This is a genomic window from Streptomyces sp. NPDC044719 (assembly GCF_056433405.1).
The window spans coordinates 866,656-922,096 of the sequence record NZ_JBWKHE010000004.1 but is presented as its reverse complement, the minus strand read 5'-3'; the positions used below and the strand labels follow the sequence as shown (position 1 = coordinate 922,096).

The window sequence follows — 55,441 nt, the reverse complement described above, 5'->3', positions numbered from 1 at the left end:
CCATCGCCCCGTCCGCCACCACCACACGGGTGGCCAGGGCTGTCCTCAGACTGTCGCCGCGCGTTCCCGTCACGACAGCCCCCGCAGATGAGCCACGAGGTGCGCGGCGCACCCCACTCCATAGGTGGCCCGCAGCCGCGCGAGCAGCGCGTCGCGGTACAGCCGGTATTCCTGCGTCCCGACGTAGTCCAGGACCGTGGCGGCCAGGACGCAGCCGAGTTGGGCGGCGCACTTCTCCGGCACGCCCCACGCCACACCCGCGAGGAATCCCGCACGGAAGGCGTCACCGACTCCCGTGGGGTCCACGACGCCCGGCACCTCGACCGCGGGAACGGCCAGCGCTTGGCGCCCGTCCGTGCGGATTCGGACGCCCGCTGCTCCGTGCGTGGTGACCCAGCAGCCGACGCGACGCAGGATATCCGGAACGGTCAGGCCCGTACGGTCCTGCAGCAGCGCGGCCTCGTACTCGTTGGTGAACAGCCAGCGGGCGCCGTCGATCAGTTCGAGGACGTCGTCCTTGCTCAGGCGCGCCAGCTGCTGGGACGGGTCGGAGGCGAAGGGGATGCCCAGTGAGCGGCAGGCCCGGGTGTGGCGGAGCATGGCCTCGGGGTCGTCGGGCGAGACCATCACCAGCCCGAGCCGGCCGACCCGCTCCACGACCGTCCGCAGGTCGATCCGGCGCGCTTCCGCCATGGCGCCGGTGTAGAACGTCGCGATCTGGTTCTGCATCCGGTCGGTCGTGCACACGAAGCGTGCCGTGTGCTGTTCCTCGCTGACCAGCACGGAGTCGGTGTCGACCCCGTGCTGCTTCAGCCAGATCCGGTAGGGCTCGAAGTCGCAGCCGACCGCGCCGACGAGTACCGGCCCCATGCCGAGCAGCCCGAGGCCGAAGGAGATGTTCGCTGCCACGCCGCCGCGACGGATCTCCAGCCGGTCGGCGAGGAAGGACAGGGAGACACGGTCCAGGCGGTCGGCCAGAAGCTGGTCGGTGAAACTCCCCGGGAACGACATCAGATGGTCGGTGGCGATGGAGCCCGTGACAGCGATGCGCATCTCAGCCCCCCACGGCCTTGAGCAGGGCGTCGACCCGGTCCGTGGCCTCCCAGGAGAACTCCGGGAGTTCACGCCCGAAGTGGCCGTACGCCGCGGTCCGGGCGTAGATCGGCCGCAACAGGTCCAGGTCACGGATGATCGCGGCAGGCCGCAGGTCGAACACTTCGGTGATGGCGGCCTGGATACGGTCCACGGGCACGGCTTCGGTGCCGAAGGTCTCGACGAACAGACCCACGGGCTCGGCCTTGCCGATGGCGTAGGCGACCTGGACCTCGCAGCGGGAGGCGAGGCCCGCGGCGACGACGTTCTTGGCGACCCAGCGCATCGCGTACGCCGCCGAGCGGTCCACCTTGGAGGGGTCCTTGCCGGAGAAGGCGCCGCCGCCGTGCCGGGCCATGCCGCCGTACGTGTCGATGATGATCTTGCGGCCGGTCAGGCCGGCGTCGCCCATGGGCCCGCCGACCTCGAAGCGGCCGGTCGGGTTGACCAGCAGCCGGTAACCGTCGCTCTCCAGACTCAGGCCCTGTTCGGCCAGCGCCTTGAGCGTGGGCTCGACGACGAGGTCCCGGATGTCCGGGGCCAGGAGACCGTCGAGGCTGATGTCGGGGGCGTGCTGCGAGGAGACGACGACGGTGTCCAGACGTACCGGCCAGTCGCCGTCGTACTCGATGGTGACCTGCGTCTTGCCGTCCGGTCGCAGGTAGGGGCAGGTGCCGTCCTTGCGGACCTCGGTCAGTCGCTCGGCCAGGCGGTGCGCGAGGTGGATCGGCAGGGGCATGAACTCAGGGGTGTCGTCACAGGCGTACCCGAACATCAGGCCCTGGTCGCCGGCGCCCTGCCGGGACAGCTCGTCCCCGCCACCTTCGATCCGGGCCTCGTACGCGGAGTTCACCCCCTGCGCGATGTCCGGGGACTGGGATCCGATCGAGAGCGACACACCGCAGGACGCCCCGTCGAAGCCTTTCGCGGAGGAGTCGTAGCCGATCTCGAGGATCGTGTCGCGCACCAGCTGGGCGATGGGAGCGTACGCGGTCGTGGTGACCTCGCCCGCGATGTGCACCTGCCCCGTGGTGATCAGAGTCTCCACGGCGACGCGAGAGGCCGGATCCTGGGTGAGCAGCGCGTCCAGGACCGTGTCGCTGATCCGGTCGGCGATCTTGTCGGGATGGCCCTCGGTGACCGATTCGGAGGTGAAGAGCCTCCGGCCCATCTCACTTCACCCCCGCGCGGAAGAAGTTGGCGTCGATGGCGTCGAGGGTGCGGATGGCGTCGACCTCCAGGGTCTCCATCTCGATGGGACGGCCGCAGTGCTGTTCCAGCAGGAAGACGAACTCGACGAAGGACAGCGAGTCGATGAGGCGGTTCTCGATCAGGTCCAGGTCGCCCGGGATGTCCTCGCGGTCCGGGTGACGCTTGAGGATCCAGTCCTTGACCTGCTGCAGGGCCTCGCTCATGAGTGTGCTCCTCACATTGCTGTGTACAGGTGGGTGGGCAGGCGTCTCACGGCCTCAGGCCGGAGGGCTCGCCGAGGATGGGGGCGGCCACGGCGACCGCGTAGTCCACGTCATGGCTGATGCTCACCGTGATGTCCGTGATGCCCGACTGCGCCGCCATGTCGGCGGCGCTGCGCCGCAGTTCGACGAGCGGCCAGCCGCCGTCCGAGCGGCGCACCACGATGTCCCGCCACGGCAGGAACCGGCCCCGGACCCGCAGTGTCTTGAACGCCGCCTCCTTGGCCGCGATCCGGCCGCAGAGACTGAGAAGATCGAGCCCGCTGGACGTGCTGCAGTCGGCGAGTTCTCCGGGGTCCAGCATCCGCTCGAAGAAACCCTCGCCGTGGTCCTCGAGGAGTCGGCGGACGCGCTTGACGGACACGATGTCCATGCCGAGGTTCGCCCAGCCCGGGCCGCCTGCGGCGGTTGGGTGGGCCGGCACGTCACACCCCCGGTCCGACCGGGGAGAGATGGTCCCTGGCCGCGTGGACGGCCTCCGTGGCGGCGGCCCAGCTGCCGTGCCGCCGGGTGAGTGCGGACAGCCAGCGCTCCAGGCCGAAGGCGACGCAGCTGGTGAAGGCCGGACCGCCGGTGCCGGCGAGGGTGATGGAGCAGCGGTCGCCGAAGAAGTTGCGGTGCGTGTTGACGGAGGCGATGGCCAGGTCCTCGTAGAGGAATTCGTGCTTGACGGGCGACAGCCGCTGCAGCACCGCCTTGGCGCCGCCCTTGTCGTAGAAGGGGTCGCAGGCGGCTTCCTTGCGCAGCGGCAGGTCCAGCGCCCGGGCGAAGGCGGTGATGCGGTCGCTGAAGTCGCACAGGTGGCTCTCGGCGTGCTCGCGGCTGCCGAGAGCCACGATCTCCCGCATGCGGAAGCCGAGTTGGCGCCTGAGCCCCTCGTAACGTTCCTCCTTGCGGAAGCACCAGCCGACGACGGTGACGAGGGTGTCGTCGGCCACCTCGCGGCCTTCGTGGTCGAGGTAGACCGCGTAACAGGACGCGGAGGGCAGACCGAGTTCGGCGGGTTGCAGAGTGCTGCAGGGAAAGCATCCGGTCTCGGCACAGAACTCACCGCGCCGGTCGACCTCGATCGCGGTCGCGACGACGGCCTGGTGCGGGAAGTTCTCGTAGTAGTCCAGACGCCTCAGATCCGCGGCCGGCAGCAGCGGGGGCATGGTCATGGAGCGTGCTCCGGCGACCACTCCCCACCTTTCGAAGGTGTCGTCGAGGAGCCGCAGCAGGCCGGTGCCCTCCGGCCCGAGGGAGGGTAAGCCGCGGGCTTCCCGGGGCGAGTCCGGTGAAGATCGCGGGGCTGTGAACGTGGTGTGGGACACGGTGGTTGACCACCTCTCGGGTCAGATGACCGGCAGCGTGTCGTCGGAGAAGATCCCGGTCTTGAGGAAGAAGGCGAGCGGCTTGCGGATGGCCTTGCGCTCGTGCGGGCGCCGACGCTCGTCGGCGACGAGGGCGCCTCGCAAACCGAGCGGGTCGGCGATGCCGGCGTCGCGGTAGACGTGCGGGTTGTAGAGGGAGTTGACGCTGAAGACGACGTAGCGTTTGAGGTAGCTCTCCACCTCGCGCAGCCGCTCCTCGCCCACCGCGTCACGCATCCGGGTGAACAGCAGCGAGACCAGCTCGCGCCCGAAGGCGATGTGCCGGGACTCGTCCTGGTGGTGGATACGGTTGACCTGGCGGATGGTGTCGCAGAGCAACTCGTCCTGCGCCATCCGCATGTTGTAGTGGTCGACCAGCTCCTCGAAGAACAGGATGCGGGCGAAGACGAGGAAGTTCTCGACCTCGGGTTCCCAGGCGGAGTCGGCGCGCATGGCGGTCGAGGCGTAGATCTTGTCGCCGTAGCGGCGGCAGAACTCGGCGAAGAACCACATGTGTTCGTTCTCTTCGCCGATGAAGTGGTGGAAGAAGTCGGACGGCACCTCGAAGCCGGGCATGTGGATGCGCTGGACGACCTCGATGAGCAGTTCGCGGATGCCGTGCACGTTGAGGCTGTAGAAGTTGATGGACTCCCACTTGGACAGCCGGTGCAGGGTCTCCTCACCGAGCTCGTCGAAGTGGGGGGTGCCATAGGGCGTGAGCAGCTCGGGGCTCATCCACAGGCGGTTCTCGTCCAGCTGCTCGGGCCATTCGAACTGCTGGTACGGGTTGTAGTAGTCCTCGATGGCCTTTTCGCTGAGCCGTTCGAGGACTTCGAGGAAGCGGTCGGATACGGGCAGGGCCGAGGTGGCCATGGTCCCTCCTGTCGGGTACGCGGGTGTGCGGATGCGACGGGTGTGCCGTAGGCGGTCGGCTCAGGGCCGGACCTCGTACACGGCGTTGACCGGGGTCTCGGTCGCGCGCCGCCAGCGTGTGAAGCCGGCCTCCTCCGCGATGGCGCGGAACGCCTTCTCGCCGGAGTGGTTGCCGAGGGCGTGCGGGCCGCGCTGGGCGACGGCGACGGGCAGGCACATCACGGCGGACAGCGACATGAACATGCGGGCCGCCGGTGTGCGGGTGTCGATGTCGGCGGGCGAGACGTTGGACTCGACGAGCATCCAGGTGCCGTCCTGGTCCAGGGACTTGTGCACGTGCTGGGCGGCGGCGACCGGGTCGCCCATGTCGTGCAGGCAGTTGAAGAAGGTGACCAGGTCGTAGCCGCTGCCCGGGTAGTCGTCGGCGGACGCCGTCTCGAAGTCGACGCGCTCGGACAGGCCCGCGTCGTCGGCGAGCTGCCGGGCGATGGTGACGGCTTCCTCCGAGTAGTCGAAGCCGTACACCCTGGCCTGCGGGTAGGCCTTGGCGATGAGCAGGGTGGTGTGCCCCACGCCGCAGCCGATGTCGGCGACGCTGCCGCCGTTCGCCAGCTTCTCGGTGACGCCTTCCAGCGCGGGCAGCCAGTCGCTCAGCAGCCGGTGCCGGTAGGTGGGCTGGAAGAAACTGCCCATGCCGGTGTCGAGTGCCGGGTCGTGCTCGGCCCAGCCCACGCCCTCGCCGGTACGGTAGGCGTCGACGAGCAGGTCCTCGGTGGCGTACAGGGCCTTCAGGGCGGTGAAGAATCCCGCGGCGTAGGTGGCGGACCCGGGCTCGGCGAGGACGGAGGCGTGAGCCTGCGGCAGGGTGTACTTGTCGGACGACGGGTGGCGTTCCACGTAGTCGGCGCTGAGCTGGGCGTGCAGCCACTCCTCCGCGTACCGGGCGGTGACGCCGGCGCGCTCCGCGAGCTCCGCGGGGGTGAGCGGGCCGTGCTCGGCCAGTGCGCGGTACAGGCCGAGCCGCTCGCCGAGGGAGACGGTCAGGCCTCGGACGGCCGCGGCGGCGTCGTCGATGATGCGCTGGTGGAAAGCGGTGGTGGGGTCGGCGCTCGGGGCACCGGTGCGGTCGGTCATGACGTGGCCTCGTCTCGGGTCGCGGTGAACAGGAAGGACCGCGGCACGCGGGGCACCTCACGGGACGGCACCGGATAGGGCCAGCGGCCGAAGTCGACGCCGTCCTCACCGGGCTGCTTGACCTCGCGCACCGTCCAGCCGCAGGAGGTGAGCAGCTGCTCGGGCTCCTCGGTGCCGAACAGCCAGGGGTTGCCGTCCTCTTCGAGCGCCTTCATGAAGGGCCGTGAGAGCGGGTTCTCCAAGGCCGCCCTGCTGATGACGTCGCCGAGGAAGACGGAGCCCGGCGCGCTGTGCTGCCACAAGGTCGCCAGCAGGGTGCGCACGGCGTCTTCGGGCAGGAAGAACAGCAGACCCTCGACCACCCACAGCGTGGGCTGCTCCGAGCGCCAGCCCGCCTCCTTCAGGTGCCCGGTCCAGTCCTGGGTGAGGTCGACGGCGACGGTGCGGCGTTCCCGGCCGGCCGGTTCCGGCTCGTCGGCGAGCATGGCCGCCTTGGCCTCGAGAAGCGCGGGCCGGTCGAGTTCGTAGACGGTGACGCCCGCGGGCCAGTCGAGCCGGTAGTAGCGGGTGTCCATACCGGCCGCGAGGAACACGACCTGGCGGATCTCCCGCTCCCGCGTCGCGCGGCCGATGGCGCGGTCGAGGTAGGTGGTGCGGATGGCGAGGAACGGCACGGTGCCTGCGCCCGCGTAGCGATCGAGCAACTCGAAGCCGACGGTGCCGGCGACCGTGCGGGCGTAGGGATCGGCGAACAGCCGGTCCTCACGCTCGGTCTCCAGTGCCCGCGCGGCGGCGGTCCACTGGGCAGTGCGGGATACGGCCTCCACAGGAGGTCTCCCTTCGAAAAGCGCTTGGGAATCGGAGGGTGGAGCGGGGCGTGTGCGGACGGCCGTGTTCAGCGCTCTCGTACACAGGGGACCGGGTCCTCCGCCGCGGACGTCGACGCGGGGGATTCGGCGGAGGAGTCGGCAGGGCGCCGCCGGAAGATGCTGTGCAGGATCATGCTGAACACGGCCGTCCCGTCGGGGGCCACCAGCTCGCAGCGCGGCTGGACGATGCCGGTGGCGGGATTGCCGAACGAGGGGCGCGATCCCAGGATCCGGATACGCGCGGTGAGGACGTCGCCCGGCCGCACGGGCCGGTGGTAGCGGACCTCGTCGACACCCGGGGATCCGACGCAGGCGCTGTAGGCGAGGAGCCCGTCGACGTAGCGCCGCATGAAGAGCGCCGAGGTGTGGAAGCCGCTGGCGATCAGCCCCCCGAAGGGCGACTGCTTCGCGAGCTCCGGGTCGGTGTGGAAGGGCTGCGGGTCGTAGCGCCTTGCGAACTCCAGCACCTCCTCCTCGGTGACGGTGACGGTGCCCAGCTCGTGGATGTCACCGGTGCGGAAGTCCTCGAAGTAGCGCATGACGCCCCCTGGAGCCGGAGAAAAGATTCTCTTGACGCACTCCAATCTACGAATGGACCATTTATTTTGTCAATCCAAATCTACGCGGACCAAGGCTTGTTCGATGTCTCGCCAGAGGTCGTCCGGGTACTCGATGCCCACCGACATCCGCACCGTTCCGGCGCCGATACCGGCCGCCGCCAAGGCCTCCTCGCCGAGCTCCCGATGCGATGTCGACGCAGGGTGAGCGACCAGTGTCTCCACTCCGCCCAGCGAGAGCGCGAGCCGGGCGAGGCGCACCCGCTCGATGAAAGCGCGGCCGGCCTCCCGCCCGCCGGCGAGCTCGAACGAGACCATGCCGCCGCCTCCGGACAGCGCCTTGCGCGCCAGGTCGTACGACGGATGGCCGGGCAGCCAGGGCCAATACACGGCGGTGACCTGCTCGTGCTCCGCGAGACGACCGGCCAGCAGTTGCGCGCCCGCGCAGTGCTGCCGCATCCGCAGCGGCAGCGACGGCAGCCCGCGCAGGGTCAGCCAGGCCGCGAACGGGTCGGCGCAGGCACCGAGTTCGACCGTGCGCGGCCACACCCGGTCACGCACCTCCACGTCGGCGAAGACGGCGACCCCGCCCAGCACGTCGGAGTGACCCGCCAGATATTTGGTCGTCGAGTGCACGACCACGTCGGCGCCGTGCTCCACAGGGCGGCACAGCACGGGCGACGCGAGCGAGTTGTCCACGACGCTGACCACGCCGTGCCGCCGGGCCGCCGCCAGCAGGCCGGGAAGGTCGGGTACTTGCCCGGTCGGATTGGCGATGGTCTCGAGATGCAGCACGCGAGTGGTGGGCCGCAGACGCCGCTCGAACTCGGTCGGATCGTCGCCACGTACGTACTCCACCTCGACGCCGTATCGCGCCGCGAGATCCGACAGCACGGCGTACGTACCGCCGTACAGACAGCGCTGGGCGACCACGTGGTCACCTGGCCGCAGCAGCGCGAGCAGCACACCGCTGATCGCGCCCATTCCGGACGCGAAGGCGATGGCGGCGGCTCCGCCCTCCAGCGCGGCGAGTGTGCGCTCCAGGGCCCGTACGGTCGGGTTTCCACGGCGCGAGTAGACGTACGGGCCGTCCGGTCCGGCCATGGCGTCGGCGAGCGCGTCGGCGGAATCGAAGGCGAATGCCGAGGACTGGACGATGGGAACGCTCAAGGGCCGACTGCCGCTCGGCCCGGGATCGCTCAGGATGTGCACGGCACGGGTCTGCATGTCCAAGACCGGTACTCCTCTCTACGCAGAACTCAGGGCCGCCCGACGCCCCGGTTACCCGGTGCCGGACGGCCCTTCGGAGGTTCTCTTGTCCTGGTGGGCGGCGGCGTTGTGCGACTCCCCCACCGACCCACGGGGCGGCCGGTCCGCTAGACGCCGGCCCGCTCACCCTGCGCCGCGGGGGTGGCGTCGGCCTGCGGTGCGGCACCCGCCTTGTCGCCGCGCATCACCAGCAGGGTGATCAGCCCGCCCGCAGCGGCGATGACGGCGGCCCAGATGAACGCGGCACTGAAGCCGTCCGTCAGCGCGGGCAGATTGCCCAGCTGACCGGCGCCCTGCGACGTGGCCACCGCGGTCAGCGCCGCGAGACCCAGCGCGGAGCCCACCTGGTAGGTGGTGTTGACGATGCCGGACGCCAGACCCGCCTGCTCCTGCGGAGCCCCGGACATGGCGGACATCATCGCCGGGATGTAGGCGAGCGACATGCCGAGCGCGGCGACCAGCGAGGCGGGCAGGACGTCCACCACGAAGGTGCCGGTGGGCTCGACGGCGGACAGCCACAGCAGTCCGGCGGCGAGGACCAGCAGACCACCGCCGATCATCGGCTTGGCACCGAACTTGGCCATCAGCTTCGCCGTGATCGCCGTCATGAAGATCATCAGAAGGCCGGTCATCGGCAGCAGCGCGGCACCGGAGGCGAACGCCCCGTAGCCGAGGACCTGCTGGAGGTACAGGTTGAGGAAGTACCACATCGGGATCCACGCGGCACCGAGCAGGGTCATCGCGAGGTTGGCCGAGCCGAGCCGCGGGACGCGCCAGATACCGAGCGGCATCAGCGGCTCGCGCACCGTCTTCTGGATCACGAAGAACAGCACGAGCAGCGCGACGGCACCGGCCAGCTGCAGCACGGTCCCGGTGGAGGTCCAGCCGGCCTCCGGCGCGCGGACGATGGCGAAGACCGCGAGCGCCAGACCGGCGGTGACCGCGGCCGCCCCCAGCACGTCGACGGAACCCCGACGGCTGCCGACGGCGGGCAGGAGCTTGGTGGCCGCGAGCGTGGCGACGCCGATCGGGACGTAGATGATGAAGATCCACGGCCAGCTGAGCCACTCGGTGAACACTCCGCCGAGGAACACGCCGGCCGTGCCGCCCGCGGGGGCGGCGGCGCCGTAGAGCGCCATGGCCTTGCCGAGCTCCTTCGGGTCGTGCGCGAAGAGCATCATCAGCAGTGTCATGGCCGACGGCGCGATCAGCGCACCGCCCACACCCTGAACGGCACGGCCGACGACCTCCACCCACGCCGTCTGCGCGGCGGCCGCGAGGACCGAGCCGGCGATCAGCACGACCCAGCCGGTGTTGAAGATCTTGCGTGCACCGATCAGGTCGGAGAGGCGGCCGCCGAGCAGCAGCAGTCCGCCGAAGGCGATGACGTAGGCGTTGAAGACCCACTGCAACTCACCCTGCGAGAAGCCGAGGTCCTTCTGCATCTCGGGGAGCGCCACCCCGATGATTGACGTGTCCATGATGACCATGAACTGAGCGGCAGCGAGCACGACCAGTGCCCACCAACGCCGGGGATTGACGGCAGACATGGGTTCATCCCTCCTCTGGCATACCCCTGGGGGGTACCTTCGGCTGCGAAGGTAACATACCCATGGGGGGTATGTAAGAGAGCAAGTGCGGATCCGTCCCATGGGTGCTTCCGCAAGCCGGCCATGACGCGCGAAAGGCGTCATACGGCTGCGAGAGGACGGCGTCCGGCGCCTGCGTCGATACGGCCGAGATGATCCACCCAGCCGTACGTACGGACACCACCGAGGGGCAGCGGCTCCTCATGGCATTCAATGAAGCCCTGGCTCGCGATGGTTACGCGCTTGTCCAGCGAGCCAGCCCGCCCTGCGGACACCACGGCCAGGGCCAAGGCACCTCACTGCGTTGGCCGTTGTCAGCCGGAATGCGACACCACCCGCGAAGGGCAAGGGTGCGGTCGCAGATCTGCCAGCCACCGCTCCGCAACCACCACAGCTTCAGTCGACGGCAAACTCTTACCCCCTCGGTCCCCGCTGATGGGGTGGCCGGCCGTCGTCTCGGTGATGCTGGGAATCTTCGCCATCGTCACCACAGAGATCCTGCCGATCGGTCTGCTGACCTCGATCGGTTCCAGTTTCACCGTCTCGGACGGGATGGCTGGACTGGTGATGACCATGCCGGGCTTTCTGGCGGCGATCGCCGCTCCACTGGTCACCGTGGCCACGGCACGCTTCGACCGCCGACTGATGCTGTGCGTCTTCATGCTCTTGCTGGCACTGGCGAACTTCCTTGCAGCCGCGGCACCCGACTACTGGCTGGTACTGACCTCCCGGATCATGGTCGGAATCACGATCGGCGGCTTCTGGTCGATCGGAGCCGGGTTGGCGGAACGACTGGTGCCGCCGGCCTCGGTGGGCAGGGCAACTGCTGTGATCTTCTCCGCCGTCCCGCTGGGATCCGTCCTCGGCGTGCCGGCGGGAACCCTCATCGGAGATCTCGCAGGATGGCGAACGGCCTTCACCGTCATGGGAGCTCTGACGGTCGGCGTACTGATCATGCTGCTCTTGTTCGTCCCGCCGCTTCCTCCGGTCCGGGCCACACGGCTGGGCGTCCTGGGCGGCATGCTCCGCAGCGTCAACACTCGCTTCGCACTCCTGCTGACGTTCCTCGTAGTGCTGGCTCACTTCGGCACCTACACCTACGTGACACCATTTCTGGAACAGGTCACCCACGCCAGCGGTGGTCTGATCACTACATTCTTGCTGCTCTATGGTGCCGTCGGCATCCTCGGCAACTTCCTGGGCGGCGCCTGGGTGGCCCGGTATCCGCGGAGCGTCTTCGGGCTCGCGGCCGCCCTGATCGCCACTGTGACTCTCCTGCTTCCAGCGTGGGGCCGCTGGGAGACCGGCGCAGTGATGCTGCTGATCGTGTGGGGCATCGCGTACGGCGCCGTACCGGTCGCGTCGCAGACCTCGGCGCCGCACGCCCCGGAAGCCCGCAGAGCGACCCCGAGGTTACGGCCACGCCTAGGTGCGCTGTGCCAGTGACGTCCGCTGCCTCAAGGTTGATACTTTCCGGCAGCAGCGCTTCGACCGACCGCCGGCGACCACAACAGAGAACTGACACCCCGTCATCAAAGTCGGCATTAAGTCAGCATGAGTACCGTCGCAGCCCGCCCCGGACCGCCACGAACCGCCAAGATCTAGAACTGGCCTGACGCATCCTGACCTGCAAAAATAGGTCAGAGGTACATCTGCCAGTCTCACCAGGAGGTACCCATGAAGATGCTGATCAACGTCCCGGAGACCGTGGTCGCGGACGCGCTGCGCGGCCTGGCGGCTGCCCACCCGGAGCTGACCGTGGACGTGGAGAACCGGGTGATCGTGCGGCGGGACGCTCCCGTGGCCGGAAAGGTGGGGCTGGTCTCGGGCGGAGGCTCGGGGCACGAGCCGTTGCACGGGGGTTTCGTGGGTCCCGGCATGCTGTCGGCGGCCTGTCCGGGCGAGGTGTTCACCTCCCCGGTGCCCGACCAGATGCTGCGCGCGGCCGCCGCCGTGGACAGCGGGGCCGGGGTGCTGTTCATCGTGAAGAACTACACCGGCGACGTGCTCAACTTCGACATGGCCGCCGAGCTGGCCGAGGACGAGGGCATCCAGGTCGCGAAGGTACTGGTCAACGATGACGTGGCGGTGACCGACAGCCTCTACACGGCCGGTCGGCGTGGCACCGGCGCGACCCTGTTCGTCGAGAAGATCGCCGGTGCCGCCGCCGACGAGGGCATGCCGCTGGAGCGAGTGGAGGCCATCGCCCGGCAGGTCAATGAGAACTCCCGCAGTTTCGGTATCGCGCTGAGCGCCTGCAGCACTCCGGCCAAGGGCAGCCCCACCTTCGATCTGCCGCCCGGTGAGCTGGAGTTGGGCATCGGGATCCACGGCGAGCCCGGCCGGGAGCGGCGGGCGATGATGACCTCCGGCGAGATCGCCGAGGCCGCCGTCGAGGCGGTGGTGGATGACCTCCAGCCACGCAACCCGGTGCTGGTCCTCGTCAACGGCATGGGCGCCACGCCCCTGCTCGAGCTGTACGGCTTCAACGCCGAGGTGCACCGGGTGCTCGCCCAGCGCGGCGTGCCCGTGGCCCGTGTCCTCGTGGGCAACTACGTCACCTCCCTCGACATGGCGGGCGCCTCGCTCACCCTCTGCCAGGTCGACGAGGAACTGCTGCGGCTGTGGGACGCGCCGGTGAAGACGGCGGGTCTGCGCTGGGGTATGTGACGCGCGGGGAAAGGATCACCCCGTATCTACGAGGCAAGGAGATCCAGTGCTCGACGCCGATTTCTTCCGCCGTTGGATGACGGCGACCGCCGCGTCCGTCGACCGTGAGGCGGAACGGCTCACCGCCCTCGACTCCCCCATCGGGGACGCCGACCACGGCAGCAACCTCCAGCGCGGCTTCACGGCCGTGGCGGCCGCTCTGGAGAAGGAGGCCCCCGGCACTCCCGGCGGGGTGCTGACGCTGGCCGGGCGCCAGCTCATCTCGACGGTCGGCGGTGCCTCGGGGCCGCTCTACGGCACGCTGCTGCGCCGTACCGGCAAGGCGCTCGGGGATGCCGCCGAGGTCAGTGCGGAGCAGCTGGCCGAGGCGCTGCGGACCGGGGTGGACGCGGTCATGACGCTCGGCGGTGCCGCCCCGGGCGACAAGACCATGATCGACGCACTGGTGCCCGCGGTGGACGCGCTCGGTGACTCGTTCGCGGCGGCGCGGGCCGCCGCTGAGGAGGGCGCCGTGGCGACGACGCCCCTGCAGGCGCGCAAGGGCCGGGCGAGCTATCTGGGTGAGCGCAGCATCGGGCACCAGGACCCGGGCGCCACGTCGTCGGCGCTCCTCGTCGCCGCGCTCGCGGAGGCCGCCGATGAGTGACGAGCGGCTTGTGGGAATCGTGCTGGTGTCGCACAGCGCGGAGGTGGCCGCTTCGGTCGCCGCGCTGGCGCAGGGGCTCGCGGGCGGCGGCCCGGCGGTGCCCGTCGCTCCGGCGGGCGGCACCGAGGGTGGCGGGCTCGGCACCAGCGCCGAACTGATCGCCGCGGCGGCCGCGTCCGTCGATCGTGGTGCGGGCGTCGCCGTCCTCACCGACCTGGGCAGCGCGGTGCTCACCGTGAAGGCGCTGCTGGCGGAGGGCGACGAACTCCCGGAGCGGACGCGGCTGGTGGACGCCCCGTTCGTGGAGGGAGCCGTGGCCGCTGTCGTCACGGCCGGCACCGGTGCGGATCTGGCGGCGGTGGAGTCGGCCGCCGCGGAGGCGTACACGTACCGGAAGGTGTGAGACCGGACCCGGGCACGCCGGACGGCGGCGTGCCCGGCTGCGGCGAACGACGGCTGACGCGCCGTCAAGCACTCAGCTTCCGTCGACGAACCGCCTCGCCACCCGCTCCCCCGTCGTCACGGCCGCCGTGTGGTCCTCGATGGGCGACACCCGGGTGTTCTTGAAGACGATGTAGGTGACGCCCGAGGCCGCGCCGCCTCGGAGCGGGTGGGGGCGGATGCCGAGGGCCTCGGCCGTCGCGTAGGAGGCCTCCCCGATGACGCCCCGCGGGCCCGTGTCGCCGACGACCGCGTACCGCACCTGGTCGCGGTAGACGACGGCCACGACCGAACCGCCACCCACGCCGTGGTCCCGGTAGTCCCAGATACGGCTCGGGGCGGGCACGACGATGAAGGGGAGACGTTCGGCGCTCAACGGGCGGCCGTCGGACTGGGAGTAGGCCGTGCCGGCGGCGAAATACGGGTCGGTGCGGCGGTTGCAGCGGGGCCCGGGGCGGCCGTCGCAGTCGATGTCCATGTCCGCCTTCCAGAAGACGGCCTCGCGGGTACCGCAGACCGGGATCTTCGCGGGGGCGCCGTTGTCCTTGCGGTACCGGCCGCGGGAGACGGGAGTACAGTTTCGTGCCCTGGACAGCAGCTCGGCGGCGCTGACGGGGTCCCCGCGCCACACCACCGGCTGGGTGCGCGGCTGGGCCGGCGCGGCGAGCGGTGTCGTCGGGACGAGCAGGGCGGCACTGGCCGCGGCCAGTGTGAGCGACGGGACTCGCACGATGGGTGAGCCTCTCCTGAGGGGACCTGACGGGCACTCAGCCCCATCTGTTCCCCCGGGCTGTTGATCCGGTCACCCTCGGAGGGCCGGACGGCGCACTCCCCCAACCCCCGACAGGGGCCGGGGACCTGAGTCCGTGTGGGACCCGGGCCGCCCGGCCACCCGTGCCGGCACGGGATCTGCGACGACAGCGGTCCGCGCGACAGGCCCGAACTCCCCGGTGTCCGCCAGGGGTTCGGCCGTGAGGAACTTCAGCATACGTAACCCTCCCGAGTGGTCACGAACAGCGGGGGTGACGCGCGACCGCCTCGGCACACCTTTGTCACCCTCCCCCACCGCCCTCTTGATGTGATCGCGCCAGTCGCGCCATATTGGTCCGGACCATTCCCGAGTGCCGTACCGGGAGGCAGTGTCGTGCGACGCGTTCTCGTCCCGTTCTCCGCTCCCGCCCGACTCCTCCGGCGCGTCGCGCTCTGCGGGACCCTCGCGCTGGTCGCCGCCTGCGGCTGGGCCGGAGCCGAGGAGAAGGACGTCGGTGGTGCGCCCGGGGCGCCGACCGGCGTCACCGCGGAGGCGGGCAGCGCGACGAGCGTGCACGTCATGTGGAACGTGACCGCGCGGGCCGATGTCTACGAGGTGTATCGCGGCACCACGAAGGTCGTGGAAGTACCGGGCGCGAAGCACATGGTGGATGTCACCAGGCTCCGGCCGTCCACGCTGTATGTCTTCACCGTACGGGCGCGGGACGCCGACGGACGGCTCGGGCCGCCCAGCCGTCAGGTCCGGGCTCGGACACCCGCTGCCGTCGCGGACGACCACTCGGCGCCCACCCGCCCCTCGGCGCCCGGCGGACGGGCGGCCGGAAGCCGGGCGGTCGAGCTGTCCTGGTCCGCCTCGACGGACGACCGGGACGTGGTGTCGTACGACATCCACCAGGGAGCCGCGAAGATCCACAGCGTGGGCGGGGGCCAGACGGCAGCCGTGGTGACGGGGCTGCGGCCCGGCACGTCCTACGCGTTCACCGTCCGGGCCAGGGACGCGGCCGGCAACGTCTCCCCCGCCAGTGGCACAGTCCGCCTCACCACCCCGGGCACCGACGACGGCCGCGCCACGGCCCCCACCGGCTTCCGGGCGACGAGCCGCCACGAGGACGGGGCGTACCACCTCGAGCTGAGCTGGGTGCCGCCCCGGGTGGACGGCGTGATCACCGAGTACCAGATCCAGCTGGACGGCCGCCCGGCCACGTCCCTCGTGTACGGCGGGAGCGCCCCGCGCGACCGGGCGACGCACGGCTTCTACGTGGGGCAGGTCGCCGGTGTGCGGCACCGCGTCCGCATCCGGGCGATGCTGCCGGACGGCACCTGGGGCGGCTTCTCGGCGGAGCGGACGGTGACGACGGGCGCGCGGCGGTGACACGGAGACCACGGCGGCCACGCGGATACCTCGGCGGCGGCACCGGGCCTACGGCGATGTCGTATCCGCGTCGGCCGGCCGGCGGCCTGAGTCACCTGCACGGCGGAACCCGGCGTGCGGCCCGGGCCCGGGGAGCTTTGGCTGACCCCTGAGGCAGCACGGGCGTTTCCCGACCCTCGGCGGCGCTAGGGATGTACCGCCAACCGTGCCGCCGGAGGGCAGTCCACATGCGCAACTCATCGCCAGTTCTCCGCTCCGGCCTGACCGTGGCAGCCGCCGCTCTGCCCCTCGCCCTGGCCGCGACGCCCGCTGCGGCGGGGCCGGGCATCTCCGTGAGCACCACGGGCAACACGGTGTCGGTCACGACCAGCGCGTGCACCCAGATCAACGGCAGCTGGGGTACGGCCTCACTGCTCACCAGCAGCCAGGGCAGCTTCGCCCAAGGGCGCCAGGTGACCCTGTCGGGGACGTCCACCAGCCAGTCCGCCGCCTGGTCGAGCGTCAGCGCGGGGACGTACACCGTCATCGTCATCTGCTCGGACGGCACGACCGCGGGCACCCAGTCCGTCGTCGTCTCCCCGGCCCCCTCCCCCACGGCCACGAGGTCCCCGTCCCCGTCCCCGTCGGCGTCGCCGTCCCGCGGCGTCATGGGCGGTTCCGGCGGAAGCGCCACGGACTACGGGACCGTCACGCTGGTGGCGGGCGGCACGCTGGTCGGGGCCGGCCTGTTCGGGACCGCCTGGTACCTGCGCCGGCGCAACAAGCCGTACCGGTTCTGACCCGGTACGGACGGCGGCCCGCCCTCCCGAAGCGCTCCGGTCGGGCGGGCCGCCGTCACACCCGGTCAGGCCGGGCGGGTCGGCTCGCCGTCCGGGAGCTCGGCGAATTCCGCCACGGCGCGGCTGAGCCACTGGGTCCAGAAGGTCTCCAGGTCGATCCCGGCCCGCAGCACCAGATGCCGCAGCCGGTCCTCGGTGCCCTCCCGGCCGGGCGGGAAGTCGCGCCGCTCGATCTCCCGGTACTCCGCCAGCTGCCGCTCGTGCAGCCGCAGATGGCGTCGCAGATCGTCCTCCAGGCCCGCCGTGCCCACCACGGCCGCCGCCCTCAGCCGCAACAGCAGTGTGTCGCGGTGCGGCTTGGGGTCCTGGGAGGCGGCGGTCCAGCGGGCGAGTTCGGCGCGGCCCGCGTGCAGGACCTCGTAGCTCTTCTTCTGCCCGCGCGCCGGCTGCTCGGACGGCAGGGCCCGGATCAGGCCCTCCGCCTCGAGCTTTCCCAGCTCGCGATAGATCTGCTGGTGCGTCGCCGACCAGAAGTACCCGATCGACCGGTCGAACCGGCGGGTCAGCTCCAGGCCCGACGACGGCTTCTCGAGCAGGGCGGTGAGGATCGCGTGCGGGAGTGACATACCCGTCATCCTAGGGACGGGCGGCAGGCCCCCTACAGCGCCGCCGCCAGCTCGGTGCCCTGCTTGATGGCGCGCTTGGCGTCCAGTTCCGCGGCCACGTCGGCGCCGCCGATCAGGTGCGTGCTGCGCCCGGCGGCGACCAGTTCCTCGTACAGACCGCGGCGCGGCTCCTGGCCCGTGCACAGCACGATCGTGTCGACCTCAAGCACCGTGCTCGCGCCATCGATCGTGACATGCAGTCCGGCGTCGTCGATCCGGTCGTAGCTCACGCCCGGGACCATGGTGACGCCGCGGTGCTTGAGTTCGGCGCGGTGGATCCAGCCGGTGGTCTTGCCGAGTCCGGCGCCGACCTTGGACGTCTTGCGCTGGAGCAGATGGACGGTGCGCGGCGGGGCGGGCCGCTCGGGCGCGGCGAGGCCGCCGGGGGCGCGGTAGTCGAGGTCGACGCCCCACTGGCGGAAGTACGTCGCCGGGTTTTCGTGGGCCTTGTCGCCGGTGTCCGTGAGGTACTCGGCGACGTCGAAGCCGATGCCGCCGGCGCCGAGGATCGCGACGCGGTCGCCTACGGGGGCGCCGTCGCGCAGGACGTCGAGGTAGCCGAGGACGCTCGGGTGGTCGACGCCGGGGATGTCGGGGGTGCGCGGGCTGACGCCGGTGGCGACGACCACCTCGTCGTAGCCGTCGACGTCCGCGACCGTGACGGGCGTGTTCAGCCGCACGTCGACACCGTGCCAGTCGAGCTGGGTGCGGAAGTAGCGGAGCGTCTCGTCGAACTCCTGCTTGCCGGGGACCTTGCGGGCGACGTTGAGCTGCCCGCCGATCTCGCTCGCGGCGTCGAAGAGGGTGACGTCGTGGCCGCGCTCGGCCGCGGAGACGGCGCAGGCGAGGCCGGCCGGTCCCGCGCCGACGACCGCGACGCGTTTGCGCAGCCGGGTCGGGGAGAGGACGAGTTCCGTCTCGTGGCAGGCGCGCGGGTTGACCAGGCAGGAGGTGATCAGGCCGCTGAAGGTGTGGTCGAGGCAGGCCTGGTTGCAGCCGATGCAGGTGTTGATCGCCTCGGGCCGGCCTGCCGCGGCCTTGGTGACGAAGTCCGGGTCGGCGAGCATCGGGCGGGCCATCGACACCATGTCGGCCGCGCCGTCGGCGAGCAGTTCCTCGGCGAGTTCGGGGGTGTTGATGCGGTTGGTGGTGACGAGCGGGACGGACACCTCGCCCATGAGCCGCTTGGTCACCCAGGTGTACGCACCGCGCGGCACGGAGGTGGCGATGGTGGGGATACGGGCCTCGTGCCAGCCGATGCCGGTGTTGATGATCGTCGCCCCGGCGGCCTCGACGGCCTTGGCGAGGGTGATCACCTCGTCGAGCGTGGAACCGCCCGGGACGAGGTCGAGCATGGACAGCCGGTAGACGACGATGAAGTCCTCGCCGACCGCCTCGCGCACCCGCCGCACGATCTCCAGCGGGAAACGCGTGCGATTCTCGTACGAGCCGCCCCAGCGGTCGGTGCGCTGGTTGGTGTGCCGGGCGATGAACTCGTTGATGAGGTAGCCCTCGGAGCCCATGATCTCCACGCCGTCGTAGCCGGCCTGACGGGCGAGGCGGGCGGCGCGGACGTAGTCGTCGATGGTCCGCTCGATGTCGGCGTCGCTCAGCTCGCGGGGCGGGAAGGGGCTGATCGGCGCCTGGAGCGGGCTGGGCGCGACCAGGTCCTGGTGGTAGGCGTACCGGCCGAAGTGCAGGATCTGCATCGCGATCCGCCCGCCCGCATGGTGCACGGCGTCGGTGATGACGCGGTGCTGCTCGGCCTCCGCCTCGGTGGTGAGCTTCGCGCCGCCCTCGTACGGGCGTCCCTCGTCGTTGGGTGCGATGCCGCCCGTGACGATCAGGCCCACTCCCCCGCGGGCGCGGGCGGCGTAGAAGGCGGCCATGCGCTCGAAACCGCCGTCGGCCTCCTCCAGGCCGACATGCATGGAGCCCATGAGGACCCGGTTGGGCAGGGTCGTGAAGCCCAGGTCGAGGGGGGTCAGCAGGTGCGGGTAACGGCTCATCGTCGGGCCCTCCGTGCGCGGTGTCGTCCCCGTAGTTCTAGAGGACTACCGGCGCTTTATGCAACTAGTTGCATAAGGTGATGGAGGGCACACCGGGCTACGGCCAGGGGATCACCGGCTCTCGAGGCGCACGTGCAGTTCCTTCTCCTGGTCGCCGGGGACCGTGGTCAGGTCCTGCACGGCGAACAGGGAGTCCAGCCTCAAGCGGAACTGTTCGATCGCCCAGTACCCGCCGTGCAGGTCGGCATCGACGGAGGACGACAGCCGGGCCGGCCGCGCGCCCTCGTGCGTGTCGGCGACGTCGAAGGTGCCGAGCCACACGGTCGGACGGGTCTCGTGCAGTTCCTCGGGCACGTCGTCGGCGCACCGGTCCGACTCGAAGCAGGCGCACAGCGTGTCGAACACGATCCGGGCGTCGTGCTTGCTGCATCCGCTGATCTCCACCGAGACGGAGTGGGGGTGCGGTCGCTCAAGGTCCATCGTGACGCTCCTCTTCTGGCCACGCTGCCGTATCCGCCCCTACCCCAGCAAAGCACCACCTTCCGGCGAGCACTACCGGCAGCACCCCGGTTCCGGTGACCGGTTTGCGGGGCGGTACGCGCCGTGTTGGGAGATGGTGGAAGGTGACGGAAGGGGCCTCGAGGAAACGGCTCCGCGCGGTAGAACATGGGGTGTCGGCACCATGACGGCGTGCCGCGAGGATCGGCGAAGGCGGGGCGTGGGATGAGTGCAGCCGGGTCTCCCGTGGCCGAGGGCGACGAGCCCCCGCGCGAGTCGTCGCGACCGAGCGGGCTGCTCGACGTCCTGCGCGTGGCCTCGGTGGTCCTCGACTCCGAGGGCCGCATCGTGCTGTGGAGCCCGCAGGCCGAGGAACTGTTCGGGTACGAGGCGCGGGAGGCGCTCGGGGAGTACGCCGCCCGGATCATGGTCCACGAGCAGCACGTCGACCTCGTGGTCAAGCTGTTCGCGGACGTCATGGGCACCGGGCAGAGCTGGGCCGGCGCCTTCCCCGTCCGCCACAAGGACGGCAGCACACGACTCGTGGAGTTCCGCAACATGCGGCTGCTGGACGACGAGGGCGACGTCTACGCGCTCGGTCTGTGCGCCGACCAGTCGACCGTGCACCGGCTGGAGCGGGAGGTGGCGCTGTCGACGCGGATGATCGCGCAGTCCCCGATCGGGCTGGCCGTGCTGGACACCGAGCTGCGGTACGTCTCGGTCAACGCGGCACTGGAGGAGCTCAACGGCGTACCGGCCGAGGAGCACCTGGGGCGCACGGTCCACGAGGTGGTGCCGCAGATGGACGTCGAGGCCCTGGAGGCCGCGGCGCGCCGGGTCCTGGACACCGGCACGCCGGTCGTCGACCAGTCCACGATCGGCCGCACCCCGGCCGACCCGGACCAGGACCACGCCTGGTCGATCTCGCTGTACCGGCTGGAGAACGCCTTCGGGACCGTGCTGGGCGTGGCCGTCTCGATCGTCGACGTCACCGAGCAGTACCGGGCGGGCATCGAGGCCGAGGCCGCGCGGCGGCGTCTGGCCCTGATCGCGGACGCGTCCGGCCGGATCGGTACCTCGCTGGACCTGGACCGCACGGCCCGCGAGCTCGCCGACGTGGCCGTGCCGGAACTCGCCGACATCGCGGCCGTCGATCTGCTGGACGCGGTGGTGCAGGGGCGGCGCACCAGCCTCGGCCCCGCCGAGTCGGCCGTGATCCGTGCGCTGGCGGTCCAGGGGTACGACTCGGCCGAGGCCCTGGAGGCCGCGGATCCTCCGGGGCAGGTGGCCCGGTACGCTCCCGACCGGCTCGTCACCCAGTGCGTGCGCACGGCCCTTCCCGTGATGCTGCCGCAGGTCACGGACGAGGATCTGCCGCGTATCGCCCGTTCCCCGGAGGCGGCCAAGCTGCTCGGCCGGGCCGGGGTGCACTCCTATCTGGCGGTGCCGCTGATCGCGCGCGGCGAGGTGCTGGGCGCGCTGGATCTCAAGCGCACCCGCAATCCGCTGCCCTTCGCCGAGGACGACCTGCTGCTGGCGCGCGAGCTGGCCGCCCGGGCGGCCGTGCAGATCGACAACGCCCGCTGGTACCAGAGCGCCCGGGACACCGCGCTCACCCTCCAGCGCAGCCTGCTGCCCAGTCATCCGCCGGTGACGGGCGGTCTCGAGGTCGCCTCCCGCTACCAGCCGGCCGGGGCCACCAGCGAGGTCGGCGGCGACTGGTTCGACGTCATCCCCCTGGACGGCGGCACGACCGCGCTCGTCGTGGGCGACGTGATGGGCAGCGGCATCCCCGCGGCGGCGACCATGGGCCGGCTGCGTACGGCGACCAACACCCTGGCCTCCCTCGACCTCGACCCGGCCCGGCTCCTGGAGCACCTCGACAAGATCACCGAGGGGCTGGAGCAGGCCATCGCCACCTGCGTCTACGCCGTCCACGACCCGCATCTGCGACAGTGCCGGATCGCCAACGCCGGGCATCTGCCACCGGTGCGCGTCCGGGTCGGCCACCCCCCGGAGCTGCTCGACCTGCCGACCGGGGTGCCGCTCGGCGTGGGCGGTGTCGCCTTCTCGACCACCACGGTCGACCTCGAGCCGGGCGATCGCCTGGTCTTCTACACCGACGGCCTGGTGGAGACCCGCCGCGACCCGCTCGACGAACGCCTCGGCACCCTCCTGTCCCTGCTGGACGGCCCCGACCGGCCCCTGGAGGAGGTCTGCGACCTGCTCCTGCGTACGCTCCACGAGCCGGACAACTTCGATGACGTGGCCCTGCTCATCGCACGGGCGACGCCCCCGGACTGAGCCGCGGCCTACTGCCTCACCCCGATCACCACGTGCGCGTACAGCTCCTCCGAGACGGCCAGCCGGGTCGTCAGGCCGTGGCGTTCGAAGGTGGCGACGGCGGTCGGTGCCTGGTGCCGGCCGGTCTCCACCAGGACGCAGCCGCCGGGGGCGAGCCAGCGGGGGGCCTCGGCCGCGACCCGGCGCAGGACGTCCAGGCCGTCCGTGCCGCCGTCGAGAGCGACCCGCGGCTCGTGGTCACGGGCCTCGAGGGGCAGCAGGCCTATCTCGTCGCTGGGCACGTACGGCACGTTGGCCGCGAGGACGTCGACGCGGCCGAGGAGCGCACCGGGCAGCGCCTCGAAGAGGTCGCCCTGGTGGACATGGCCCCCGGCGGCGGCGACGTTGCCGCGGGCGCAGCACACGGCGACGGGATCGATGTCGGCGGCGTGCAGTTCGACGGGGCCCAGCCCGGCGGCCAGCGCCGCGCCGACGGCACCCGAGCCGCAGCACAGGTCCACGACGACGGTGGCGCAGGGCGCCTGGGCGAGGGCCTGTTCCACCAGGAACTCGGTGCGGCGGCGCGGCACGAAGACGCCGGGGGCGACGGTGACGCGCAGACCCCGGAACCCGGCCCAGCCCACGACGAGTTCGAGGGGCAGCCCCTGGACGCGGCGCTCGACCATGGCGGCCGCTTCGGCCGGGGTGCGCGCGGTGGAGAGGATCAAGTCGGCCTCGTCCTCGGCGAAGACGCACCCCCCGGTGCGCAGGGCGTCGGCCAGGGCGTCGCGGGACAACGGCGTGGAGGGCGGGACAGAAGACACAGACGGCATGGATGCCAAGAGCCTTTCGAGAGCCGAAGGGCGCTCCGGCGGTCGCCTACAGGCGGCGGTCCGCGCGACATCGAGGAGTGAGCACCCGAGCTGACACAGCGGTAATGGGTCTCACCTCCTCGTCTTCCGACGGCCGGGATGGTCCACGGCCGGACGGCAACACTACCTGACGGACCGGCCGCCCGGTACGGGACCGGAATCGGCCGCCCGCAGGCAATGGTTGGGTTGTGCAACCATGGAGGGCGAGCAGCAGCGATGTGCGGCAACACCCTGAGGGAGGCCAGGTGAACGCAGCCGACGCCGTGGAGACCATCCAGCGGGAGATGACGGTCTTCGCCCGCCGTGCCCGTGCCGCGGCGGGGCGGATGCACCCGGAGTTGTCGCTGGTGTCGTACACACTGCTCGGGCATCTGGAGGAGAGCGGCGGCTGCCGTGCCACCGACCTGGCGGCCCACTACGCCCTGGACAAGTCCACCGTCAGCCGCCAGGTGGCCGCCCTCGAACGCGCCGGTCTCATCGAGCGCCGTCCCGACGCGGAGGACCAGCGCGTTCTGGTGCTGCGGCTGACGGAAGCCGGCCGGCGCATCCTGGCCCAGGTCACCGAGAGCCGCCGGATCGCCTTCCGGGAGCGGCTGGCGGACTGGCCGGCCGAGGACCTGTCGCTGTTCGCCGGCTACCTCGTGCGCTACAACGCGGGCTCCGGACCCGGCCGGCACGACTAGGGCACACCGCACGTACGGTTGAATGCGCAATCACTGAACATGCCGGCCCGACGGGCACCGTCGGCCCGGTCCGGAGGCAGCACCCCATGCACATCACCAGAGGCTTCACCGGGCGACCGCGCGCCGACGACCCCGGCCTGCCGCCCGGCCAGTACGACGCCGGCGACGACTGGCCCGTCCTGTCCGCCGAGGTCACTCCCGACCTGGCACCCGCCGACTGGACCTTCCGCGTGGACGGCCTGGTGTACGAGCCCCGCACCTGGGACTGGGACGAGGCGCACCTGCTGCCGTCGTCGGCGTACGAGGGCGCCATCCACTGCGTGACGAGCTGGTCGAAATTCGGGGTCCGGTTCTCGGGCGTCTCCCTGGACGCCTTCCTGGATGTGGTCCGGCCCCATGGGTCGGCGACCCATGCCGTCGCCTACTCGCACACCGGCTACACGGCGAACCTCCCGCTCGCCGACCTCACCGGCGGGCGGGCGTGGATCGCCTGGGAGTACGACGGCAGGCCGCTCGCCCCCGAGCACGGCGGCCCGGCGCGACTGCTGGTGCCGCACCTGTACTTCTGGAAGAGCGCCAAGTGGATCGCGGGCCTGCGGATCCTCGACCACGAGGAGCCTGGATTCTGGGAGCGGAACGGCTACCACGGGCGGGGCAACCCCTGGGAGGAGCAGAGGTACTCCGGTGACTGAGACCTTCGTGCCTCCCACGCGGTTCGCCGTGCCCGGGCGCATCGCCGTGAGCGAGCAGGCCGCCTCCGAGTGGCAGACCGCCACGCTGACCGAGATCCGCCCCGAGACCGCGCGTGCCGCCACCTTCCGGTTCGCCGTGCCCGGCTGGCCGGGGCACCTGCCCGGCCAGCACCTGATGGTGCGGCTGACCGCCGAGGACGGCTACGTGGCCCAGCGCCACTACTCGATCGCGTCCGCCCCGGACGACTCCGGGCACATCGAGCTGACCCTGGACCACGTCGACGGCGGCGAGGTCTCGGGCTGGTTCCACACCGTCGCCCGGCCCGGCGACCGCGTCGAGGTACGGGGCCCGGTGAGCGGCTTCTTCGCCTGGCCCGGCGACCGGCCCGCGCTGCTGATCGGCGCCGGCTCCGGCGTCGTACCGCTGATGTCGATGGTCCGGCACCACCGGGCGCGGAAGCTGACCGTGCCGCTGCGGCTGGTGGTGTCCGCGCGCGGCCCCGAGGAGCTCATCTACGCCCGGGAGTTCGGCTCGGAGACGACGGCCGTGTTCACCCGCGTCGCGCCGGCGGGCGTGCCGGTGGGACGTATGGCCGCGGCACATGTGGCGCCGCTCCTGGCCGAGCAGCCGTCCGGTGGGTGGGAGACCTATGTGTGCGGCTCCAACTCCTTCGCCGAGCACGCCTCCCGGCTGCTGGTGACGGCCGGTCAGCCCGTGGACCGCATCCGGATCGAGCGTTTCGGCTGATCTCGAAGGCGCGCTGACCTCGCAGGCGCCCCCGCGCCCCCGGTGTTTCGCCCGGGTCGGCCCGGGCACCCAGCCGGAGGGCTTCGGCACACGACCACCAGTGACTCCCCGCGCACGCGACGACGCTGCCGGGGAGCGGACCGACGGCCCGGCCACGACGAGCGATCGATGCGCGTCGGAGGGGTACCCGATCCGAGTGGGCACTCGCACGCGTGGCATGACGCGGAGGGAGCGGGAGGTCGACATGCGAACCCGGGTGCGCGGCTGGCGCTGGCGGAGCAGTCCGCTGCGGCGCCGGTCCGATGTCGTCGAGGCGTGGACGGTGCTGGTGGTCGCCGTCCTGATGCTCGTGGGCGCGCCTCTGGCGGGAGTGGCGGCGGCCTGGTGGGCCCATGACGAGGCGACGTCGGTGTCGGCGGAGCAGCGCGCCGAGCGGCATCGCGTCCGCGCGGAGGTGGTCGGCAGGAAGGGCGACTCGCTGCCGTCGGCCCAGTCCGGCGGGCAGCACGCGTTCCGTGCGACCGTGCGCTGGACGGAGCCGGGCGAGGGGACGCGCACCGCGACGGCACCGGTCGCGGCGGGCACCCGGCAGGGCGAGGTCGTGGACGTCTGGTTCGACTCCCGGGGGCGGAACGTGCCCCCGCCGGTGGACGGCTCCGCGGTCTGGCAGCACACCCTCACCATCGGCACATGTGCCGCGGGCGGCGCGGTGCTCGTGGTGCTTCTCGGCCACTTCGCGGTGCGCCGGGTGGCGCTGCGCCGCAGGCTGGCGGAGTGGGACCGGGCCTGGACCCGTACGGAACCGGAGTGGACGCACCGCCGCGCGTGACCCACCCGATGTACGGCAGATGACGGGCACCGCCCGGCTCCGGGCTCCGACAAAATGCCTGGCGAGTCCTCCGACCGCCCACGTAGTGTGATCATCCGCTCTGTCCCCGCAGCTGTTCCTCACCCAAGGCGGTCCTGCATGGCCCTGTTCGACCTTCCTCTCGATGAACTCCGCGAGTACCGCAGCGCGTCCCCCGAGCCCGAGGACTTCGACGCCTTCTGGTCCAAGACGCTCCAGGAGGCGCGTGAGCACGACCTGGACGCCCGCTTCGAACCGGTCGACACGGGCCTGTCCACCGTGCAGGTGTTCGACGTGACGTTCGCCGGCTTCGGTGGCCATCCGGTCAAGGGCTGGCTGACGCTGCCGGCCGGGGCGGACGGACCGCTGCCGCTGGTCGTGGAGTTCATCGGCTACGGCGGTGGACGCGGACTGCCGCACGAGCACCTGCTGTGGGCGTCCTCGGGCCGGGCGCACTTCGTGATGGACACCCGCGGGCAGGGCAGCGCCTGGGGCGCGGGCGGCGGCACGGCGGACCCGGTGGGCGGAGCGCCCGCCTTCCCGGGCTTCATGACGCGCGGTATCGACGCGCCGGAGAACTACTACTACCGCCGGGTGTTCACGGACGCCGTGCGAGCCGTGGAGGCGGCCCGTTCGCACCCCCTCACCGACGCCACGCGCACGGTGGCCGTCGGCGCCAGCCAGGGCGGCGGTATCACGATCGCGGTGGGCGGCCTGGTCCCCGACCTGGCGGCCATCGCGCCGGACGTGCCGTTCCTGTGCGACTACCCGCGCGCGGCGACGCTCACGGACCGGCACCCGTACCGGGAGATCGGCCTGTACCTCAAGACGCACCGCGGTCGCGCCGCGGACGCCCTGCGCACGCTCTCGTACTTCGACGCCGTCCACTTCGCCGCCCGCGGCCGGTCCCCCGCGCTCTTCTCGGCGGCCCTGGAGGACCAGACCTGCCCGCCCTCGACGGTCTTCGCGGCTTTCAACGGATGGGGCCACGAGGACAAGGAGATCGAGGTGTACGACTTCAACGACCACGAGGGCGGCGGGCCCTTCCAGGAGGCGGCCAAGCTGCGCTGGATGCGCTCGCACATCTGATCCGGCCGTTCATCGCCGGCGGGCTTCCGCACGGTCCCGACCAGTCGGTACGTTCATCGCGCCCGGGCCGCTCCACGGCGGCCCGGCCCCGAGACGGTCGGCGGAGGGGCTCATGTCCGAGAACGAGACACAGGTGCGCGGGCACTGCGATGCGCGGTTCGCCGCGGTTCGCAGGGCGTTCGAGGAGAACTTCCGGGAGCGGGGCGAGCTGGGCGCCGCGGTGGCCGTCACCGTCGGCGGCGCGACGGTGGTGGAGCTGTGGGGCGGTTGGGCCGACGCGGAGCGCTCCCGGCCGTGGGAGCGGGACACGCTGGTCAATGTGTGGTCCACGACCAAGGGCCCGGTGGCGCTGTGCGCGCACATCCTGGCCGACCGGGGGCTGCTGGACTTCGACGCCCCGGTCGCCGAGTACTGGCCCGAATTCGCGGCGGCGGGCAAGGAGAAGATCCTCGTACGGCACCTGCTGTCCCACCGCGCAGGTCTGGCCGGGCTGCGGGAGCCGCACTCGCTGGAGCAGCTCTGCGACTGGGAGCTGACCACGCAGCGGCTCGCGGCGACGCAGCCCTGGTGGGAACCGGGAACCGTGTCCGGCTATCACGCGCTCACCTACGGCCATCTGGTCGGCGAGGTCGTACGGCGCGTCTCGGGGCTGCGCCCCGGGGCCTTCCTGGAGCGGGAGGTGACCGCGCCGCTCGGGATCGACTTCCGCATCGGGCTGCCGGCGAAGGACTCCGGCCGAGTGGCCGAGCTGGTCCAGCCGCCGGTGGCGGTGAGCAGTGAACAGGCCGCCGTCTTCGCCCAGTTGGCACCGGCGGCGATCGCGGCGCTGACCAACCCGTCGGTGGCCGCGGCCGGGGCCAACACCCCCGGATGGCGGGCCGCGGAGATCCCCGCGGCGAACGGGCACGGCACCGCGCTCGCGATCGCCGAGCTCTACGGCGTCTTCGCGGGGCGCGGGTCGTACGGAGACCACCGTGTCCTGTCCCCCGAGGCGGCCGAGCGGGTGCGCGAAGGCCAGGGCAGCTGCCGGGATCTGGTGCTCGGCGCCGGGTTCGAGAACGAGACGGAGGTGGGGCTCGGGCTGTGGCTCAGCGGAGCCAACGGCTCCTACGGACCCAACCCGCGCGCTTTCGGTCACGACGGCTTCGGCGGCTCGTGCGGGCTGGCCGACCCGGAGGCGGAGGTGTCCCTGGGGTATGTGATGAACCGTATGGGGCCTCATATCGCGGACGACCCGCGGAAGATGGCACTGGTCGACGCCCTGTACAGCGTGCGGTGACGGCGGGGGCGGGCGGTCCGGTTTCGGCCGAACCGCCCGGCCGCCCTTCCCGCCTGGTTTAGACCAATGCTAGATCTGGTGGCGCACCGAGTCCGCACCACTACCGCACGTCACCACCAGGAGGCGCGGCATGGACCGCACCACCCCGCACGACCACCCGCCGGCCGAGGAAGAGCCCTTGTACCGGCGGATCGCGACGCAGTTGCTCGGCGAACTGCGCGACGGCACCGTTCCGCCCGGTGAACGACTGCCGGGCGAACGGCGGCTCGCCGAGCACTTCGGGGTCAGCCGGGAGACCGTACGGCAGGCGCTGGAACTGCTGCGCCGTGACGGTCTGGTCGCCACCGACCGGCGCGGCAGCCACGCCACCCTGCCCGGCCTGCCGGTGGAGGCACCGGCTTCGCTCGCCTTCCCGGTCGGAGCGGCGGCCGCCGCTCCGGGCACGGTCGCCCGCGCCACCGTCAGGTGGGAGCCGCCCCCGCCGGACCACGCCGAGGCCCTGGGGCTGGCCCCGGGCCGGCCCACCCTCGTCCACGACTACCGGTACGCGACCGCCGACGGACGCGGACTGCGTACCGCCGTGACATCCTTCTCCGCCGTGGCACTGGCGGAAGTGGAGGAGCTGGCCCGCTACCGCGACCGCGCCGACGGCACCGCCGCCGCGCACCTGCGTAGGGCCTACGACTGGATGCGCCGGGCCGGTCTGACCCTGCACCACCGCGACGCCATCACCCGCCTCACGAGCACGCCGTCGGTGCGGGTCACCCGGCAGGTACACGACCAGTACGCGCGCCCGCTGGAGATCACCGACCTGGTGGTGGACGCCCGGCGGGACGCGCTGGTCTACGAGTTCACCCTGCCGGGCCGGGCCGGCTAGACCGGTGACCGGGCCACGACGAGCCGTACCCGCGGGCTGCCGTCCGGTCGCTGTCCGAACTCCGGCAGCGCGTGGAGGTCCACCCGGAAGCCGGAGCGTGCCAGCTCGCGCTGTACGTCCCCGAAGCGGAACGCGCGGTAGTACATGACGAACGGAGGCCGCCACAGCGCGTTGCGCACCCGCATCACCGTGTCGAAGCCGAGCAGCATCCAGTAGCCGAGCGAGCCCGGGCGGGGCGGGGCGACCAGCGGAAACGCGAAGCTGCCGCCCGGCCGCAGGACCGAGCGGACCTGGGTGAACAGGCCGGGCAGCTCACGGGGCAGGAAGTGGCCGAAGGCCCCGAAGCTGACCACCAGGTCGAAGGCGGGCGCGAACGGCAGGGCGCGGGCGTCCGCCCTGACCCAGGAGACCGGAGGCCCCTCGGGCCTGACCTGCTCCCGTGCGATGTCGAGCATGCCCGCGCTGAAGTCGACGCCGGTGACCCGCTCCCGGCACACCCCCGCCAGCACGCCGACGCCCGCGCCGGTGCCGCAGCAGAGGTCGAGGCCGGCGTCGAAGGGCCCCATGCGCCGCAGTGCCGACCCGACGGCGTCGAGGACCGCTTCAGGGGTCCGGAAGGGGGTGTGGTCGAACTTCGGCGCGAGGAGGTCGTAGCCGCGCTCGACGGACGACAGCGCCTGGACGGCGAGCTCGCGCAGACTGGGGCCTTCGGGGCTGAACATCGGCTCAGCCTAGGGGAGCCCGCTGTTCGAGGACCGTGAGTACGCGCTCGCACCAGCGGAGGTTCTCCTCCTCGAAGCCGATGCCTCCCATCAGCGTGAGGTACGGGCCGACGCGGTCGGTCTCCCGTAGGTACTCCTCCTCACTGCGGCCGGCCAGGAGGCGTTCGCGGACGCGCCGGTAGCGGGCGAGCTTGCCGCGGGCCCACGACGCGCGCTCCTCCACCAGCGCACGGGCGGCCTCGGGGTCCGCACCGTCCATGGCCTGGATCTTGATGAGGAGTTCGTCCCGGATGGTGGTCGGCCGCCGGGGCGGTGTGGCGGCGAACGCGCACAGCTCCTCACGCCCCGCCTCGGTGAGCGTGAACATCCGCTTGTCGGGCCGCCGTTCCTGGCGTACGACCCTGGCCTCGATCAGCCCGTCCTGGGCGAGGCGCTCCAGCTCCCGGTAGAGCTGCTGCGGCGTCGAGGCCCAGAAGTTCGCGAACGACACGTCGAACACCTTGGAGAGCTCGTAGCCCGAGGCCTCCCCTTCCAGGAGGGCGGCCAGAACGGCGTACTTCAGAGACATATGGACACGGTAACAGCGGTTGATTATGCTCATCCGCACTTACTCAATTAATTGACCAAGGCAGGTTCGATGCGTGCATTCCGTGAGGCCATCGAGGCAGACGACCTCGACGCCGCCGAGGCGCTCCTGGCGCCGGACGTCGTGTTCACCAGCCCGGTCGTGTTCAAGCCGTACGCCGGCAAGGCGATCACGGCGGCGATCCTGCGCGCCGTCTCCGGCGTCTTCGAGGACTTCCGCTACGTGCGCGAGATCAACGACGCGGACGGCCGCGACCACGCCCTCGTCTTCACCGCGCGGGTCGGCGACCGGGAGATCAGCGGCTGCGACTTCATCCACGTCGGCGAGGACGGGCTCATCGACGAATTCACCGTGATGGTGCGCCCGTTGTCAGGAGCACAGGCGCTCGCGGCGGCCATGGGCGCGCAGTTCGAGCGGATCGCCGAGGAGGCGCGAGCACGCTCGGTGTGAGCAACTCGTCTGGTTGGATGGCCCCATGACGTCCGCCGAGCACGACGCGCTGATGCGGGCCAACCAGGCCAACTGGGACGCCCGCGCGCCCGTCCATCTCGCCAGCCGGTTCTACGGCCTCGACCAGGACCTCGACCCCGAGCGCTGGTTCGCCCCCTTCGAGTGGGAGGACCTCGGCGAGCTGGCCGGGCGTGACGTGCTGCACCTGCAGTGCCATCTCGGCACGGAGACGATCGCCTTCGCCCGGCGCGGAGCCCGTGCCGTCGGCCTCGACTTCTCCGAGGGGTCGGTGGCGGCGGCGAACGGCATCGCCGCGAAGGCCGGGGCGGACGTGACGTACGTGCGGGCGAACGTGTACGACGCCGTCGAGGCCCTGGACGGGCGGCGGTTCGACGTCGTCTACACCGGCAAGGGCGCCCTGTGCTACCTGCCCGACCTGGACCGCTGGGCGGAAGTCATCGGCCGGCTGCTGCGGCCCGGCGGCCGGTTGTACATCGTCGAGTTCCATCCGCTGCTCAACTCCCTCGGCCCGAAGCCCGCTCCGGGCGAAGGGCCCGAGTTGCTTCTGCGCCATGACTACCTGAACGGCGGCGGTCCGGTGCACCGGGACGCGACCCGCACCTACACGGACGGCCCGGCCGTCGAGGGCGCCACGGACAGTTACGAGTGGATGCACGGAATGGGCGAGGTCGTCAACGCGTTGACCGGGGCGGGACTCACCGTGCGGCGACTGCGCGAAGGCGACGAACTTCCCTGGCCGCGCTGGCCGCAGATGGTCCGTACGGAGTCCGGCTGGTGGCGGCTTCCCGCGCCTCGGATCCCGCTGCTGTACGGGCTGCTGGCCGGCCGCTGAGACGCTCGAGGTCCATTTCACTCCCCCGGCATCACGTTCGGTGGTAGCGTGAGAACAGCACTCGTGCACGCCCGGTTCTCGGGCGCCGGTGCCAGTTCATTTCTTCTCTTCTCGTTTCACCTTCCAGCACCACCTCGCTGAGCAGGACGTTCTTCGTCGCGGCCACGGTGCTGTGCGGTTCTCGCCGCCCGGAGGCGTGCCCAAGGCCCCTCCCTTCGCGGCTCCCCCCTCCCTTCGCATGTCCCATGCCTTCCGTCCGTGAAAGGACACACCACCATGACCACCACACTCGAAAACCCAGCCGTCCAGCAGCAGGCCCGGACCGCGACCGGCGTCCTCGACATCGACGCCGCCGGGAAGGGTCAGCTGCGCGCCGAGAACTTCCTTCCCACACCCGCCGACTCCCCGGTCTCCCCCGCGCTGATCCACCGGTACGGCCTGCGCAAGGGCGACTACGTCGAGGGGGTGCGCGGCGACCGGCGCGGCCTGACCGACATCGTGCGTGTCGACGGCCGCGAGCCCGGGGAACTGCGGGGCCGGCGTCACTTCCGGGACCTGACACCGCTGCATCCGCACGAGCGACTGCGTCTGGAGCACCCGGCCGCCGGGCTGGCCGGACGGGTCGTCGACCTGATCGCACCGGTCGGCAAGGGCCAGCGCGGGCTCCTCGTGGCCCCGCCCAAGACCGGCAAGACCGTCCTCCTGCAGCAGCTCGCGGCCGCCGTGGCCGGCAACCATCCCGGGAGCCGGCTGATGATGCTGCTGCTCGACGAGCGGCCCGAAGAGGTCACCGACATGCGGCGCTGTGTGCGGGGCGAGGTGTACGCCTCGACCTTCGACCGCAGCGCCAAGCAGCACATCGCGCTCGCCGAACTCGTGATCGAACGGGCCAAGCGGCTCGTCGAGGCCGGCGAGGACGTCGTCGTCCTCCTCGACTCGCTGACCCGGCTGTGCCGGGCGCACAACAACGCGGCCGCGTCCGGTGGCCGCATCCTCACCGGGGGCGTCGACGCGTCCGCGCTGACCGGCCCCAAGCGGTTCTTCGGCGCCGCCCGGGCCGCCGAGGAGGGCGGCTCCCTCACGATCCTCGCCACCGCCCTGGTGGAGACCGGCTCCCGGGCCGACGACTTCTACTTCGAGGAGCTGAAGAGCACCGGAAACATGGAGCTGCGCCTGAGCCGCGAACCGGCGTCCCGCCGTGTCTTCCCGGCCGTCGACATCACCCCCTCCGGCACCCGCCGCGAGGAACTCCTGCTGCCCCCGGCCGAGTTGGCGGCCATGCACGGCCTGCGGCGCGTACTGCAGAACCGGGACGGCCAGGGCGGTCTGGAGACCCTCCTGGAGCGGATGCGCGAGACACCGGACAACGCGACGTTCCTGCGGCGCGTCCAGCCGACCCTGCCCTCGGGCTGACGGAGCCCGGCCACCCCCTGCCGAGGCGCCACCGGTGTGGCATCCGGGTGCTCGCGGACGCCGTACGGCCCGGTCGTCGCCATGCGGAGCACATCCGTTTCTACGTTAATCATATGATCATCGGACTCTCTTTCCGGATGGCCGTATCGGCCGGTGTGCTCTGTGCGGTGGGGCTCCTGGCGGTGGTGCCCGCCGCGGCGGACGTCTCCGGCAGGGCCGAGCCCAGTGCGCCTGCCGGGCCGAGGGCGGCGGCCCCGCACCCCGCACTGCTGCACCGCCCCGGTACCCATGTCCGCCCGCGTGCCGGAGTGCCCCGTCTCCCTGAGGTCTCCGCCCTGTCGTGGCTGGTGGCCGACGCCCGCAGCGGCGAGGTGCTCGCCGCCCACAACGCGCACCGCAGGCTGCCCCCGGCCAGCACCCTGAAAACCCTGTTCGCCCTCACGGTGCTGCCCGCGCTGCCGGGGCGCGCCCGGCACACGGTCCGTGCGGAGGAACTCCGGGGCATCGGTGCCGGCAGCAGCCTCGTCGGAGTCACGGAGGGCCGTACCTACCGGGTCGCCGACCTCTGGCGCGGTGTCTTCCTCAACTCCGGCAACGACGCCGTCCACGTCCTGGCCGAGATGAACGGCGGCTGGCGGGCCACGGCCCGGCAGATGCAGGCCGAGGCCCGCTCCCTGGGCGCCCACGACACGCGCGTGCTGTCACCGGACGGCTACGACACACCGGGCCAGGTGTCGTCGGCGTTCGACCTGGCGGTCTTCGGCCGGGTGGGGCTGCGCAACCCGGACTTCGCCCGGTACTGCGCCACAGTCGAGGCCAGATTCCCGGGCGGCGGCGGCTGGTCGTACGCCATCCGCAACACCAACCGGCTGCTGAGCGGCACCCGTGGTGTGAAGCCGTACCGGGGGCTCATCGGCATCAAGAACGGCTACACCAGCAAGGCGGGCAGCACGCTCGTCGCGGCGGCACGCCGGGACGGGCGCACCCTCGTCGTGACGGTGATGAACCCTCAGCAGGGCGGCGGGGCCGCCGTCTACGAGGAGGCACGCTCGCTGCTCGACTGGGGGTTCCGGTCAGCCTCGAGGGTGGAACCGGTGGGCTCGCTCGAGACCTCGCAGCGGGCCTCCGCGCGACCGGGAGCGACGACGCTGCCCGCGGCCGCCGCGGCGGCCGTGCCGGAGGAACCCGCCTCCGCCTGGACCGAGGCGAGCCTGATCGTGGGTGCCGTCGGGCTGGGCGCGGCGGTCGTGGTGCTGGTGCTGCGGCTCCCGGCCCGCCGGTCGGAAGGGAGTTGACCGACCGGTAGCCACAGCAGCAGGCCCAGGGTGATCCAGGCGTAGATGTTGCTGCCCAGGAACCCGTCGACGCCGGAAGCGTCGTCGAACCACAGCCACACCACGCTGGTGCACAGCACCGCGTACAGGGCGCCCGCGATCCGCGGGTGCCCCGTACGGACCAGCACGGCGAAGGACGGCAGCAGCCACACCAGATGGTGCACCCAGGTGATCGGGCTGACGAGACAGGCGGCGAGACCGGTCAGGGCGAACGCGGCCGTCCAGTCCTCCGCGGCGGCCGCCCGCCGTACCCTCAGCGCCCACACGCCGAGGATCAGCAGCACCGCCACGGCCCACACCGCCCGGTCCGGTTCCCCCAGCCGGGCCAGAATGCCCTGCACCGACTGGTTCGAGACGTAGCCGAGGCGCCCGACGCGGCTGGTGTCCCACAGGGCGTCGGTCCAGTAGAAGCGTGAGGCGTCCGGGTCCACCCAGGCGGCGAGCGCCGTGGCCCCGAGGGCGACGGCCGTGGCGAGAGCCGCCGCGCGCCACCGTCTGGCCACCAGCAGCAGTCCGATGAACAGCGCCGGCGTGAGCTTGATCGCGGCCGCGAGCCCGATGCCGACACCCGCCAGGCGTCCGCGGCCGGTGGCGAGCAGCGCCGCGTCGGTGAGCACGAGAGCCAGCAGCAGCAGGTTGACCTGACCGAAGCTGAAGGTGTCACGGAGCGGTTCGAACAGTGCGAGCAGGCAGGCGATCAGGGCCCAGCCGTACCAGCCGTGGCGCCGCCGTCCGGGGCCGCTGAGCAGGCGCAGGATCACGGCCAGGGCCGCCAGGTTGAGCAGCAGGGCGGCGGCGATCGCGGTGCGCAGGTCCAGCAGGGCCATCGGCAGCATGGCGACCGCGGCGAACGGCGGGTAGGTGAAGCCGTACGTCGTTCCGGGCACCCGGTAGTCGTAGATCCGGCCGCCGTGATGGACCCAGGTGTCGATACTGCCGTAGTAGACGCGCAGGTCGAACCAGTCGCGCAGCAGGGGCACGGTGGCGGTGAAGACGGTCACCACCGTGGCGAGGGCGAGCACGAGCAGCAGCCGTCCGCGGTCGGTGCGCGGCAGGGCCGGGGTCATGCCGCGCGTCCCAGCGCCGGGGCGAGTTCGGCCTGGCGGGCCTGCCACAGCACGACCACCGCGAGTGCGCCACCGGAGACGGCGAGGACGAGTTGCCCCGTGTCCGCCGCGCTGCCGCTGGGCAGGACGCAGAGCGCGAGCACACCGGTCACGGCCGCCATGCGGTGGCGTACGGAGGTGCTGGGCGTGGCGGCGGCGATGAGGAACAGGCCCCACAGGGCGTACCAGGGGCGGATCGCCGGGCCGAGGGCGGCCACCGCCGCGAGGCTCAGGCCGAGCGCGTAGACCGGTCGTGGGCGCAGCCGGAGCCATATCAGCACGATCGCGACCACGGCCGCCGCGATGCCGAGCGCGTGCCAGGCGGGGATCGCCAGGGGCGCGAGGTCGCTGCCCAGGTGTTCCAGCAGAGCCCCGGTGGCTCGGCCGAGCAGGGTGGTGAGGGCCCAGTTCTGGGGGGAGACGGGAGTGTTCAGAGTGCCTATCCAGCCGTATCCGGTGCCGGCCACGGCCGTGGCGGCGACGGTCGTCCCCGCGGCGGCGACGGCGGTGGTCAGGAGCGCCTTCGCCGGACTGCGGCCGGCGCGGACCTGGAGGACCACGACGGCGGCGAGACCGAGCACGGCGGGTGCCTTGACCAGGGCGGCCAGCGTGACGAGGACCGCGCCGAGGACCGGCCACCGGCCGAGCGCCGCCACCAGGCCGACGCCGAGCAGGCCGAGCATGACGGCGTCGTTGTGGGCGCCCGCGACCAGATGCAGCAGGACGAGCGGGTTGAGGGCGCCCAGCCACAGCGCGGCGGACGGGTCGGCGCCGCTGTGGCGGGCGAGCCGGGGCAGCGCGGCCGCCATGAGGGCCACGCCGGCGAGCGCGACGAGCCGCATCCCGAACAGCCCGGCGGGCAGTTCCCCCCGGGTCAGCCCGGACAGGGCCGCCGCGACGGCGAGGAACACCGGGCCGTAGGGGGCTCCGGTGTGCCGCCAGAGCGGGGCGACCTCGTCGGCGAGCGGTCCGCCGAGCCGGGACGGCCCGTGCGCGTAGACATCCATGTGCGCGTCGACCATCGCCCCCTGGGCGAGGTAGCTGTAGACGTCGCGGCTGAACAGCGGCGGGGCGAGCAGCAACGGTGCCGCCCAGACGGCGAGGACGAGCAGCAGGGCCCGGGGAGTGGGCGGCCGCGGTCCGCGCACCAGCCGGCCCAGCAGCGCCCAGGCGGCGATCAGCAGGACGACGCCGAAGTAGACACCGACCAGACCGAGAGCCGCGCCGGCGGAAGCCGGGTGGAGAAGGTCCCGTACGGGCAGGGCACCGGCCGTCTCACCGCCCGCCGCCAGGAAGGCGGTACCGGCCAGACCGAGTATCTGGCAGCGGCGGAGATCGACGGGGAAAGCCATGGCCAACACTCAGTCAGGGTGTCGACGTCGGGTGGCCGGAAGTTGACGCGGTCTGTTCCGGGAGGAAGCGGCGGCGTGACCGGCCGGTGATCAGGTGCCTGCCGGGGGCTCGGTCGCGCAGGGCACCGCTCCCGTGAAGGGACCATCCGGCACCCGTCTTCAGAACACCGACAGGCCTGTCAGCGTCGTGAAACGGTCGAGGGCCGCCACACCCGCCACAGAATTGCCCCGTTCGTCCAGGCCCGGGCTCCACACGCACAGCGTGCACCGGCCCGGGACGACGGCGATGATGCCGCCGCCCACGCCGCTCTTGCCGGGCAGCCCCACGCGGTAGGCGAAGTCGCCCGCCGCGTCGTAGGTGCCGCAGGTCAGCATGATCGCGTTGATCTGCTTGGCCTGGCTGCGGGTGAGCAGTCGGGTGCCGTCGGCGCGGACTCCGTGGCGGGCCAGGAAGCTCGTGGCGAGGGCGAGATCGGCACAGGAGGCGGTGATCGAGCACTGCCGGAAGTACTCGTCGAGCAGGACCGGCACCGGGTTGTCGATGTTGCCGTAGGAGGCCATGAAGTGGCCGAGGGCGGCGTTCCGGTCGCCGTGCGCCGTCTCGGAGGCGGCGACCTCCTCATCGAAGTCCAGGCCGGGGTTGCCGCTCTCCGCCCGCAGGAACGCCAGCAGTTCGCCCGAGGCGTCGCCGGTACGGGTGTGCAGCCGGTCGGTGACGACGAGGGCGCCCGCGTTGATGAACGGGTTGCGCGGGATGCCGTTCTCGTACTCCAGCTGGACGAGGGAGTTGAAGGGGTTGCCGGAGGGCTCGCGGCCCACGTGCTCCCACAGGGCGTCGCCCTCGCGGGCCAGATCGAGGGCGAGGGTGAAGACTTTGGTGAGGGACTGCGCGGAGAACGGCTCCCGCCAGTCGCCCACTCCGTACACCGTGCCGTCGGGTTCGGCGACGGCCATGCCGAATCGTCGCGGATCGCGGGCGGCGAGCGCCGGGATGTAGTCGGCGGGCCGGCCGCGGCCGGGGGTCCGCTCGATCTCCTCGGCGATGCGCTCCAGGATCGGCTGGAAGGACGTCGGCGATGTCATGATCACTATTGTCCCTCCGCGCCGGTCCCGGTGCGCTCGCGCGGGTCAGGCCTGGGCCGGGCCGCTGCCCGCCAGGACCTCGGGGCGCAGCAGGCCGGCGAGTGTGTCGGCGGGGAGCAGGCCCTTCTCCAGGACCAGTTCGGCCACACCGCGCCCGGTGCTCAGGGCCTCCTTGGCGATGTCGGTGGCGGCCGTGTAGCCGATGTGCGGGTTGAGGGCGGTGACCAGGCCGATGGAGTTCTCCACGGTGGCCCGCAGCGCCTCGGTGTTGGCGGTGATGCCGGCCACGCAGCGTTCGGCGAGCGTGAGGCAGGCCGCGCGCAGATGGGTGATGGACTCCGACAGGGAGTGCAGGATGATCGGCTCGAAGGCGTTGAGCTGGAGCTGTCCGGCTTCGGCGGCCATGGTGATGGTGACGTCGTTGCCGATCACCTCGAAGGCGACCTGGTTGACGACCTCGGGGATCACGGGGTTGACCTTGCCCGGCATGATCGACGAGCCGGCCTGGACGGGCGGCAGATTGATCTCGTTGAGGCCGGCGCGCGGACCGGAGGACAGCAGCCGCAGGTCGTTGCAGCTCTTGGAGAGCTTGACCGCGATGCGCTTGAGCACGCCCGACATCTGGACGAAGGCGCCGCAGTCCTGGGTCGCCTCGACCAGATTGGCCGCGGTCACCAGGGGCAGGCCGGTGAGCGCGGCGAGGTGGCGGCGGGCCGACTCGGCGTATCCGGCGGGGGCGTTGAGGCCGGTGCCGATCGCCGTGGCGCCGAGGTTGATCTCATGGATCAGCTCGACGGCCTCGGCAAGACGGGACCGGTCCTCGTCCATCATGACCGCGTATGCGGAGAACTCCTGGCCGAGCGTCATCGGCACCGCGTCCTGCAACTGTGTACGGCCCATCTTGAGCACGTCGTGGAACTCGACGGCCTTGCCGGCGAAGGTGTCCTGCAGGACGGACATCGCCGAGAGCAGCCCGCGCACCGCGAACACCGTCGCGATCTTGACCGCGGTCGGGTAGACGTCGTTGGTGGACTGACCGAGGTTGACGTCCTCGTTCGGGTGCAGGTACCGGTACTCGCCCTTGGCGTGGCCCAGCAGTTCCAGCGCCCGGTTGGCCACGACCTCGTTGGCGTTCATGTTGGTCGACGTGCCGGCGCCGCCCTGGACGACATCGACCACGAACTGGTCGTGCAGCTTGCCGTCACGGATCTCCCGGCAGGCGGCGACGATGGCGGCGGCCTTCTTCGAGTCCAGCAGACCGAGTTCCTCGTTGGCGAGGGCGGCGGCCTCCTTGACGGCGGCGAGGGCGTCGATCAGATGCGGATAGGCGGAGATGGGCGTGCCCGTGATGGGGAAGTTCTCGGTGGCACGCAGGGTGTGAACACCCCAGTAGGCGTCGGCGGGGACGTCTCGATCGCCGAGCAGATCGTGTTCGGAGCGGGTGGCGGCGGCGGTCATGAGAGTTCTTTCTGAGGTGAGGGTGGGTGAGCGCCCCTTCAGGGGCGCGGGGAACTGCGCGATCAACCACAAACAGCCCGCGGACCGGCTACCACCCGCAGTCCCCCATCGGTTCGGCGCGGTTACACGCACGCCGTGGACGGAACCGGATCCAGTGCACGCACCGGCCGCACACAGCCCACCGGTTCGCCACCGCCGAGCAGCGGCTCGCCAGCGAACTCGGTGAGCAGGCCCGGGTCGACGCCCGCCCGGGCCAACGCGGCGGCGGTGACCGGGACACGGGCCCGGTTCGCACCGTCGGCGATCTTCACCGCCACGGCCCGCCCGTCCGCCAGCGCGGCGACCTGCACGCCCTCGAAGCCGTCCTTGGAGAGCAGCCCGGGCACGGCCCGCATCAGCGCTGCGACGTCCCGGCCGGAGCCGGAGGCCATCTCGGCGTGCTCGCGCATCGCCTCGGCCACCCGGGCCTCGGGTGTACCGGGCGCCGAGGTGGTGACGCGGGCGGTGGCGCGGGCGAGGCCGTGCAGGGAGATGGAGAACAGGGGCGCGCCGCAGCCGTCGACGGTCACCCGGGCGATGCGCTGCCCGGTGAGGTCCTCGACGATCTCGGCGATGGCCTGCTGGAGCGGGTGGCCCGGGTCGAGGTAGTCCTCCAGGGACCAGCCGTTGAGCATGCACGTGTAGAGCATGGCCGCGTGCTTGCCGGAGCAGTTCTGGGCGAGCCGTGAGGGCATCCGGCCCTCCCGCACCCAGGCGTCCCGCACGACCGGGTCGAACGGCATGTCCGGGACGTTGCGCAGATGGCCCTCGGTGAGCCCGGCGAGTTCGAGGATGCGCCGGGAGCCGGCGAGGTGGCGTTCCTCGCCGGAGTGGCTGGCCGCGGTCAGCGACAGCAGCTCGCCGTCGAGCGGGAGCCCGGCCCGCGCCATGGCCACGGCCTGGAGGGGCTTGAGCGCGGAGCGCGGGTAGAAGGCGGCCTCGATGTCGCCCAGCTGGAGTTGTACCTCTCCGTCGGCGCCGAGGACGACGACGGAGCCGTAGTGGATGCCTTCGACGATGCCACCGCGGATGAGGTGGGCGACGGGGGCGTGGACGGGTTCACGGACAAGGGGTGCGTCCGCTGGGGAACTGCTGAACATCACTGCCTGCTTCTCGGGGAGCGGCGCGTCGGTCACGCGTCGGCTCCGGTGGTGGACTTGGCGGCGACACGGCCGCGGATGCCGAACCATCCGACGACCAGTGCACCGACGATCAGCGGCAGGCACAGCACGGTGGTGCGTCCCGCGCCGCCGTCGGCGTACATGAGGACCAGGACGGAGGCGAGGAACGCCAGCGTCACGATCTCGGTCCAGGGGGAGCCCGGGAGCCGGTAGTCCGGGCGGGTCAGCTCGCCCTTCTGGGTCTTCTGCCAGAAGAGGAGGTGACAGATCATGATCAGGCCCCAGGTGGCGAGGATGCCGATCGCGGCGAAGTTCAGCACGATCTCGAATGCCTCGGCGGGCACGACGAAGTTGAGGCCGACGCCCAGGACACAGATGCCGCTGGTGAGCAGGATGCCGCCGTAGGGGACCTGGCTGCGGCTCATCACGGAGGTGAACTTGGGCGCGGATCCGGCCATGGCCATGGAGCGCAGGATGCGGCCGGTGGAGTAGAGGCCGGAGTTGAGGGAGGACATCGCGGCGGTGAGGACGACGAGGTTCATCACGTCGCCGGCGGCCGGGATGCCGATGTTGCCCAGCACGGTCACGAAGGGGCTCTCGCCGGCGGTGTACTTGTTCCACGGCAGCAGCATCGACAGCAGGACGACCGAGCCGACGTAGAACAGGCCGACGCGCCACATGATCGAGTTGATCGCCTTCGGCATGATCTTCTCGGGGTTCTCGGTCTCACCCGCGGCTACGCCGACCAGCTCGACGGAGGCGTAGGCGAAGACGACGCCCTGGATGATCAGCAGCATGGGCAGCAAGCCGTTCGGGAAGACGCCCCCGCCGTCGCTGATGAGGGACGGGCCGGGGCTGTGGCCGTCGACGGGGTGCTGGGTGACCAGCAGGAAGATGCCGATGCACATGAAGAGGACGAGCGCGCCGACCTTGATGATCGCGAACCAGAACTCCAGCTCACCGAAGATCTTCACCGAGATCAGGTTCACGGTGAGGACGACGGCCAGCGCGATGAGTGCGATCACCCACTGCGGGATGTCGGAGAACATGCCCCAGTAGTGGGTGTAGGTGGCGACGGCGGTGATGTCGGCGATGCCGGTGGTCGCCCAGTTCAGGAAGTACATCCAGCCCGCGGTGTAGGCGCCCTTCTCCCCCATGAACTCACGGGCGTACGACACGAAGGCGCCGGAGGAGGGCCGGTACAGCACGAGTTCGCCGAGGGCGCGCACGACGAGGAAGGCGAAGAGACCGCAGACGGCGTAGGCGATGAAGAGGGAGGGCCCGGCGTCGGCGAGGCGGCCGCCGGCGCCGAGGAAGAGGCCGGTACCGATGGCACCGCCGATGGCGATCATGTTGACGTGCCGGGACTTCAGGGACTTGCTGTAGCCGGCGTCTCCGGCATCGACATGGCTGGAACGTTTCTGCACGCCTTCGTGCAGGGACTGCTCACTCACGCCTCGGTTCCGCCTTCCGTGGGGGTGTCCGTGCGGGGGGAACGCACGATGTCGGTGAGGGTCGTCTCGACACGGTCGAGGTGGTGGGCCATGGCCTCCACCGCGTCGTTCTCGGAACCGTCGATCAGCGCCTCGACGATCGCGCGGTGCTCGCGGTTGGACTGCTCGCGGCGGCCGCCCAGCTCGTTGAGGAAGGCGGACTGGCGGGCCAGCGCGTCCCGGATCTCCTCGATGACCCGGCGGAAGACCGGGTTCTGGGCGGCCTCGGCCACGGCGAGATGGAACAGCGTGTCCATGGCGACCCACGCGGTGGTGTCCGTCTCCTTCTCCATCCGGTCCAGGATGTGGGCCAGGTGGTCGAGGTTCTCCGGGGTACGGCGCCGGGCCGCGTAGCCCGCGACCGGGATCTCTACGTGGCGGCGCACCTCCAGCAGGTCGCTCGCCGAGTAGTCGCCGAAGGTGGGGTCCTCGACGGTACTGGCGACGACGAAGGTGCCCTTTCCGGTCCTGGAAACGGTCAGGCCCATGGTCTGCAGCGCTCGCAGCGCCTCACGCAGCACGGGCCGGGAGACCTCCAGGGTGCGGCACAGCTCCGCCTCGGAGGGGAGCTTGTCGCCGATGGCGTACTCACCTCGCTCGATGGCATCGCGCAGGTGCGCCAGCACCGCTTCCATGGCACTGACGCGACGCACAGGCTGTCCGGCTGTCCGGCTGTCTGACAGGTTCACGGGAGTGATACTCCGGGCGACCGGAGGCTGCTGTCAAGAGGGCGCCCCAAAGGGGCGCGGGGAACTGCGCGACGAGCCACGACGGCGCCGCAGCAGACGACGGCGCCTGTCGGCAGAACGCTCAACTGTGCAGGACACCCGTTCCGAGCAGCCCGAACAGCAGCACTCCCACCACGATGCGGTAGACCACGAACGCGTTGAAGGAGTGCTTGGCGACGAATTTCAGCAGCCAGGCGATGGAGGCGTACGCCACGACGAACGAGACGACCGTGCCCACGGCGAGCGGGGCGGCGCCCACCCCCGTGCCCAGGGCGTCCTTGAGCTCGTAGAGACCGGCGCCGGTCAGGGCGGGGATGCCCAGGAAGAAGGAGAGCCGGGTGGCGGCGACGCGGTCCAGATCGAGCATCAGCGCGGTGGACATGGTGGCGCCGGAGCGGGAGAAGCCGGGGAAGAGCAGGGCGAGGATCTGGGAGCTGCCGACGAGCATGGCGTCCTTGAAGGAGGTGTCGTCCTCGCCGCGCTTGTGCCGGCCCATCTGGTCCGCGGCCCACATCACCCCGCTGCCGGCGATCAGCGAGCCGGCCACCACCCACAGTGAGGCGAGCGGGCCCTGGATGAGCGGCTTGGCGGCGAGTCCGACCGCGACGATCGGGATCGTGGCGCAGATGACCCACCAGGCGAACTTGTAGTCGTGGTGGTACCGCTCCTCACGGTCGAACAGGCCCCGCCACCAGGCCGAGAGGATCCGCACGATGTCCTTGAAGAAGTACACGAGTACCGCGGCGATCGCGCCGACCTGGATGACGGCCGAGAACCCGACCACGGCATGGTCGTCGACGGGGATGCCCATGAGCCCCTCGACGATCTTCAGATGGCCGGTGGAGGAGACGGGCAGGAACTCGGTCACCCCCTCGACGGCTCCGAGGACGACGGCCTGACCGACGCTGATGACGCTCATGGGATCCAGTTCTGCTCGGGGGGCGGGAGCGGAGAGGACCGTCTTACTACACGCGGGCGAGAACGGATCTCAGCCACGCGGCCCGTCCGCGCGCGGTTCACATACGCGCGAGCGCGGCCCCCGCGCACGCCGCCCCGAGACCGGCCACCACACTCGCCGCCACATTGACGGCGGCCTGCGGGCGGGCCCCCGTCTCCGCCAGCCGCAGCGTCTCGTAGGAGAACGTCGAGTACGTCGTCAGAGCCCCGCACAGACCGGTGCCGAGCAGCAGCTGGAGGTGTGTGGCAGCACCGGTGAGGAGGCCGAGGACCAGACAGCCGGTGACGTTCACCGTGAGGGTGCCCCAGGGGAAGCCCGAGCCGTGCCGGGACTGGACCGCCCGGTCGGTGAGATAGCGGAGCGGGGCGCCGACGATCGCGCCGCCGATGACCAGCAGCCAGTTCACAACGACTCCTTACCCTTCGTGTCCGTTGTGCCCAGGAGCCGGCGGGTCGACAGGGCCGCGAGCCACACCGCCGCGAGGGCCGCGAGCGGGGTCGCCGCGAGATAGGCCAGGCCGCTGCCGACGTGGCCGCCCTCGAGCAGCTTCCGGATGTCGACCGCGTACGTCGAGAAGGTGGTGAAGCCGCCGAGGACACCGGTGCCGAAGAACGGCCGGACGAGGGGGTGGACGGCCCGGATCTCGGTGATGACCACCATGAACACGCCGATCACGGCACAGCCGGCGATGTTCACCCAGAGGGTCGTCCAGGGGAAGCCACCCGCGGCGGAGGGCCACCACAGGGAGGCCGCGTACCGGGCGGCCGCCCCCGCTCCCCCGCCGAGCGCCACCACGGTGACGACGGGCACCTGGGCGCGCCAGGAAGGCGGGGGTGGAGTGGACACCTGAACACGGAGGCTCTCGGGGGCTGTCACAGGGGTACGTCTCCTACTCGCCGGGGCCCGGAGTCGTGCGGGCGCGTGCCGTCGCAAGTAGGGACCGTTGGCGGCGTCCTCGCCGCGGTTCGGGTACGGCGGGCCCCACCGCCGCGCCGCGAGCGGTGTCGCGGCCGGGGTTCAGGTTAACCCTGTGCGGTGTGCCGGTGTGAGGTCCGGGCGGGTGGCTCCGGTCACTTCGGCGCGGGCGGCTCGCAGACGGCCACGCCGGGCTCCCACAGGCTGCCCAGCACCAGGTGGCCGGCCGCTTCGCACACGCTGGTGACCATGCGGTAACCGGAGCGGCGGCGGGCGAGGTGGTGGACGACACGGCCCTGGTCGTCGAAAGCCAGCACGGCGATCGTGCCGGTGGGGCGGAACGGGGCGCGCACGGCCACGCGGGCGGCGGCTCGGCGCACCGAGGGCGTGCCGCGGTGGAGCAGGTCGAGGGGCGGGACGCGGGGTCCGGCCAGCGCGACCCAGACCGGTCCGTCCGGGGCGCCGCGCCAGAGGTTGTCGGGCATGCCCGGGAGGTTCTCGGCGAAGGGCTCGCTCCGTCCGGCCTCGGGCCCGGTGAGCCAGTGGCGGACGAGCCGGCGGGCGCCGGTCTCGGCGACGACGAGGAAGGACTCGTCGGCGCCGACGGCGATCCCGTTGGCGAACTGCAGCCCGTCCAGCACCACCTCGGGGGTGTCGTCGCCCGGAGCCAGGCGCAGCAGCCGTCCCGTCCCGATGTGCTCGACGATGTCGCCGATCCAGTGCTCCAGGGGGTGGCGGCGGCTGGAGACGGTGAAATAGACGGTGCCGTCGGAGAGGGACACGACGTTGCTGCAGAACCGCAGCGGCTCCCCCGCCACCGAGTCGGCGAGGATGCGGACCGTGCCGTCGCCGGTGTCGACGCGCAGCAGGCCGCGTTCGGCTTCGCACACCAGCAGGTCGCCGTCCGGGAGGAGTTCGAGCCCCAGTGGCCTGCCGCCGGTCTCGGCGATCACCTCGGTACGTGCCGTGACCGGGTCCGCCAGACCGTCAAGGCGGAGGATGCGGCCGTCCGCCACGCCGGTCAGCACACGGCCGCGCGGGTCTGCGACCACGTCCTCGGGGCCGTGACCCATGGCGATGTAGTGGCGTGGGACGAGTGCCGGGGGACGGTCCATGGTGCGCATGCCCTTCATCCGCAGGAGGAGTTACCGCTCTGCCGGGTCGCCTACCAGCCCTTTTCAAACATGCGGGCGACCTCGGCGATCCGCACCTCGTCTCGGTGGTAGTGCACGCGGCCCGCGGACCGGCTGGTGCGCAGCATGCCGGTGGCTTCGAGCAGCCGGAGGTGGGTGACGGCGACCGGGCGGTCCAGCGAGAACCTCTCGGCGACGGCGTCCGCGGTAACCCCGCCCTCGGCGGGGCCGGCTTCCTTCAGCCAGGCCAGGATGCGCAGCCGCGTCTCGTCCGTGGGAGTCCTCAGCATGTCGTGCCCCTGCCTCGCGGCTCTCGCTCTCTTACCGCGTTCTTCCCACTGTCTCGCAGCCCAAGCCGCCGCGTCCGGCAGTCGGCATCGTTGACCGATACCGAACTGCCGTACGCTCTGGCGAAGTTCGGGGCCGGGTTGCCCTGCCCCCGTGAGATCAGCGGTGGCGGAACCAGGACATCGACGAGAGTGCCCGGTCGTCGTAACCGAACAGCGCCTGGTTCTCCCAACCGTTGCCGGAGGAGGCGTCGGTGGGGTCCCAGCCGTTGCCGCCGACCGCGGTCCAGGTGGCCTCCCAGTAGAAGATGCCGAGGCCGCGACCGTTCGGGACGGCCTCCACGATGCTCGCCATGTCGTTCATCCACCGGGTCTGGCCGGCCACGCTCGCCGGATAGCCGGAGACCAGCTCGTCACTGGTGTTGATGATGTTCTCGTGGGAGTCCTCGCTGTCGAGGCGGAACGGGTAAGCCGTCTCGGCGACGAAGACCGGCTTGCCGTAGCGGGAGGCCGCGTCGTCGAGGGTGGTCTGGAAGTCGGCCAGGGTGCCGTGCCAGTAGCCGTAGAACGACAGGCCGATCGCGTCGAACTTCACGCCGTTGGAGCGCGCGCTGTCGAACCACCAGCGGGTGCCCTCCAGGTCACCGCCCTCCGCGAGGTGCAGGGCGACCGTGGTGGACGAGTTGACCGCCTTGACGGCGTCGTAGCCGGAGTTGAGCAGGCCGGCCAGTTGTGTCCAGTTGGAGGTGGATCCCTCGTTCCACAGCATGCCGCCGTTGATCTCATTGCCCACCTGGACCATGTCGGCGGTGGTTCCCTGCGCCTTCAAGGCGTTCAACACGTCGTACGTGTGGTTGTACACGTCCGTCTTGAGTTGACCGTACGAGTGTCCGGCCCAGGCGGCGGGCTTGTCCTGGCGGCCCGGGTCGGCCCAGAAGTCCGAGTAGTGGAAGTCGACCAGCAGCTTCATGCCCTGCGCCTTGACCCGCTTCGCCATGGCCAGGACACGTGCCTTGTTGTTGTAGCCGTCGGCCGGGTTCACCCACACCTTGAGGCGTGCGTAGTTCATGCCGGACGACCTGAGGACGGCCAGGGCGTCGCCGGCCGTTCCGGAGCTGGTGCGGTAGACGCCGCCCTTGGCCTCGCTCTTGGCCAGGGACGAGATGTCGGCACCCTTGATCGACGTACCGGACGTGCCCGGCGTGAAGGTCAGGTCGTCGACATTGATCCAGTTGCCCGCGTTCGCGTCACTGTTGATGCTGATCGTGCACTGGTTGCCGGTCACATTGACCGGCACGACGATCCGGATCCACCCACTGGCCGAGACCGGCAGATCGGTGCGCTGCTCGGCGCCGCCGCAGTTCTTCAGCGCCAGGTACGCGGACTTCTGTCCGCCGCCGGAGCGCACCCAGGCGGTGAGCTTGTAGCTGCCGTTGGTGAGTCCTGACAGGTACTGGTAGGTCTCGGCCTTGTAGGCGGTGGAGGCCCAGTGGCTCAGCCGATGGCTCCCGCCGTGGCCGCCGGCCTCGACGAACGAGGCGCCGGTGTCGCCGTACTCGGACCAGCCGCTGGGCGTGGCCACGCCCGAACCGTCGGTCTCGAAGCCGCCGTTGGTGAGGGTGCTCGCCGCCTGGGCGGTCTGGGCGGGAAGGGCGGTGAGGGCGAGCCCCGCGGCGAGCGGGAGCAGCAAGGCTCTGAGCGTGCGTCTGGGATGGAACATCGTCGTCCGTCGTCCCTTCGACGTCGGGGATGGGGGCGCTCCTCACCGGGGGGCTGGTGAGGGGCCCCTCCGCCCGCGGCTCGTGGGCTCGCGCGGGCGGAGGGAGTCGGTTCAGCCGTCGAGCCGGACGACCCGGACGGCTCCGGCCGGGACCGCCAGGCGGCCCGCCGCGGGTTCACCGGTCAGCAGTTCGGTGCCGGGGGTCTCCAGCGGCACCTTGGCGTCCGAGCCGGTGTGGTTGAAGGCGAACAGATAAGTGCCCGAGTCGCCGGAGCGGCGCACCACTTCGACGTCCCGGGGCAGGTCGGCGCGCGGGGCGAGGCGCGCGTCCTCGACCGCCCGGCCGAGCAGCGTGTCGAGGCCGTCGGTGCCGAGCCGGGTGGAGACGTACCAGGCGGTGCCCTCGCCGAGGCGGTGCCGGGTGACGGCCGGGCGGTCCGCGGTGAGGCCGTCGGCGTACGTCCAGACGGTCTCGGCGCCGCGCGGCACCACGAACTCGGTCCACACATCGGCGCCCAGCTCCGAGCCGTCGGGGCCGGTGACGCGGACCCGTTCACCGGGCAGCAGCGGTGAGAACTCCTCGACCGTGAGGCCGAGTACGTCCCGGAGCGGGCCCGGGTAGGCGCCCTCGTGGACGGCGTCGTGCTCGTCGACGATGCCGGAGAAGTACGAGACGACCAGTGTGCCGCCGTTCTCGACGTAGGCCTTGAGGTTGTTCCCGGCCGTCTCCGTCATCAGGTACAGGGCCGGTACGACGACAAGGGGATACCTCGACAAGTCGGCTTCCGGGTGGGCGAAGTCGACGGTGAGGTGGCGGTCGTAGAGGGCCTCGTAGAAGGCGTCGGCGCGTTCGCGGGCGTCGTGGTCCTCGCTGGGGCGCCAGTCGAGGTTCTGCGCCCACCAGGAGTTCCAGTCCCACAGCACGGCCACGTCGGCCTCGGTGCGGGTGCCGCGGATCTCGCTCAACGTCTCGACGGCCGCGCCGAGCTCGGTGACCTCGCGCCAGACGCGGGTGTCGGTGCCGCCGTGCGGGAGCATCGCCGAGTGGAACTTCTCGGCGCCGCGCCGGGACTGGCGCCACTGGAAGAACATGGCGCCGTCGGAGCCGCGCGCCACATGGGCGAGGGAGTTGCGGGCCATCTGGCCGGGGGCCTTGGCGGGGTTGCGGGGCTGCCAGTTGACGCCCGAGGTGGAGTGCTCCAGGAGCAGCCAGGGGGCACCGCCCGCGACGGAGCGGGTGAGGTCGGCGGCCATCGCGAGGTTGACGTGGGTGCGGCGGCCGTCGGTGATCAGGTAGTGGTCGTTGGTGACGATGTCGACCTCGCGGCCCCAGGCCCAGTAGTCGACGGAGTCGCACTGGCTCAGGGCCGTCATGAAGTTGGTGGTGACCGGGACGCCCGGTGAGAGGCGGTGCAGGATGTTCCGCTCCGTCACGAAGTTCTCGCGCATGGTGGCGTCGGCGAACCGCTTGTAGTCCAGCGCCTGGCCGGGGTTGACGGACGTGGGGGTGAGCCGGGGCGGGTTGATCTGCTCGAAGTCCGCGTAGCGCTGGCCCCAGAAGGCCGTGCCCCAGGCCTCGTTGACGGCGTCGACCGTGCCGTACGTCGCCGCGAGCCAGCGGCGGAAGTGCGCGGCGCACCCGTCGCAGTAGCAGGCCGAGACGGGGACGCCGTACTCGTTGTGCACGTGCCACATCGCCAGGGCCGGGTGGCCGCCGTAGTGCTCGGCGAGCTTGGTGGTGACGGCCGCGGCGGCGGAGCGGTAGTCGGCGTTGCTGTGGCAGATCGCGGCGCGGGAGCCGAACTCGTGGCGCACACCCTCCGGCGTCACGGGCAGGGCCTCGGGGTGGGCGCGGTAGAACCAGACCGGCGGGCAGACGGTGGGCGTACCGAGGTCGACACGGATGCCGTTCTCGTGCAGCAGGTCGAGCACGCGGTCGAGCCAGCCGAAGTCGTAAACGCCGGGCGACGGCTCCAGCAGCGCCCAGGAGAAGATCCCGACGCTCACCATCGTGACGCCGGCCTCCCGCATCAGCCGGACGTCCTCCTGCCAGACGCTCTCCGGCCACTGCTCGGGGTTGTAGTCCCCGCCGAAGGCGAGCCTGGTGAGGCCCCTGGGGGTGGTCTCCGGCATGGACTCCGGCATGGATGGTCTCCCGGTCGATCGATCAATTGGGAACGTGCACACACAGCGGCGCAGTGCGGAGCCCAACATAACCGCACAGCAACAACCATTGACAAGTGTCCGGGAAGTTTCTCTACTGTGAACGCTCACAGAAGCATGGCAGGTCCCCGCAGCAGGCGAGGACCCCAGGTCAGGGGAGAGATCCATGCCGTACACGAAGCGCCGCCGCCTCGTGAGAACCGCCGTCGCCGTAGCACTCGGCGCCACCACACTCGCCGCCTGCGGCACGGAAGACGCGGACAGCGGGACCGAGTCGGGCCCGGCCTCGCTGACGTACTGGACGTGGACGCCCGGCATGGACAAGGTCGTGGACCTGTGGAACAAGGGCCCGGGCAAGAAGGACCAGATCACCGTCACGGTGAAGAAGCAGGCGTCCGGCGACACGCTGGTCACCAAGATCCTCACCGCGCACAAGGCGGGCAAGGCCCCCGACCTGGTGCAGGCGGAGTACCAGGCGCTTCCCACTCTGGTCAGCAATGACGCGCTGGCGGACATATCGAAGAACGTGGGCGACGCGAAGGGCAGCTTCGCCGACGGCGTCTGGCAGCAGACCACGCTGGGCACGGACGCCGTCTACGCGGTCCCGCAGGACATCGGGCCGATGATGTTCTACTACCGCGAGGACCTGTTCAAGGAGTACGGCCTGACGGTGCCGACGACCTGGGACGAGTTCGCCGAGACCGCCCGCAAGCTCAAGGAGGCGGCACCCGACAAGGACCTGACCACCTTCTCCGCCAACGACTCCGGCCTCTTCGCGGGCCTCGCCCAGCAGGCGGGCGCCAAGTGGTGGACGACCTCCGGCGACCAGTGGAAGGTCTCCATCGACGACGCCGCGACGCAGAAGGTCGCGAAGTTCTGGGGCGGCCTGGTCGAGGAGGGTGCCATCGACAACCAGCCGATGTACACGCCGGCCTGGAACAAGGCGCTCAACACCGGCAAGCAGATCGCCTGGGTCAGCGCCGTGTGGGCACCGGGCACGCTCACCACCGCCGCTCCCGACACGAAGGGCAAATGGGCCATGGCCCCGCTCCCCCAGTGGTCCGCGAGCGAGACCCGCACCGGCAGCTGGGGCGGTTCCTCCACCGCCGTGACCACGGACTCCGAGCACCAGGCGGCCGCCGCGAAGTTCGCCGCCTGGCTGAACACCGACAGCGAGGCACTCAACGCGCTGGCGAAGGAGAGCGGCATCTACCCGGCCGCCACGAACGCCCAGACCAGCGGCGCCTTCCTCAAGCCGCCGGCCTACTTCTCGAACCAGGCCGACTTCTACACCAAGGCCGCCGACATCGCCGAGACCACGGCACCGTCCGCCTGGGGCCCGAACGTGAACGTCGCCTACACCACCTTCAAGGACGCCTTCGGCGCCGCCGCGAAGAACAAGTCCGACTTCGGCGCCGCCCTGAAGAAGATGCAGGACAGCACCGTCGCCGACATGAAGAAGCAGGGCTTCGAGGTCGCTCCGTGAAAAGCACGGCACGCCGGCGGTCGTACGGGGTCAAGGGGGCCCCGTACGCCCACCCGTCTCGCACCACCACCCTCAAACGAGCGCGAAGCGCCCCCTATTTCTTCCTCCTCCCCGCGGCACTTCTCTTCACCCTGTTCTTCGCGCTGCCCATCGGCTACGCGGTCTGGCTGAGCTTCCACAAGGTGAAGGTGTCCGGCCTCGGCCTCGGCTCCGGCGCCCGCAAGGAGGTCTGGGCCGGTCTGGAGAACTACACCGACGCCCTCACCGACAGCGAACTGCTGCACGGGACCCTGCGCGTGCTGGGCTACGGCTGCATCGTCGTACCCGTCATGCTCGGCCTCGCCCTGCTGTTCGCGCTGATGCTCGACTCCGAGAAGGTGCGGCTCGCGCCGTTCACCCGGCTCGCGATCTTCTTGCCGTACGCCATCCCCGGTGTGGTGGCGGCGCTGCTGTGGGGCTTCCTGTACCTGCCGGACGTGAGCCCCTTCTACTTCGTGCTCGACAAGCTGGGCATGCCGCAGCCGGACCTGCTGGACGGCGGGCCGCTGTTTCTCGCCCTCTCCAACATCGCGGTCTGGGGCGGCACCGGCTTCAACATGATCGTCATCTACACCTCGCTCCAGGCGATCCCGGCGGAGGTGTACGAGGCGGCGAAGCTCGACGGCGCCACCCCCACGCAGATCGCACTGCGGATCAAGATCCCGATGGTGGCGCCCTCGCTGGTGCTGACCTTCTTCTTCTCGATCATCGCCACGCTCCAGGTCTACAACGAGCCGACCACCCTCAAGCCGCTCACCAACTCCGTGTCCACGACGTGGAGTCCGCTGATGAAGGTGTATCGGGACGCGTTCGGCGACGGTGACATCCACGGGGCCGCGGCGCAGGCCGTGATCATCGCCTTCGCCACGCTCCTGCTGTCCTTCGGCTTCCTGCGAGCCGCGAACCGTCGTCAGAAGCAGGAGGCAGCTCGATGAGTTCCCTTGCCGTCCCGAAGGCCCAGCCGGTGGCGGGCAGCACCTCAGGCAGCGACCAGGGCCGCCCGCCGCTGCGCCGCCGCATCGCCCTGATCCCGACGGTCACCCTGCTCCTGGGTGCGGTCTACTGCCTGCTGCCGGTGGCCTGGGTGGTCATCGCGGCCACCAAGTCCGGACATGAGCTGTTCTCCACGTTCACGTTCCTGCCGGGCTCGGGATTCGCCGACAACGTCCGGGACCTGAGCGCCTACCGCGACGGCGTGTACTGGGCGTGGATGGGCAACTCCGCCCTGTACGCCGGGCTGGGTGCCCTGCTGTCGACCTGCGTGTCCGCGATCAGCGGCTACGCCCTGGCGACCTACCGCTTCCGGGGCCGCGAGACGATCTTCAACGTGCTGCTCGCGGGCGTGCTGATGCCGCCGGTGATCCTGGCCGTCCCGCAGTACCTGCTGCTGGCGAAGGTCGACCTCACGGACTCGTACCTCTCCGTGCTGCTGCCGCAGATCCTCTTCCCGTACGGTGTCTACCTCGCGCGGATCTACGCCGCCGCCGCGGTACCCGCCGACGTGGTCGAGGCCGGGCGGATGGACGGGGCGAGCGAGTGGCGGATCTTCACGCGGATCGCGCTGCCGATGATGATCCCCGGCATGGTGACGGTGTTCCTGTTCCAGTTCGTGGCGATCTGGAACAACTTCCTGCTGCCGTACATCATGCTCAGCGACGACGAGAAGTTCCCGATCACGCTCGGTCTGTTCACGTTGCTGGAGCAGGGCGCCAACTCGCCGGCGCTGTACACGCTGGTGATCACGGGCGCGTTCCTCGCGGTGTTCCCGCTGGTCGCCCTCTTCCTGGTCATCCAGCGCTTCTGGAGTCTGGATCTGCTCTCCGGAGCCGTAAAGTCATGACCATGAACGCTGCGGGAGGCAGGCGCAGGCCGCCCACGATCCACGACGTGGCGCGCGAGGCGGGGGTCTCGCGCGGCACCGTCTCGCGGGTACTCAACGGCGGCCACTACGTCAGCCCGGCCGCCCAGGAGGCGGTCAACGCGGCCATCCGCAGGACGGGTTACGTCGTCAACCGGCACGCCCGCTCCCTGATCACCGGGCGGTCCGACTCGATCGGCTTTCTGCTCACGGAGCCGCAGGAGCGGTTCTTCGAGGACCCCAACTTCAATGTCCTGCTGCGCGGCTGCACCCAGGCGCTGGCCGCGCACGACATCCCGCTCTTGCTGATGCTGGCGGGCACCGAGGACGAACGGCGGCGCATCACGCGGTACATCACCGCCGGGCACGTCGACGGGGTGCTGCTGGTCTCCAGCCACTCCGGGGATCCCGTCGCCGAGCAGCTGCGCGGGGCCGGGGTGCCGCTGGTGGCGTGCGGGAAGCCGATCGGGCTTGCCTCCAAGGTGAGCTACGTGGCCGCGGACGACCGTGACGGCGCCCGCGACATGGTGCGTCATCTGCTGTCGCTCGGGCGGCAGCGGGTGGGCATGGTGACCGGTCCGCTGGACACGCCGGGCGGTGTCGAGCGCCTCGCGGGCTACAAGGAGGTGCTCGCGGACACGGGCCTGGAGTTCGACGAGCGGCTCGTCGTCTCCGGCGACTACAGCCGGGCCAGCGGCGAAGCGGGGGCCGAGCGGCTGCTGGCGCAGGCCCCGGACGTGGACGCGGTGTTCGTCGCCTCGGACCTCATGGCACAGGGCGTGCTGGCGGCACTCCAGCGGGCGGGGCGCCGCGTGCCGCAGGACGTCGCGGTCGGCGGCTTCGACGACTCACCGGCCGCGCTGGGCGCCGTCCCGGAGCTGACGACCATCCGGCAGCCGTGGGACCGCATCAGCGCCGAGATGGTGCGGGTGCTGCTCGCACAGATCGGGGGCGAGGATCCGGCGGCGGTGATCCTGCCGACGGAATTGGTGAAGCGGGAGTCGACGTAGGCTCCGGCTCCCCGTAAGGACACCGCGAACGACGCCACTCCATGCACAGTCATTGAACCTCGGACCGGTGTACCGTTCGGTCATGGCAGCGAAAACGGCTGGTGCGGGGCTCGAGGAACGGTGGCGGGACATCCTGTCGGCGCACGCGCGCACGATGTGCGAGATCGACCGGGCGCTGCATCCGCACGGTCTCGGCGCCTCCGATTTCGAGGTCCTGGACATGCTCGTGACCGCCGCGCCCGAGGAGGGCGAGCAGTGCCGGGTGCAGAATCTGGTCGGGCGGGTCCATCTGAGTCAGAGCGCGCTGTCGCGGCTGATCGCCCGGCTGGAGAAGGACGGGCTGGTGACGCGTTCCGTGTGCGTGGAGGATCGGCGCGGCGTGTGGGTCGCCCTCACCTCCAAGGGCCGTGACCTGCACGCCGAGGTGCTGCCGCTGCAGCGGGCAGCGCTGGCCCGGACGCTGGGCGCGTGAGCGGCCCAGGCCCGGACCGGACCGGTCGTCCTACGGACGTGCCAGCAGGGTGCGGACTCCCTCCGAGGTGAGCGTCAGGCGGTGCTCCGAGCTGCCGTCGATGGTGAGCGACAGGTCGTCGGCCGGCCACTGCGCGGCGAGGGCGCCGAGCGGCACCATGCGGTAGCGGGAGACGAACGGCAGCAGCCCGGCCATCTCCACCTCGGAGGTGAACACGGGCACCACCGGTTCGCC

56 protein-coding genes and 1 pseudogene (2 of these 57 running past the window's edge) are annotated in these 55,441 nt (G+C 71.2%); 23 read left to right on the top strand and 34 right to left on the bottom strand.

The window, feature by feature from the left end:
• From AC07DF_RS20135 to AC07DF_RS20080, 12 genes are all read right to left on the bottom strand, one after another.
• Nucleotides 1-73, bottom strand: part of the annotated coding region (locus AC07DF_RS20135; protein WP_478972672.1) for a homocysteine S-methyltransferase family protein (this coding region is incomplete at its 3' end). The annotated region extends 2,164 nt beyond the left edge of the window; 73 of its 2,237 annotated nt are in view.
• Entirely contained in the window at nt 70-1,053 is a 984-nt protein-coding gene (locus AC07DF_RS20130; protein ID WP_478972669.1) for a carbohydrate kinase family protein, read from the bottom strand. The genes AC07DF_RS20135 and AC07DF_RS20130, both read right to left, overlap by 4 nt.
• 1 nt (nt 1,054) lies before the next feature.
• Nucleotides 1,055-2,263 carry a methionine adenosyltransferase gene (gene metK / locus AC07DF_RS20125; RefSeq protein ID WP_478972666.1) on the bottom strand — a complete coding sequence of 403 codons (1,209 nt, stop codon included), beginning with the start codon at nt 2,261-2,263 and terminating at the stop codon, nt 1,055-1,057.
• A 1-nt stretch (nt 2,264) separates the two neighbouring features.
• A complete protein-coding gene (locus AC07DF_RS20120) occupies nt 2,265-2,507 on the bottom strand; it encodes an acyl carrier protein (RefSeq protein WP_020275650.1) in 243 nt (80 codons plus the stop codon).
• A gap of 46 nt (nt 2,508-2,553) precedes the next feature.
• Nucleotides 2,554-2,988, bottom strand: coding sequence for a holo-ACP synthase (gene acpS / locus AC07DF_RS20115; RefSeq protein ID WP_478972663.1), 435 nt, complete (start codon nt 2,986-2,988; stop codon nt 2,554-2,556).
• A gap of 1 nt (nt 2,989) precedes the next feature.
• Entirely contained in the window at nt 2,990-3,724 is a 735-nt protein-coding gene (locus AC07DF_RS20110) for a class-II aminoacyl-tRNA synthetase family protein (RefSeq protein ID WP_478972660.1), read from the bottom strand.
• Nucleotides 3,725-3,898: 174 nt separating this feature from the next.
• Nucleotides 3,899-4,789 carry a diiron oxygenase gene (locus tag AC07DF_RS20105; protein WP_478972657.1) on the bottom strand — a complete coding sequence of 297 codons (891 nt, stop codon included), beginning with the start codon at nt 4,787-4,789 and terminating at the stop codon, nt 3,899-3,901.
• Nucleotides 4,790-4,849: 60 nt separating this feature from the next.
• Nucleotides 4,850-5,923 carry a class I SAM-dependent methyltransferase gene (locus AC07DF_RS20100; protein WP_478972654.1) on the bottom strand — a complete coding sequence of 358 codons (1,074 nt, stop codon included), beginning with the start codon at nt 5,921-5,923 and terminating at the stop codon, nt 4,850-4,852.
• Entirely contained in the window at nt 5,920-6,750 is an 831-nt protein-coding gene (locus tag AC07DF_RS20095) for a class I SAM-dependent methyltransferase (RefSeq protein WP_478972651.1), read from the bottom strand. Before AC07DF_RS20095 ends, AC07DF_RS20100 begins: the two co-directional genes overlap by 4 nt.
• 68 nt (nt 6,751-6,818) lie before the next feature.
• The gene (locus AC07DF_RS20090; RefSeq protein ID WP_478972648.1) at nt 6,819-7,331 is read right to left on the bottom strand and encodes a MaoC family dehydratase; all 513 of its coding nucleotides are present in this window, start codon (nt 7,329-7,331) and stop codon (nt 6,819-6,821) included.
• A gap of 69 nt (nt 7,332-7,400) precedes the next feature.
• Complete coding sequence (locus AC07DF_RS20085) at nt 7,401-8,576, bottom strand: trans-sulfuration enzyme family protein (protein ID WP_478972769.1); 1,176 nt, start codon at nt 8,574-8,576, stop codon at nt 7,401-7,403.
• 149 nt (nt 8,577-8,725) lie between these two features.
• Nucleotides 8,726-10,168, bottom strand: a complete 1,443-nt coding sequence (locus tag AC07DF_RS20080; RefSeq protein ID WP_478972645.1) for an MFS transporter — start codon at nt 10,166-10,168, stop codon at nt 8,726-8,728.
• A gap of 474 nt (nt 10,169-10,642) precedes the next feature.
• Between AC07DF_RS20080 and AC07DF_RS20075 the strand changes: the two genes are divergently transcribed.
• The 4 genes from AC07DF_RS20075 (at nt 10,643) to AC07DF_RS20060 (ending at nt 13,926) form a co-directional block, all read left to right on the top strand.
• Entirely contained in the window at nt 10,643-11,653 is a 1,011-nt protein-coding gene (locus tag AC07DF_RS20075; RefSeq protein WP_478972642.1) for an MFS transporter, read from the top strand.
• Nucleotides 11,654-11,884: 231 nt separating this feature from the next.
• Nucleotides 11,885-12,877 carry a dihydroxyacetone kinase subunit DhaK gene (gene dhaK, locus AC07DF_RS20070; RefSeq protein ID WP_478972639.1) on the top strand — a complete coding sequence of 331 codons (993 nt, stop codon included), beginning with the start codon at nt 11,885-11,887 and terminating at the stop codon, nt 12,875-12,877.
• Between the two features lie 46 nt (nt 12,878-12,923).
• Nucleotides 12,924-13,523: a dihydroxyacetone kinase subunit DhaL gene (gene dhaL / locus AC07DF_RS20065; RefSeq protein ID WP_454365875.1), complete on the top strand. Its 600-nt coding sequence runs from the start codon at nt 12,924-12,926 to the stop codon at nt 13,521-13,523.
• Complete coding sequence (locus tag AC07DF_RS20060) at nt 13,516-13,926, top strand: PTS-dependent dihydroxyacetone kinase phosphotransferase subunit DhaM (RefSeq protein WP_478972635.1); 411 nt, start codon at nt 13,516-13,518, stop codon at nt 13,924-13,926. Before dhaL ends, AC07DF_RS20060 begins: the two co-directional genes overlap by 8 nt.
• 72 nt (nt 13,927-13,998) lie before the next feature.
• Here the strand turns inward: AC07DF_RS20060 and AC07DF_RS20055 are convergent, their stop codons facing one another.
• Entirely contained in the window at nt 13,999-14,694 is a 696-nt protein-coding gene (locus tag AC07DF_RS20055) for a glycoside hydrolase family 75 protein (RefSeq protein WP_478972632.1), read from the bottom strand.
• Nucleotides 14,695-15,108: 414 nt separating this feature from the next.
• On the opposite strand from AC07DF_RS20055, the gene AC07DF_RS20050 reads away from it, so the two are divergent.
• Both AC07DF_RS20050 and AC07DF_RS20045 read left to right on the top strand, forming a co-directional pair.
• Nucleotides 15,109-16,107, top strand: a complete 999-nt coding sequence (locus AC07DF_RS20050) for a fibronectin type III domain-containing protein (protein ID WP_478972629.1) — start codon at nt 15,109-15,111, stop codon at nt 16,105-16,107.
• A 227-nt stretch (nt 16,108-16,334) separates the two neighbouring features.
• A complete protein-coding gene (locus AC07DF_RS20045; protein ID WP_478972626.1) occupies nt 16,335-16,886 on the top strand; it encodes a hypothetical protein in 552 nt (183 codons plus the stop codon).
• A gap of 65 nt (nt 16,887-16,951) precedes the next feature.
• On the opposite strand, the gene AC07DF_RS20040 is transcribed toward AC07DF_RS20045, so the two are convergent.
• The 3 genes from AC07DF_RS20040 to AC07DF_RS20030 form a co-directional block, all read right to left on the bottom strand.
• A complete protein-coding gene (locus AC07DF_RS20040) occupies nt 16,952-17,512 on the bottom strand; it encodes a PadR family transcriptional regulator (RefSeq protein ID WP_478972623.1) in 561 nt (186 codons plus the stop codon).
• Between the two features lie 32 nt (nt 17,513-17,544).
• Entirely contained in the window at nt 17,545-19,560 is a 2,016-nt protein-coding gene (locus tag AC07DF_RS20035; protein WP_478972620.1) for an FAD-dependent oxidoreductase, read from the bottom strand.
• Nucleotides 19,561-19,671: 111 nt separating this feature from the next.
• The gene (locus tag AC07DF_RS20030) at nt 19,672-20,040 is read right to left on the bottom strand and encodes a hypothetical protein (protein ID WP_478972617.1); all 369 of its coding nucleotides are present in this window, start codon (nt 20,038-20,040) and stop codon (nt 19,672-19,674) included.
• 243 nt (nt 20,041-20,283) lie between these two features.
• Between AC07DF_RS20030 and AC07DF_RS20025 the strand changes: the two genes are divergently transcribed.
• The gene (locus tag AC07DF_RS20025) at nt 20,284-22,362 is read left to right on the top strand and encodes a SpoIIE family protein phosphatase (RefSeq protein ID WP_478972614.1); all 2,079 of its coding nucleotides are present in this window, start codon (nt 20,284-20,286) and stop codon (nt 22,360-22,362) included.
• Between the two features lie 8 nt (nt 22,363-22,370).
• Here the strand turns inward: AC07DF_RS20025 and AC07DF_RS20020 are convergent, their stop codons facing one another.
• Nucleotides 22,371-23,174 carry a putative protein N(5)-glutamine methyltransferase gene (locus AC07DF_RS20020; protein ID WP_478972611.1) on the bottom strand — a complete coding sequence of 268 codons (804 nt, stop codon included), beginning with the start codon at nt 23,172-23,174 and terminating at the stop codon, nt 22,371-22,373.
• Nucleotides 23,175-23,458: 284 nt separating this feature from the next.
• Between AC07DF_RS20020 and AC07DF_RS20015 the strand changes: the two genes are divergently transcribed.
• The 7 genes from AC07DF_RS20015 to AC07DF_RS19985 all read left to right on the top strand — a co-directional run bounded on the left by AC07DF_RS20015 (nt 23,459) and on the right by AC07DF_RS19985 (nt 29,428).
• A complete protein-coding gene (locus AC07DF_RS20015) occupies nt 23,459-23,896 on the top strand; it encodes a MarR family winged helix-turn-helix transcriptional regulator (protein WP_478972608.1) in 438 nt (145 codons plus the stop codon).
• Nucleotides 23,897-23,982: 86 nt separating this feature from the next.
• The gene (locus tag AC07DF_RS20010; RefSeq protein ID WP_478972605.1) at nt 23,983-24,588 is read left to right on the top strand and encodes a sulfite oxidase-like oxidoreductase; all 606 of its coding nucleotides are present in this window, start codon (nt 23,983-23,985) and stop codon (nt 24,586-24,588) included.
• On the top strand, nt 24,581-25,336 hold the full coding sequence (locus AC07DF_RS20005) for a ferredoxin reductase (RefSeq protein ID WP_478972602.1): 756 nt from the start codon (nt 24,581-24,583) through the stop codon (nt 25,334-25,336). The genes AC07DF_RS20010 and AC07DF_RS20005 overlap by 8 nt, the downstream gene beginning before the upstream one ends.
• Before the next feature lie 244 nt (nt 25,337-25,580).
• Nucleotides 25,581-26,165, top strand: coding sequence for an Rv1733c family protein (locus AC07DF_RS20000; protein ID WP_478972599.1), 585 nt, complete (start codon nt 25,581-25,583; stop codon nt 26,163-26,165).
• A gap of 138 nt (nt 26,166-26,303) precedes the next feature.
• Nucleotides 26,304-27,272, top strand: coding sequence for an acetylxylan esterase (locus AC07DF_RS19995; protein WP_478972596.1), 969 nt, complete (start codon nt 26,304-26,306; stop codon nt 27,270-27,272).
• 112 nt (nt 27,273-27,384) lie between these two features.
• On the top strand, nt 27,385-28,551 hold the full coding sequence (locus AC07DF_RS19990) for a serine hydrolase domain-containing protein (RefSeq protein WP_478972593.1): 1,167 nt from the start codon (nt 27,385-27,387) through the stop codon (nt 28,549-28,551).
• Nucleotides 28,552-28,681: 130 nt separating this feature from the next.
• A complete protein-coding gene (locus AC07DF_RS19985; protein WP_478972590.1) occupies nt 28,682-29,428 on the top strand; it encodes a GntR family transcriptional regulator in 747 nt (248 codons plus the stop codon).
• Here the strand turns inward: AC07DF_RS19985 and AC07DF_RS19980 are convergent.
• Nucleotides 29,425-30,150: a class I SAM-dependent methyltransferase gene (locus AC07DF_RS19980; protein ID WP_478972587.1), complete on the bottom strand. Its 726-nt coding sequence runs from the start codon at nt 30,148-30,150 to the stop codon at nt 29,425-29,427. The two genes, AC07DF_RS19985 and AC07DF_RS19980, sit on opposite strands and share 4 nt — an antisense overlap.
• A 4-nt stretch (nt 30,151-30,154) precedes the next feature.
• Complete coding sequence (locus AC07DF_RS19975; RefSeq protein WP_478972584.1) at nt 30,155-30,718, bottom strand: PadR family transcriptional regulator; 564 nt, start codon at nt 30,716-30,718, stop codon at nt 30,155-30,157.
• 69 nt (nt 30,719-30,787) lie between these two features.
• On the opposite strand from AC07DF_RS19975, the gene AC07DF_RS19970 reads away from it, so the two are divergent.
• The 4 genes and pseudogenes from AC07DF_RS19970 to AC07DF_RS19955 form a co-directional block, all read left to right on the top strand.
• Nucleotides 30,788-31,186, top strand: a complete 399-nt coding sequence (locus AC07DF_RS19970; RefSeq protein WP_478972581.1) for a nuclear transport factor 2 family protein — start codon at nt 30,788-30,790, stop codon at nt 31,184-31,186.
• A 25-nt stretch (nt 31,187-31,211) separates the two neighbouring features.
• Nucleotides 31,212-32,039: a class I SAM-dependent methyltransferase gene (locus tag AC07DF_RS19965; protein ID WP_478972578.1), complete on the top strand. Its 828-nt coding sequence runs from the start codon at nt 31,212-31,214 to the stop codon at nt 32,037-32,039.
• Between the two features lie 276 nt (nt 32,040-32,315).
• Nucleotides 32,316-33,452, top strand: coding sequence for a transcription termination factor Rho (gene rho, locus AC07DF_RS19960; RefSeq protein WP_478972575.1), 1,137 nt, complete (start codon nt 32,316-32,318; stop codon nt 33,450-33,452).
• 113 nt (nt 33,453-33,565) lie between these two features.
• Nucleotides 33,566-34,402, top strand: a pseudogene (locus AC07DF_RS19955) (D-alanyl-D-alanine carboxypeptidase family protein); the annotation flags it as partial.
• Nucleotides 34,403-34,485: 83 nt separating this feature from the next.
• Here the strand turns inward: AC07DF_RS19955 and AC07DF_RS19950 are convergent.
• The 14 genes from AC07DF_RS19950 to AC07DF_RS19885 all read right to left on the bottom strand — a co-directional run bounded on the left by AC07DF_RS19950 (nt 34,486) and on the right by AC07DF_RS19885 (nt 50,312).
• Nucleotides 34,486-35,853: a glycosyltransferase family 87 protein gene (locus AC07DF_RS19950; RefSeq protein WP_478972572.1), complete on the bottom strand. Its 1,368-nt coding sequence runs from the start codon at nt 35,851-35,853 to the stop codon at nt 34,486-34,488.
• Nucleotides 35,850-37,244, bottom strand: a complete 1,395-nt coding sequence (gene mptB, locus AC07DF_RS19945) for a polyprenol phosphomannose-dependent alpha 1,6 mannosyltransferase MptB (protein WP_478972569.1) — start codon at nt 37,242-37,244, stop codon at nt 35,850-35,852. The genes AC07DF_RS19950 and mptB overlap by 4 nt, the downstream gene beginning before the upstream one ends.
• A 159-nt stretch (nt 37,245-37,403) precedes the next feature.
• Nucleotides 37,404-38,327, bottom strand: coding sequence for a glutaminase (locus AC07DF_RS19940; RefSeq protein ID WP_478972566.1), 924 nt, complete (start codon nt 38,325-38,327; stop codon nt 37,404-37,406).
• A gap of 45 nt (nt 38,328-38,372) precedes the next feature.
• On the bottom strand, nt 38,373-39,785 hold the full coding sequence (aspA, locus tag AC07DF_RS19935) for an aspartate ammonia-lyase (RefSeq protein ID WP_478972563.1): 1,413 nt from the start codon (nt 39,783-39,785) through the stop codon (nt 38,373-38,375).
• Between the two features lie 122 nt (nt 39,786-39,907).
• The gene (locus AC07DF_RS19930; protein WP_478972766.1) at nt 39,908-40,924 is read right to left on the bottom strand and encodes an asparaginase; all 1,017 of its coding nucleotides are present in this window, start codon (nt 40,922-40,924) and stop codon (nt 39,908-39,910) included.
• A 32-nt stretch (nt 40,925-40,956) separates the two neighbouring features.
• Nucleotides 40,957-42,399 carry an amino acid permease gene (locus tag AC07DF_RS19925; RefSeq protein WP_478972560.1) on the bottom strand — a complete coding sequence of 481 codons (1,443 nt, stop codon included), beginning with the start codon at nt 42,397-42,399 and terminating at the stop codon, nt 40,957-40,959.
• Nucleotides 42,396-43,073, bottom strand: coding sequence for a FadR/GntR family transcriptional regulator (locus AC07DF_RS19920; protein WP_478972557.1), 678 nt, complete (start codon nt 43,071-43,073; stop codon nt 42,396-42,398). The genes AC07DF_RS19925 and AC07DF_RS19920 overlap by 4 nt, the downstream gene beginning before the upstream one ends.
• A gap of 175 nt (nt 43,074-43,248) precedes the next feature.
• A complete protein-coding gene (locus AC07DF_RS19915) occupies nt 43,249-44,085 on the bottom strand; it encodes an undecaprenyl-diphosphate phosphatase (RefSeq protein ID WP_478972554.1) in 837 nt (278 codons plus the stop codon).
• A gap of 97 nt (nt 44,086-44,182) precedes the next feature.
• Nucleotides 44,183-44,530 carry a fluoride efflux transporter CrcB gene (gene crcB, locus AC07DF_RS19910; protein WP_478972551.1) on the bottom strand — a complete coding sequence of 116 codons (348 nt, stop codon included), beginning with the start codon at nt 44,528-44,530 and terminating at the stop codon, nt 44,183-44,185.
• Nucleotides 44,527-45,000 carry a fluoride efflux transporter CrcB gene (gene crcB / locus AC07DF_RS19905; protein WP_478972548.1) on the bottom strand — a complete coding sequence of 158 codons (474 nt, stop codon included), beginning with the start codon at nt 44,998-45,000 and terminating at the stop codon, nt 44,527-44,529. Before crcB (AC07DF_RS19905) ends, crcB (AC07DF_RS19910) begins: the two co-directional genes overlap by 4 nt.
• A 194-nt stretch (nt 45,001-45,194) precedes the next feature.
• Nucleotides 45,195-46,154: an SMP-30/gluconolactonase/LRE family protein gene (locus AC07DF_RS19900; protein ID WP_478972763.1), complete on the bottom strand. Its 960-nt coding sequence runs from the start codon at nt 46,152-46,154 to the stop codon at nt 45,195-45,197.
• 50 nt (nt 46,155-46,204) lie between these two features.
• Nucleotides 46,205-46,462: an ArsR/SmtB family transcription factor gene (locus AC07DF_RS19895; RefSeq protein ID WP_478972545.1), complete on the bottom strand. Its 258-nt coding sequence runs from the start codon at nt 46,460-46,462 to the stop codon at nt 46,205-46,207.
• A 157-nt stretch (nt 46,463-46,619) separates the two neighbouring features.
• Entirely contained in the window at nt 46,620-48,179 is a 1,560-nt protein-coding gene (locus tag AC07DF_RS19890) for a glycoside hydrolase family 53 protein (RefSeq protein WP_478972542.1), read from the bottom strand.
• Nucleotides 48,180-48,290: 111 nt separating this feature from the next.
• The gene (locus tag AC07DF_RS19885; RefSeq protein WP_478972760.1) at nt 48,291-50,312 is read right to left on the bottom strand and encodes a beta-galactosidase; all 2,022 of its coding nucleotides are present in this window, start codon (nt 50,310-50,312) and stop codon (nt 48,291-48,293) included.
• Between the two features lie 196 nt (nt 50,313-50,508).
• Here AC07DF_RS19885 and AC07DF_RS19880 point away from each other — a divergent pair, with 196 nt between their 5' ends.
• The 5 genes from AC07DF_RS19880 to AC07DF_RS19860 all read left to right on the top strand — a co-directional run bounded on the left by AC07DF_RS19880 (nt 50,509) and on the right by AC07DF_RS19860 (nt 55,207).
• Nucleotides 50,509-51,828: an ABC transporter substrate-binding protein gene (locus AC07DF_RS19880; RefSeq protein WP_478972540.1), complete on the top strand. Its 1,320-nt coding sequence runs from the start codon at nt 50,509-50,511 to the stop codon at nt 51,826-51,828.
• On the top strand, nt 51,825-52,802 hold the full coding sequence (locus AC07DF_RS19875; protein ID WP_478972537.1) for a carbohydrate ABC transporter permease: 978 nt from the start codon (nt 51,825-51,827) through the stop codon (nt 52,800-52,802). The genes AC07DF_RS19880 and AC07DF_RS19875 overlap by 4 nt, the downstream gene beginning before the upstream one ends.
• Nucleotides 52,799-53,707, top strand: coding sequence for a carbohydrate ABC transporter permease (locus tag AC07DF_RS19870; RefSeq protein WP_478972534.1), 909 nt, complete (start codon nt 52,799-52,801; stop codon nt 53,705-53,707). The genes AC07DF_RS19875 and AC07DF_RS19870 overlap by 4 nt, the downstream gene beginning before the upstream one ends.
• Entirely contained in the window at nt 53,704-54,735 is a 1,032-nt protein-coding gene (locus AC07DF_RS19865; protein ID WP_478972531.1) for a LacI family DNA-binding transcriptional regulator, read from the top strand. The genes AC07DF_RS19870 and AC07DF_RS19865 overlap by 4 nt, the downstream gene beginning before the upstream one ends.
• An 82-nt stretch (nt 54,736-54,817) precedes the next feature.
• Nucleotides 54,818-55,207: a MarR family winged helix-turn-helix transcriptional regulator gene (locus AC07DF_RS19860; protein WP_478972528.1), complete on the top strand. Its 390-nt coding sequence runs from the start codon at nt 54,818-54,820 to the stop codon at nt 55,205-55,207.
• A 30-nt stretch (nt 55,208-55,237) separates the two neighbouring features.
• Here the strand turns inward: AC07DF_RS19860 and AC07DF_RS19855 are convergent, their stop codons facing one another.
• Nucleotides 55,238-55,441 carry the 3' portion of an SseB family protein gene (locus tag AC07DF_RS19855; RefSeq protein WP_184595591.1) on the bottom strand. Its footprint extends 198 nt past the window's final position, so only the last 204 of its 402 coding nucleotides appear in the window; the start codon falls outside the window, past its right edge; the stop codon is at nt 55,238-55,240.

Bases quoted from the DNA above. Each gene is read 5' to 3' on its own strand.
- AC07DF_RS20090 (WP_478972648.1), bottom strand. From the start codon at position 7,331: ATGCGCTACTTCGAGGACTTCCGCACCGGTGACATCCACGAGCTGGGC.
- AC07DF_RS20030 (WP_478972617.1), bottom strand. From the start codon at position 20,040: ATGGACCTTGAGCGACCGCACCCCCACTCCGTCTCGGTGGAGATCAGC.
- AC07DF_RS19865 (WP_478972531.1), top strand. From the start codon at position 53,704: ATGACCATGAACGCTGCGGGAGGCAGGCGCAGGCCGCCCACGATCCAC.
- AC07DF_RS20085 (WP_478972769.1), bottom strand. From the start codon at position 8,576: ATGCAGACCCGTGCCGTGCACATCCTGAGCGATCCCGGGCCGAGCGGC.
- AC07DF_RS19965 (WP_478972578.1), top strand. From the start codon at position 31,212: ATGACGTCCGCCGAGCACGACGCGCTGATGCGGGCCAACCAGGCCAAC.
- AC07DF_RS19980 (WP_478972587.1), bottom strand. From the start codon at position 30,150: ATGTTCAGCCCCGAAGGCCCCAGTCTGCGCGAGCTCGCCGTCCAGGCG.
- AC07DF_RS20035 (WP_478972620.1), bottom strand. From the start codon at position 19,560: ATGAGCCGTTACCCGCACCTGCTGACCCCCCTCGACCTGGGCTTCACG.
- dhaK (WP_478972639.1), top strand. From the start codon at position 11,885: ATGAAGATGCTGATCAACGTCCCGGAGACCGTGGTCGCGGACGCGCTG.
- AC07DF_RS20120 (WP_020275650.1), bottom strand. From the start codon at position 2,507: ATGAGCGAGGCCCTGCAGCAGGTCAAGGACTGGATCCTCAAGCGTCAC.
- aspA (WP_478972563.1), bottom strand. From the start codon at position 39,785: ATGACCGCCGCCGCCACCCGCTCCGAACACGATCTGCTCGGCGATCGA.
- AC07DF_RS20110 (WP_478972660.1), bottom strand. From the start codon at position 3,724: ATGACCATGCCCCCGCTGCTGCCGGCCGCGGATCTGAGGCGTCTGGAC.
- AC07DF_RS19995 (WP_478972596.1), top strand. From the start codon at position 26,304: ATGGCCCTGTTCGACCTTCCTCTCGATGAACTCCGCGAGTACCGCAGC.
- AC07DF_RS20025 (WP_478972614.1), top strand. From the start codon at position 20,284: ATGAGTGCAGCCGGGTCTCCCGTGGCCGAGGGCGACGAGCCCCCGCGC.
- AC07DF_RS19895 (WP_478972545.1), bottom strand. From the start codon at position 46,462: ATGCTGAGGACTCCCACGGACGAGACGCGGCTGCGCATCCTGGCCTGG.
- AC07DF_RS20040 (WP_478972623.1), bottom strand. From the start codon at position 17,512: ATGTCACTCCCGCACGCGATCCTCACCGCCCTGCTCGAGAAGCCGTCG.
- AC07DF_RS19985 (WP_478972590.1), top strand. From the start codon at position 28,682: ATGGACCGCACCACCCCGCACGACCACCCGCCGGCCGAGGAAGAGCCC.
- metK (WP_478972666.1), bottom strand. From the start codon at position 2,263: ATGGGCCGGAGGCTCTTCACCTCCGAATCGGTCACCGAGGGCCATCCC.
- mptB (WP_478972569.1), bottom strand. From the start codon at position 37,244: ATGGCTTTCCCCGTCGATCTCCGCCGCTGCCAGATACTCGGTCTGGCC.
- AC07DF_RS20020 (WP_478972611.1), bottom strand. From the start codon at position 23,174: ATGCCGTCTGTGTCTTCTGTCCCGCCCTCCACGCCGTTGTCCCGCGAC.
- AC07DF_RS19870 (WP_478972534.1), top strand. From the start codon at position 52,799: ATGAGTTCCCTTGCCGTCCCGAAGGCCCAGCCGGTGGCGGGCAGCACC.
- AC07DF_RS20130 (WP_478972669.1), bottom strand. From the start codon at position 1,053: ATGCGCATCGCTGTCACGGGCTCCATCGCCACCGACCATCTGATGTCG.
- AC07DF_RS19950 (WP_478972572.1), bottom strand. From the start codon at position 35,853: ATGACCCCGGCCCTGCCGCGCACCGACCGCGGACGGCTGCTGCTCGTG.
- AC07DF_RS20010 (WP_478972605.1), top strand. From the start codon at position 23,983: ATGCACATCACCAGAGGCTTCACCGGGCGACCGCGCGCCGACGACCCC.
- AC07DF_RS19900 (WP_478972763.1), bottom strand. From the start codon at position 46,154: ATGGACCGTCCCCCGGCACTCGTCCCACGCCACTACATCGCCATGGGT.
- AC07DF_RS19920 (WP_478972557.1), bottom strand. From the start codon at position 43,073: ATGGAAGCGGTGCTGGCGCACCTGCGCGATGCCATCGAGCGAGGTGAG.
- AC07DF_RS19915 (WP_478972554.1), bottom strand. From the start codon at position 44,085: ATGAGCGTCATCAGCGTCGGTCAGGCCGTCGTCCTCGGAGCCGTCGAG.
- AC07DF_RS20100 (WP_478972654.1), bottom strand. From the start codon at position 5,923: ATGACCGACCGCACCGGTGCCCCGAGCGCCGACCCCACCACCGCTTTC.
- AC07DF_RS19860 (WP_478972528.1), top strand. From the start codon at position 54,818: ATGGCAGCGAAAACGGCTGGTGCGGGGCTCGAGGAACGGTGGCGGGAC.
- AC07DF_RS20075 (WP_478972642.1), top strand. From the start codon at position 10,643: ATGGGGTGGCCGGCCGTCGTCTCGGTGATGCTGGGAATCTTCGCCATC.
- AC07DF_RS20105 (WP_478972657.1), bottom strand. From the start codon at position 4,789: ATGGCCACCTCGGCCCTGCCCGTATCCGACCGCTTCCTCGAAGTCCTC.
- AC07DF_RS20000 (WP_478972599.1), top strand. From the start codon at position 25,581: ATGCGAACCCGGGTGCGCGGCTGGCGCTGGCGGAGCAGTCCGCTGCGG.
- AC07DF_RS19940 (WP_478972566.1), bottom strand. From the start codon at position 38,327: ATGACATCGCCGACGTCCTTCCAGCCGATCCTGGAGCGCATCGCCGAG.
- AC07DF_RS19930 (WP_478972766.1), bottom strand. From the start codon at position 40,924: ATGTTCAGCAGTTCCCCAGCGGACGCACCCCTTGTCCGTGAACCCGTC.
- AC07DF_RS20080 (WP_478972645.1), bottom strand. From the start codon at position 10,168: ATGTCTGCCGTCAATCCCCGGCGTTGGTGGGCACTGGTCGTGCTCGCT.
- AC07DF_RS19880 (WP_478972540.1), top strand. From the start codon at position 50,509: ATGCCGTACACGAAGCGCCGCCGCCTCGTGAGAACCGCCGTCGCCGTA.
- rho (WP_478972575.1), top strand. From the start codon at position 32,316: ATGACCACCACACTCGAAAACCCAGCCGTCCAGCAGCAGGCCCGGACC.
- AC07DF_RS20060 (WP_478972635.1), top strand. From the start codon at position 13,516: ATGAGTGACGAGCGGCTTGTGGGAATCGTGCTGGTGTCGCACAGCGCG.
- AC07DF_RS19990 (WP_478972593.1), top strand. From the start codon at position 27,385: ATGTCCGAGAACGAGACACAGGTGCGCGGGCACTGCGATGCGCGGTTC.
- AC07DF_RS19890 (WP_478972542.1), bottom strand. From the start codon at position 48,179: ATGTTCCATCCCAGACGCACGCTCAGAGCCTTGCTGCTCCCGCTCGCC.
- AC07DF_RS19885 (WP_478972760.1), bottom strand. From the start codon at position 50,312: ATGCCGGAGACCACCCCCAGGGGCCTCACCAGGCTCGCCTTCGGCGGG.
- AC07DF_RS19970 (WP_478972581.1), top strand. From the start codon at position 30,788: ATGCGTGCATTCCGTGAGGCCATCGAGGCAGACGACCTCGACGCCGCC.
- AC07DF_RS19975 (WP_478972584.1), bottom strand. From the start codon at position 30,718: ATGTCTCTGAAGTACGCCGTTCTGGCCGCCCTCCTGGAAGGGGAGGCC.
- AC07DF_RS20045 (WP_478972626.1), top strand. From the start codon at position 16,335: ATGCGCAACTCATCGCCAGTTCTCCGCTCCGGCCTGACCGTGGCAGCC.